The 55,668-nt window shown below is 60.3% G+C and carries 57 protein-coding genes and 1 tRNA gene (2 of these 58 cut by a window edge); 30 read left to right on the forward strand and 28 right to left on the reverse strand.

The features are described 5' to 3' along the window. A protein-coding gene (locus tag SZ63_RS11650) for an NAD(P)-dependent alcohol dehydrogenase (protein WP_048185578.1) crosses the window boundary here: on the reverse strand, positions 1-330 show its start. It extends 744 nt beyond the left edge of the window; only the first 330 of its 1,074 coding nucleotides appear in the window; it begins with the start codon at positions 328-330; its stop codon lies off the left edge, out of view. A gap of 400 nt (positions 331-730) precedes the next feature. On the opposite strand from SZ63_RS11650, the gene SZ63_RS12530 reads away from it, so the two are divergent. Beyond that, entirely contained in the window at positions 731-3,154 is a 2,424-nt protein-coding gene (locus tag SZ63_RS12530; RefSeq protein WP_052959148.1) for a PAS domain S-box protein, read from the forward strand. A gap of 93 nt (positions 3,155-3,247) precedes the next feature. On the opposite strand, the gene SZ63_RS11660 is transcribed toward SZ63_RS12530, so the two are convergent. Genes SZ63_RS11660 through SZ63_RS11670 form a run of 3 tightly spaced genes read right to left on the reverse strand, consistent with a single transcriptional unit; the run spans position 3,248 to position 5,344 of the window. Beyond that, positions 3,248-3,823 (reverse strand): class I SAM-dependent methyltransferase, encoded by a 576-nt coding sequence (locus tag SZ63_RS11660; RefSeq protein WP_048185579.1) that lies wholly within the window; start codon positions 3,821-3,823, stop codon positions 3,248-3,250. An 11-nt stretch (positions 3,824-3,834) separates the two neighbouring features. Continuing rightward, on the reverse strand, positions 3,835-4,155 hold the full coding sequence (locus SZ63_RS11665; protein WP_241481344.1) for a hypothetical protein: 321 nt from the start codon (positions 4,153-4,155) through the stop codon (positions 3,835-3,837). 22 nt (positions 4,156-4,177) lie between these two features. Next, on the reverse strand, positions 4,178-5,344 hold the full coding sequence (locus SZ63_RS11670; RefSeq protein ID WP_048185583.1) for an aminotransferase class V-fold PLP-dependent enzyme: 1,167 nt from the start codon (positions 5,342-5,344) through the stop codon (positions 4,178-4,180). A gap of 98 nt (positions 5,345-5,442) precedes the next feature. Between SZ63_RS11670 and SZ63_RS11675 the strand changes: the two genes are divergently transcribed. Then, positions 5,443-5,754, forward strand: coding sequence for a J domain-containing protein (locus SZ63_RS11675; protein ID WP_048185585.1), 312 nt, complete (start codon positions 5,443-5,445; stop codon positions 5,752-5,754). A gap of 8 nt (positions 5,755-5,762) precedes the next feature. Here the strand turns inward: SZ63_RS11675 and SZ63_RS11680 are convergent, their stop codons facing one another. Beyond that, a complete protein-coding gene (locus tag SZ63_RS11680) occupies positions 5,763-7,025 on the reverse strand; it encodes an APC family permease (protein WP_048185586.1) in 1,263 nt (420 codons plus the stop codon). Between the two features lie 278 nt (positions 7,026-7,303). On the opposite strand from SZ63_RS11680, the gene SZ63_RS11685 reads away from it, so the two are divergent. The 5 genes from SZ63_RS11685 to SZ63_RS11705 all read left to right on the forward strand — a co-directional run bounded on the left by SZ63_RS11685 (position 7,304) and on the right by SZ63_RS11705 (position 12,849). Beyond that, positions 7,304-8,359: a radical SAM/SPASM domain-containing protein gene (locus tag SZ63_RS11685; protein ID WP_048185588.1), complete on the forward strand. Its 1,056-nt coding sequence runs from the start codon at positions 7,304-7,306 to the stop codon at positions 8,357-8,359. Then, positions 8,360-8,851 carry a siroheme decarboxylase subunit alpha gene (gene ahbA, locus SZ63_RS11690; protein WP_048185590.1) on the forward strand — a complete coding sequence of 164 codons (492 nt, stop codon included), beginning with the start codon at positions 8,360-8,362 and terminating at the stop codon, positions 8,849-8,851. Continuing rightward, a complete protein-coding gene (ahbB, locus tag SZ63_RS11695; RefSeq protein ID WP_048185592.1) occupies positions 8,835-9,332 on the forward strand; it encodes a siroheme decarboxylase subunit beta in 498 nt (165 codons plus the stop codon). Before ahbA ends, ahbB begins: the two co-directional genes overlap by 17 nt. Beyond that, positions 9,329-10,525 carry a radical SAM/SPASM domain-containing protein gene (locus SZ63_RS11700; protein WP_048185599.1) on the forward strand — a complete coding sequence of 399 codons (1,197 nt, stop codon included), beginning with the start codon at positions 9,329-9,331 and terminating at the stop codon, positions 10,523-10,525. The genes ahbB and SZ63_RS11700 overlap by 4 nt, the downstream gene beginning before the upstream one ends. A 200-nt stretch (positions 10,526-10,725) precedes the next feature. Further along, positions 10,726-12,849 carry a catalase gene (locus SZ63_RS11705; RefSeq protein WP_048185605.1) on the forward strand — a complete coding sequence of 708 codons (2,124 nt, stop codon included), beginning with the start codon at positions 10,726-10,728 and terminating at the stop codon, positions 12,847-12,849. A gap of 65 nt (positions 12,850-12,914) precedes the next feature. On the opposite strand, the gene SZ63_RS11710 is transcribed toward SZ63_RS11705, so the two are convergent. From SZ63_RS11710 to SZ63_RS11730, 5 genes are all read right to left on the reverse strand, one after another. Further along, complete coding sequence (locus SZ63_RS11710; RefSeq protein ID WP_241481345.1) at positions 12,915-13,361, reverse strand: DUF3887 domain-containing protein; 447 nt, start codon at positions 13,359-13,361, stop codon at positions 12,915-12,917. Between the two features lie 99 nt (positions 13,362-13,460). Then, positions 13,461-14,933, reverse strand: a complete 1,473-nt coding sequence (locus SZ63_RS12535) for an ATP-binding response regulator (RefSeq protein WP_162199205.1) — start codon at positions 14,931-14,933, stop codon at positions 13,461-13,463. A 183-nt stretch (positions 14,934-15,116) separates the two neighbouring features. Beyond that, entirely contained in the window at positions 15,117-15,584 is a 468-nt protein-coding gene (locus SZ63_RS11720; RefSeq protein ID WP_241481346.1) for a RidA family protein, read from the reverse strand. A gap of 144 nt (positions 15,585-15,728) precedes the next feature. Beyond that, positions 15,729-16,766 (reverse strand): PDDEXK family nuclease, encoded by a 1,038-nt coding sequence (locus SZ63_RS11725; protein ID WP_048185607.1) that lies wholly within the window; start codon positions 16,764-16,766, stop codon positions 15,729-15,731. Positions 16,767-16,946: 180 nt separating this feature from the next. Continuing rightward, the gene (locus SZ63_RS11730; protein WP_048185867.1) at positions 16,947-18,110 is read right to left on the reverse strand and encodes a hypothetical protein; all 1,164 of its coding nucleotides are present in this window, start codon (positions 18,108-18,110) and stop codon (positions 16,947-16,949) included. A gap of 338 nt (positions 18,111-18,448) precedes the next feature. Here SZ63_RS11730 and SZ63_RS11735 point away from each other — a divergent pair, with 338 nt between their 5' ends. Next, positions 18,449-19,837 carry an RNA-binding domain-containing protein gene (locus SZ63_RS11735; protein ID WP_048185609.1) on the forward strand — a complete coding sequence of 463 codons (1,389 nt, stop codon included), beginning with the start codon at positions 18,449-18,451 and terminating at the stop codon, positions 19,835-19,837. A 267-nt stretch (positions 19,838-20,104) separates the two neighbouring features. On the opposite strand, the gene SZ63_RS11740 is transcribed toward SZ63_RS11735, so the two are convergent. Beyond that, positions 20,105-20,488 carry a PKD domain-containing protein gene (locus tag SZ63_RS11740; protein WP_048185610.1) on the reverse strand — a complete coding sequence of 128 codons (384 nt, stop codon included), beginning with the start codon at positions 20,486-20,488 and terminating at the stop codon, positions 20,105-20,107. 167 nt (positions 20,489-20,655) lie between these two features. Here SZ63_RS11740 and SZ63_RS13210 point away from each other — a divergent pair, with 167 nt between their 5' ends. Together SZ63_RS13210 and SZ63_RS13280 are read left to right on the forward strand one after the other, a co-directional pair. Then, entirely contained in the window at positions 20,656-21,015 is a 360-nt protein-coding gene (locus SZ63_RS13210) for an IS5/IS1182 family transposase (protein ID WP_048185612.1), read from the forward strand. Positions 21,016-21,026: 11 nt separating this feature from the next. Further along, positions 21,027-21,449, forward strand: a complete 423-nt coding sequence (locus SZ63_RS13280) for an IS5 family transposase (RefSeq protein ID WP_394298776.1) — start codon at positions 21,027-21,029, stop codon at positions 21,447-21,449. A gap of 38 nt (positions 21,450-21,487) precedes the next feature. On the opposite strand, the gene SZ63_RS12805 is transcribed toward SZ63_RS13280, so the two are convergent. From SZ63_RS12805 to SZ63_RS11760, 4 genes are all read right to left on the reverse strand, one after another. Beyond that, positions 21,488-21,892, reverse strand: a complete 405-nt coding sequence (locus tag SZ63_RS12805; protein WP_082122779.1) for a TIR domain-containing protein — start codon at positions 21,890-21,892, stop codon at positions 21,488-21,490. A gap of 669 nt (positions 21,893-22,561) precedes the next feature. Further along, the gene (locus SZ63_RS11750) at positions 22,562-25,210 is read right to left on the reverse strand and encodes a DNA polymerase (protein WP_048185614.1); all 2,649 of its coding nucleotides are present in this window, start codon (positions 25,208-25,210) and stop codon (positions 22,562-22,564) included. Then, positions 25,210-25,518, reverse strand: a complete 309-nt coding sequence (locus SZ63_RS11755) for a hypothetical protein (RefSeq protein ID WP_048185616.1) — start codon at positions 25,516-25,518, stop codon at positions 25,210-25,212. The genes SZ63_RS11750 and SZ63_RS11755 overlap by 1 nt, the downstream gene beginning before the upstream one ends. A gap of 6 nt (positions 25,519-25,524) precedes the next feature. After that, a complete protein-coding gene (locus tag SZ63_RS11760; RefSeq protein ID WP_156168495.1) occupies positions 25,525-26,178 on the reverse strand; it encodes a hypothetical protein in 654 nt (217 codons plus the stop codon). A gap of 302 nt (positions 26,179-26,480) precedes the next feature. Between SZ63_RS11760 and SZ63_RS11765 the strand changes: the two genes are divergently transcribed. The 3 genes from SZ63_RS11765 to SZ63_RS11775 all read left to right on the forward strand — a co-directional run bounded on the left by SZ63_RS11765 (position 26,481) and on the right by SZ63_RS11775 (position 29,924). Beyond that, entirely contained in the window at positions 26,481-27,398 is a 918-nt protein-coding gene (locus SZ63_RS11765) for a hypothetical protein (RefSeq protein ID WP_048185619.1), read from the forward strand. Then, positions 27,395-28,627 (forward strand): CRISPR-associated endonuclease Cas1, encoded by a 1,233-nt coding sequence (cas1, locus tag SZ63_RS11770; RefSeq protein WP_048185621.1) that lies wholly within the window; start codon positions 27,395-27,397, stop codon positions 28,625-28,627. The genes SZ63_RS11765 and cas1 overlap by 4 nt, the downstream gene beginning before the upstream one ends. 322 nt (positions 28,628-28,949) lie before the next feature. Then, on the forward strand, positions 28,950-29,924 hold the full coding sequence (locus SZ63_RS11775) for a NotI family restriction endonuclease (RefSeq protein ID WP_048185623.1): 975 nt from the start codon (positions 28,950-28,952) through the stop codon (positions 29,922-29,924). Positions 29,925-29,928: 4 nt separating this feature from the next. On the opposite strand, the gene SZ63_RS12810 is transcribed toward SZ63_RS11775, so the two are convergent. The 3 genes from SZ63_RS12810 to SZ63_RS11785 form a co-directional block, all read right to left on the reverse strand. Beyond that, the gene (locus SZ63_RS12810) at positions 29,929-30,825 is read right to left on the reverse strand and encodes a DNA cytosine methyltransferase (RefSeq protein ID WP_082122780.1); all 897 of its coding nucleotides are present in this window, start codon (positions 30,823-30,825) and stop codon (positions 29,929-29,931) included. Further along, entirely contained in the window at positions 30,822-31,274 is a 453-nt protein-coding gene (locus tag SZ63_RS12815) for a very short patch repair endonuclease (RefSeq protein ID WP_082122781.1), read from the reverse strand. Before SZ63_RS12815 ends, SZ63_RS12810 begins: the two co-directional genes overlap by 4 nt. A 416-nt stretch (positions 31,275-31,690) precedes the next feature. Next, positions 31,691-31,775 (reverse strand) — tRNA-Leu (locus SZ63_RS11785). Positions 31,776-31,923: 148 nt separating this feature from the next. Between SZ63_RS11785 and SZ63_RS11790 the strand changes: the two genes are divergently transcribed. Both SZ63_RS11790 and SZ63_RS11795 read left to right on the forward strand, forming a co-directional pair. Then, positions 31,924-32,385, forward strand: a complete 462-nt coding sequence (locus SZ63_RS11790) for a cupin domain-containing protein (protein ID WP_048185626.1) — start codon at positions 31,924-31,926, stop codon at positions 32,383-32,385. A 329-nt stretch (positions 32,386-32,714) separates the two neighbouring features. Then, complete coding sequence (locus SZ63_RS11795) at positions 32,715-33,344, forward strand: hypothetical protein (RefSeq protein WP_052959153.1); 630 nt, start codon at positions 32,715-32,717, stop codon at positions 33,342-33,344. A gap of 6 nt (positions 33,345-33,350) precedes the next feature. On the opposite strand, the gene SZ63_RS11800 is transcribed toward SZ63_RS11795, so the two are convergent. From SZ63_RS11800 to argH, 10 genes are all read right to left on the reverse strand, one after another. Next, positions 33,351-34,526: an aminotransferase-like domain-containing protein gene (locus SZ63_RS11800; RefSeq protein WP_048185631.1), complete on the reverse strand. Its 1,176-nt coding sequence runs from the start codon at positions 34,524-34,526 to the stop codon at positions 33,351-33,353. A gap of 42 nt (positions 34,527-34,568) precedes the next feature. After that, the gene (locus SZ63_RS11805) at positions 34,569-36,308 is read right to left on the reverse strand and encodes a DUF2070 family protein (protein ID WP_048185633.1); all 1,740 of its coding nucleotides are present in this window, start codon (positions 36,306-36,308) and stop codon (positions 34,569-34,571) included. A gap of 80 nt (positions 36,309-36,388) precedes the next feature. Then, complete coding sequence (locus SZ63_RS11810; protein WP_048185636.1) at positions 36,389-37,279, reverse strand: carbohydrate kinase family protein; 891 nt, start codon at positions 37,277-37,279, stop codon at positions 36,389-36,391. After that, a complete protein-coding gene (locus SZ63_RS11815; RefSeq protein WP_048185638.1) occupies positions 37,276-37,614 on the reverse strand; it encodes a DUF555 domain-containing protein in 339 nt (112 codons plus the stop codon). Before SZ63_RS11815 ends, SZ63_RS11810 begins: the two co-directional genes overlap by 4 nt. Positions 37,615-37,636: 22 nt before the next feature. Then, positions 37,637-38,164, reverse strand: coding sequence for a nitroreductase family protein (locus tag SZ63_RS11820; protein WP_048185640.1), 528 nt, complete (start codon positions 38,162-38,164; stop codon positions 37,637-37,639). Beyond that, positions 38,151-38,507, reverse strand: a complete 357-nt coding sequence (locus SZ63_RS11825; protein WP_048185641.1) for a hypothetical protein — start codon at positions 38,505-38,507, stop codon at positions 38,151-38,153. The genes SZ63_RS11820 and SZ63_RS11825 overlap by 14 nt, the downstream gene beginning before the upstream one ends. A 56-nt stretch (positions 38,508-38,563) precedes the next feature. After that, positions 38,564-38,869: a DUF5350 domain-containing protein gene (locus SZ63_RS11830; protein WP_048185643.1), complete on the reverse strand. Its 306-nt coding sequence runs from the start codon at positions 38,867-38,869 to the stop codon at positions 38,564-38,566. A 74-nt stretch (positions 38,870-38,943) separates the two neighbouring features. Beyond that, positions 38,944-40,803, reverse strand: a complete 1,860-nt coding sequence (gene gatE, locus SZ63_RS11835; RefSeq protein ID WP_048185645.1) for a Glu-tRNA(Gln) amidotransferase subunit GatE — start codon at positions 40,801-40,803, stop codon at positions 38,944-38,946. Beyond that, complete coding sequence (gene gatD, locus SZ63_RS11840) at positions 40,800-42,032, reverse strand: Glu-tRNA(Gln) amidotransferase subunit GatD (protein WP_048185647.1); 1,233 nt, start codon at positions 42,030-42,032, stop codon at positions 40,800-40,802. Before gatD ends, gatE begins: the two co-directional genes overlap by 4 nt. Next, positions 42,032-43,510 carry an argininosuccinate lyase gene (gene argH, locus SZ63_RS11845; protein WP_048185649.1) on the reverse strand — a complete coding sequence of 493 codons (1,479 nt, stop codon included), beginning with the start codon at positions 43,508-43,510 and terminating at the stop codon, positions 42,032-42,034. The genes gatD and argH overlap by 1 nt, the downstream gene beginning before the upstream one ends. A 514-nt stretch (positions 43,511-44,024) precedes the next feature. Here argH and SZ63_RS11850 point away from each other — a divergent pair. The 15 genes from SZ63_RS11850 to hisG all read left to right on the forward strand — a co-directional run. Continuing rightward, positions 44,025-45,011 carry an ABC transporter substrate-binding protein gene (locus SZ63_RS11850; protein ID WP_048185650.1) on the forward strand — a complete coding sequence of 329 codons (987 nt, stop codon included), beginning with the start codon at positions 44,025-44,027 and terminating at the stop codon, positions 45,009-45,011. Between the two features lie 130 nt (positions 45,012-45,141). Next, positions 45,142-45,918 (forward strand): ABC transporter permease, encoded by a 777-nt coding sequence (locus tag SZ63_RS11855; RefSeq protein ID WP_048185653.1) that lies wholly within the window; start codon positions 45,142-45,144, stop codon positions 45,916-45,918. A gap of 1 nt (position 45,919) precedes the next feature. Next, complete coding sequence (locus tag SZ63_RS11860; RefSeq protein ID WP_048185656.1) at positions 45,920-46,681, forward strand: ABC transporter ATP-binding protein; 762 nt, start codon at positions 45,920-45,922, stop codon at positions 46,679-46,681. A 61-nt stretch (positions 46,682-46,742) separates the two neighbouring features. After that, a complete protein-coding gene (locus SZ63_RS11865; protein ID WP_048185659.1) occupies positions 46,743-47,255 on the forward strand; it encodes a 50S ribosomal protein L16 in 513 nt (170 codons plus the stop codon). A gap of 102 nt (positions 47,256-47,357) precedes the next feature. After that, on the forward strand, positions 47,358-48,197 hold the full coding sequence (locus tag SZ63_RS11870) for a fumarate hydratase (protein ID WP_048185661.1): 840 nt from the start codon (positions 47,358-47,360) through the stop codon (positions 48,195-48,197). Beyond that, positions 48,164-48,751, forward strand: a complete 588-nt coding sequence (locus tag SZ63_RS11875; protein ID WP_048185664.1) for a FumA C-terminus/TtdB family hydratase beta subunit — start codon at positions 48,164-48,166, stop codon at positions 48,749-48,751. Before SZ63_RS11870 ends, SZ63_RS11875 begins: the two co-directional genes overlap by 34 nt. Then, positions 48,748-49,020 carry a 4Fe-4S dicluster domain-containing protein gene (locus SZ63_RS11880; protein ID WP_048185666.1) on the forward strand — a complete coding sequence of 91 codons (273 nt, stop codon included), beginning with the start codon at positions 48,748-48,750 and terminating at the stop codon, positions 49,018-49,020. The genes SZ63_RS11875 and SZ63_RS11880 overlap by 4 nt, the downstream gene beginning before the upstream one ends. Beyond that, on the forward strand, positions 49,017-50,117 hold the full coding sequence (locus SZ63_RS11885; protein WP_048185668.1) for a 2-oxoacid:acceptor oxidoreductase subunit alpha: 1,101 nt from the start codon (positions 49,017-49,019) through the stop codon (positions 50,115-50,117). The genes SZ63_RS11880 and SZ63_RS11885 overlap by 4 nt, the downstream gene beginning before the upstream one ends. After that, entirely contained in the window at positions 50,114-50,902 is a 789-nt protein-coding gene (locus SZ63_RS11890; protein WP_048185670.1) for a thiamine pyrophosphate-dependent enzyme, read from the forward strand. Before SZ63_RS11885 ends, SZ63_RS11890 begins: the two co-directional genes overlap by 4 nt. Further along, positions 50,899-51,429: a 2-oxoacid:ferredoxin oxidoreductase subunit gamma gene (locus SZ63_RS11895; protein WP_048185672.1), complete on the forward strand. Its 531-nt coding sequence runs from the start codon at positions 50,899-50,901 to the stop codon at positions 51,427-51,429. The genes SZ63_RS11890 and SZ63_RS11895 overlap by 4 nt, the downstream gene beginning before the upstream one ends. Before the next feature lie 4 nt (positions 51,430-51,433). Next, positions 51,434-52,519 carry a succinate--CoA ligase subunit beta gene (locus SZ63_RS11900; protein WP_048185674.1) on the forward strand — a complete coding sequence of 362 codons (1,086 nt, stop codon included), beginning with the start codon at positions 51,434-51,436 and terminating at the stop codon, positions 52,517-52,519. Next, the gene (gene sucD / locus SZ63_RS11905; protein ID WP_048185676.1) at positions 52,516-53,382 is read left to right on the forward strand and encodes a succinate--CoA ligase subunit alpha; all 867 of its coding nucleotides are present in this window, start codon (positions 52,516-52,518) and stop codon (positions 53,380-53,382) included. The genes SZ63_RS11900 and sucD overlap by 4 nt, the downstream gene beginning before the upstream one ends. Continuing rightward, positions 53,379-54,191 carry a DNA integrity scanning protein DisA nucleotide-binding domain protein gene (locus tag SZ63_RS11910; protein ID WP_048185678.1) on the forward strand — a complete coding sequence of 271 codons (813 nt, stop codon included), beginning with the start codon at positions 53,379-53,381 and terminating at the stop codon, positions 54,189-54,191. Before sucD ends, SZ63_RS11910 begins: the two co-directional genes overlap by 4 nt. A gap of 60 nt (positions 54,192-54,251) precedes the next feature. Then, a complete protein-coding gene (locus SZ63_RS11915) occupies positions 54,252-55,454 on the forward strand; it encodes a methionine adenosyltransferase (protein ID WP_048185680.1) in 1,203 nt (400 codons plus the stop codon). Between the two features lie 33 nt (positions 55,455-55,487). Further along, on the forward strand, positions 55,488-55,668 hold the 5' portion of the coding sequence (hisG, locus tag SZ63_RS11920; RefSeq protein WP_048185682.1) for an ATP phosphoribosyltransferase. 722 nt of this gene lie beyond the right edge of the window; 181 of the gene's 903 nt are visible here — the first part of the coding sequence; its start codon is at positions 55,488-55,490; its stop codon lies beyond the right edge, outside the window.

A 55,668-nucleotide genomic window follows, 5' to 3' on the forward strand; every position in this document is an offset into this window, starting at 1 on the left:
CCAGCCCCCGAGAGGTCCGCCGGTCTGCGAGGGATACCCGCGCTGTGCGGCTTCCGTCTCCCAGTCGGGGGTGATGGCCGGTACGATGACCCGATCGCCGGGCTTGAAGTCGCGGACTTCGCTGCCCACCTCGTCCACCACACCGAGGGCCTCGTGCCCAAGGATGAGGTCGTGCCTCTCGCCGATCGCTCCCTCCCAGACGGTGTGAACATCGGACGTGCACGGGGCGAGCGCCAGCGGTTTGACGATTGCATCCCTCGGACCATAGGTCGGCCTCTCCTTTTCTATCCATCCGATCTCTCCAATCTCAAGCATTGCCAGACCTTTCATGTTCTACCCCTCCTTCGGACCGGGGTGTGAGGGGTAGATCTCTATAAAAGTACCGGGGGTCGTCCCCGACACACTGACGATCGCGCGGGACCGGGAAGGGACGGGAGCACCGGGGGACGGCTACGCCGGTGACGGTACGGGCTGTTCGGGGGAGAGAGGGTGAGGACCTTTTCCGGCAGTGGGCAGGCAGCTGTCACGACTGGAAGCGAGAGAACGCCGGCCGTTCACCGGGCCGCTCCGTCATCCCGCATGGGATTTACAGGGTTAAAGGGATCTCGCAACCTCCGTACCCCTGTTAACAGATACTCCAGGAAAACCTGCGTAGCCCGGTAGCGCTATCGTTAATACAGCTCATGTGAAACTCATCATATCTGCTTTTTAATAGGAGTCCCCACATCTGATGCCAGCGCCCCCTGAAACTCCACGGAGGAAGTCTGATCCCGCCGGACGGGACGAGGTTTCACAGGAGATCCCTGCAAAGACCGAACGGCTCGTCGATGAGCAGATCCGGGAACTCCAGGCAGAGATTGATGCCCTCCGCCGGGAGAATGCAGATCTCAGGCTGGCCGATGCCGAACGCAGGAGAGACGAGGAGGCGCTGCGCAAAGAGAAGGATAGAGTAGGTGCCATCCTCTCCGCGCTCGACACGGGGCAGTCCCTTGTCGACCCGGATATGACGATCGTGTGGGTCAACCAGGAGGCCCGTGACATACTTCCCGAACAGGAACCCATCGGCCAGAAGTGTTACCGCTATTTCGAAAGCCTGAACGAACCGTGCGAAGTGTGTGCAGCACGGCGTGTCTTTGCAACGGGCGAGGTTACAAGAGTAGAGAAGTGCGTCTCGCGCCGTGGGCGCTGGATGAATATCGTTGCCCAGCCGGTGAAAGATGCATCCGGCCGGGTAACACATGTTCTCGAGAGTTTCACCGACATCACCGAGCAGAAGCAGGCGGAAGAAGCCCTGCGGGAGAGCGAGGCCAAGTACCGAACCCTGGTGGAGACCGCTCTCGACATAGTCCTCATTCACGACAGTGAGAAGATCCTCTACATCAATCCAACCGGGGTGAACCTTCTCGGCGCATCCAGTCCGGACGAGATCCTCGGCAGGAACTTCCTCGAGATCGTTCATCCCGACTTCCGCGACCGCATCCAGGAGAACGCTGCAATGGATCTTATGGGCGAACCTTCGCCAACCACCCAGCTCCAGCTCCTCCGGCTGGATGGAACCCCCTTCTGGGTGGAGGGGAAAGGAGTCATGACCTACATTGCCGGCACCCCCGTCGTCCAGGTGATCATGCGGGACATCACCGGGAGAAAGCAGATGGAGGATGCCCTGCGGGAGAGCGAGGAGCGGTACCGTTCCCTCGTCGAGCTCATGCCGGATGCCGTGGTCGTACACCGGGACGGCATCATCGTCTACGTGAATCCTGCCTGTGTCCGGATTGCGGGCGGGAGGAGTCCCGAAGACATCGTGGGCAAACCGCTGGATCTCTTCGTCTCCCCCGAATACCGCGAGCGTATCGCCGGGCATATCCGCCGGATGGAACAGGAAGGCACGTCTACCCCATTAGCCGAACTGGGACTCAGAACCCTCGACGGCCGGACGATTCAGGTCGACATCACGGCCACCCCCATACTCTATCGGGGCAGGCCTTCTATCATGGTTGTTTTCCGGGATATCGCCGAGCGCAAGCAGGCCGAGGCGAAACTTCGCGCCGTCATGGAAAGAGCGCATTTGAGAGCCACCGAACTGGATGCGACTCTTGCCTCGATCGCATCGGGCGTCATCATCTACGATACCACCGGGGCTATTGTTCGGGTGAACGAGGCGGTGCGTAAGATGATCGACAGAACGTCGATGTCCCTTGATCCGATTTGTTTCGAGGAGCGCCAGGCGATTTTCGGAGTCCTGCGGGAGGATGGGACGCCGCTCTCCCTCGAGGCGACCCCATACTACCGGGCGTTGCACGGAGAGACCGTGCAGGGAGAAGAGGTGATGGTTACCCGCCTGAACCGGGAACCGCTCTGGGTGGACACGTCGGCAGCCCCTATCCGCGATGCCGGCGGTACTATCGTCGGAGCCATTGCCATCCTCACGGATATCACCGGGCGCAAACGTGCGGAAGAAGCGCTCATACGCCATACTGAAGAACTCACCCGGCTTCATCGCGAACTGGAGGCCGCGAATCGGGAGGCGAACCTCTACCTGGACATCCTCACCCACGATATCGGCAACACCGAGAACGTCTCGAACCTCTACGCCGAACTGCTCATCGAGTCCCTGGAGGGAGAGGCAGCTGGATACGTTAAGAAACTGCAGAGCAGCGTCCAGAAGAGCATCGAGATTCTGGGCACCGTCTCAACCATCCGCCGGATTTATCAGGCTTCACCGGATCTCAAACAGACCGATCTCAACAGGGCAATCCAGGGAGCGATCGAGGGGTTCCCCACCAGCGCCATCTACCATAACGGGGCCTGCCATCTGGTCCTGGCAGACGACCTGCTTCCCGTGGTCTTCAACAACCTCATCGGCAATGCCGTCAAGCACGGCGGTCCTGACGTCGAAGTCGTGGTCCGGGTTGAAGAGCAGGGCGACGAAGTGCTGGTGACGGTCGAGGATACCGGTCGGGGCGTGCCGGATGAGGACAAGGAGGCAATCTTCCACCGCTACGAGCAGCGAAAGCGCGGCGTCGGCGAAGGTCTCGGTCTCTACCTGGTGCAGATCCTGGTGGAGCGCTACGGGGGGCGGGTCTGGGCCGAGGACCGGGTGCCGGGCCACCCCGAGGAAGGCGCAGCGTTCCGGTTCACCCTGAAGAAGGCATGAGAGCAGGATGAATTGGAGCCACTGCTCCTTCCCGGGGGCCCGGCACCATATCCAATCGAAGGCACCGGAACGAAGCGGGGGCCGGTGATTACTCTACCGATCTTTCCGTGCAGCGATGACGGAGAACCCGGCCCTCGAGTCGATCGCCATGACGGAAAACCCGGTGCGTCCGAGGAGTTCCCGGACTTCGCCCGATGAATAAAACCGGGCGCGGGAGAGGAACCGGTGCTTTCCCTTCTCGTGCAGATATTTTCGGGCGACCTCTCCTTCCCGTTCGATAAACCCGAGGACGAGCGTTCCCCCCGGGACGAGGATCCGGTGGATCTCCTCGAATGCCGGGACAGGATCGTCCAGGAAACAGATGACCGTCACCATCAGGACGGACGAGCATGACCCGTCCCTGATCGGGATCGATTCCGCTCGCCCGCGGATCACCTCGATTCCCCGGCGCCGCGCCATCCGGCCGAGGGCGCGCGAGGGCTCAAGCCCGAGCGGGACGCCGAGGGGAGCGGCAAACCGCCCGGACCCGACCCCTACTTCGAGGGCACGCGAGTCCGGGCGAGGGAAGAGACGCCGGATCCGGGCGAGTTCCGCGCGGTACTCGGCGCGGTGCTCCTCGAACCAGCAATCGTAATCCCCGGAAAACTGCTCGAATATGTCCTCGGACATTGTGTCTTCCGTCAACCGCGCCCATGCAGGTGTTCTTTCACCCGTCCCCCGACCCCCTGCTCCCTCTGTTTCAGCACCGTGAGATCTACCGGCCCTTTCCGGTAGGAGGAGAAGAGGAGATAGAGGAAATCCACCGTCAGGTGCATGACCTCCTTTTTGAACCTGACCTCAACGGTGGTATCCCCGGCAAGGCCTTTGATGGAGAACCAGTCGGGCTTCTCGAACTTGTAGAACCCCTCGCCGAGGTTGGGGAGCGCCTCAACCTCCCCGAAGTTCTCCAGATAGGCAAAGAACCCCGCCGGCACCGGTTCATTGAGGAGAAACTCCTTCATGAACGAGCCGTCTGCGCAGGATTTATGACGAACCGAACGAAGAATTCGCATTTCGTGCAATCTCCTTTACTGCTTTTGCGGCGGTCCGGCACTCTTCGTCCGTCGTGAACCAGGAGAGGCTGAGCCGCACGGAGCCTTTCCCCCCGTCGATCGCCCGGTGCACGAGGGGGGCACAGTGCAGCCCCGTGCGGGCGACGATCCCGTAGGCGCGGGCGAGGATGAACCCCACGTCGTCGTTCTCCATCTCATGGATGTTGAAGGAGACGATCGGAAGGGCGGGCGACTCGTTGTAGACCGTGATGTTGGGCTCTTTCTTCAATTCCCCGATAAGGAACGCCGTCTGGCGCTCCGCCTTCTCTGCGATGGCCTCTACCCCGATGGAGGCGATGTAGTTCACCCCGGCAGCGAGGGCCGCAAGGCCGGGATAGTTATGGGTTCCGGTTTCGAACCGCTCCGGCATCTCCCGGGGCTGGAAGAGCGAGAAGGAGTCCGTCCCGGTCCCCCCGTAACGGAGAGGAGCAATCGACTCCGGGTCCCGCAGGTAGAATCCGCCGGTGCCGGGAATGCCGAGGAGGCCCTTATGGCCGGTGAAGACGTAGGCGTCGACCGGGAGTTTTCTGAGATCGACGGGTATATGGCCGGCGGTCTGCGCTCCGTCGACGATGAAATAGACGCCGTGATCGTGCAGGAGTTCCCCGATCCGGGCGACGTCCTGCACCGACCCGAGCACGTTGCTCCCGTGGGCCGTGACCATGAGCCGGGTCCCGGGCGTGATGGCCGCGCGAACGGCACCGGGGCAGACAGCGCCGTTCTCGAAGGGGAGAACCGTCAGCCGGATACGGCCCTGCCGCTCGAGCTCGTGAAGCGGCCGCAGAACCGAGTTGTGGTCGAGCTCGGTCGTGATGACGTGGCATCCGGCCTCTCCGGCGAGAAATCCCTGGATGAGGATGTTCAAGGAATCGGTCGCGTTCTGGGTGAAAACAACGTGCTCCGGCGGATCTGCGGCGAGGAGGCCCGAGAGCGCCTCCCGGGCGAGCGAGATATAGTCCTCGCCCTGGCTCCCGGTGGTCCTCCCCGACCCGAAAACGGGGAGGGCAAGGGAGAGTCTCGCGGCCTCCAGCGCCTCCGGGGGTTTCGGCCAGGTCGTGGCGGCGTTATTCAGGTAGATGATCGGCGGGTTATCTGCCATAAGACTCGTTTTCAGTGAATCTATCGTCTGCGGCCAAAAAGAGATCGCTTTGGGCATTTCACAACGCTTATCCCGCAGGCACCGTACACGCATCTTTGATGGCCACAATAACCGCCGGACGCGTGAGGGAAGCGGCCGAGCTGCTCGGCATCCGGGACCATGCCAGCCAGAGTGAGATTCGCGTGCGCTACTCCGAGAAGATCAAGGAGTGGCATCCCGACGTGTCGCGAAAAGACCCGGCGGAGTCCCACGAGATGACGATACGCTTAAAAGAGGCCTACGACCTCCTGGTCGACTACTGCATGAACCGTTCCGTCTCGTTCAGGCTCGAGGATCTCGAAAAGGACCTGGAGCAGAACCCCGCCGATTACTGGATGGACCGGTTCGGCGACGACCCGATCTGGGGCTGACGGTCCTGTCACGAACTGCGCCGCCTCTGTACGAGGTATACCGGTATGCCCGCCAGCATGACCGCGCTCCCGATGCCGACGGCCATGGCCGGCAGCGTGAAAGCAAGCAGCAGACACCCTGAAAGACCCAGTATCGCGAGGTATCTCCCGTACAGCCTCTCCTGCTCCGTCAGGGTGTACGCGGAGAGGTTCGTGACCGCGTAGTACAGCAGCACGGTGAAGGAGCTGAACCCTATCGCCGCACGAAGGTCCGCGAGCAGCACCACCGCGACAAGGATTACGCCGACCGTCAGTTCGGCAAGGTGCGGAACCCTGTGCACCGGGTGAACCCGGGCGAGGTACGAAGGCATATTGCGGTCCGCCGCCATGGCAAAGAGCATCCGGCTGATACCCGTCATCAGGGAGAGCAGCACCCCGAGGGTCGCGAAGGTCGAACCGACCCTGATGATCCACTGCCACGATTGAAGACCCGCCCCTGCGAGCGCCGTCACCAGGGGTGCATCGGACCGGGCGAGCGCCGCGGGCCCGACAAGGAGCAGCGCCGAGACGACGACGGCGGCGTAGACGATGAGCGTGATGCAAAGACCGAGCACGATTGCCCGTGGGATGGACGTCTCCGGGTCTTCGACCTCTTCTGCCAGGGTCGCGATCCTCGAATATCCCGCAAACGCGAAGAACCAGATCCCCGCCGACTGCAGAACCCCGTACAGGCCGTTCGATCCGAGGATCGGGCTTAAGTTACCGACATCCGGCTCGCCGACGAAGACAAGGGCAACGATCGCAGAAAGAGAAAGCAGCACCACCACGACAATGATCTTCGTGGCGTTGGCGGTCTTTTCTATCCCGAAGAAGTTCAACGCCGTGAATGCGATCACCGCCCCCGCGGCAAGGAATCGTGCATATTCCGGAGCCAGGTAGTAGCCGAACGTGAGCGCGACCGCAGAGCAGCTGGCGAGTTTGCCGACCACGAACCCCCAGCCCGCAACCCAGGCCCAGAATCCGTTCAACCGTTCTCGTGCATATACGTAGGTGCCGCCCGATGCAGGGTAAAGGCGGGCGAGCTGTGCGGATGAGGAGGCGTTGCAGTACGCAACAGAGGCCGCAAGCGCGAGGCCGAAGAGCAGCCCTGCCCCGGCCGCGGCCGCCGCAGGTGCAAGAGCCGTGAAGATGCCGGCCCCGACCATGGAGCCGAGCCCGATAAAGACGGCATCCCCCGTATGCAGCCTTCGCGAGAGCCTGCTTGCCTCGATTCCGCGCGGGGTCTTTGCCATACGCCCTCCACGCCCACGACGGCCGGGGCCGGGGCGCACCTATACGACCGGCATGATAGTTAACCGTTCTGCCGACGCGAAAGAGGCGTTCCCCGGAGCCCCGGCAACATGAGCGAACGCAGGAGGTGAAAAATCCCTGATACTACAAAAGTGCCGCAAAAGGAGAGATAACCCAAAAATTCGTTCTTTTACCGGGATTTGCGATACATTGATATAGAGTCGTCCGGGTATACCACTCCTCCCTTCCGGGGGAGCGTATCGACACTGGTGATCGGTTGATGTTAGATAGTATGGAAGGCGACGGGAAGAGCGGATACAGACCCACCCTCATATCGTGGAACGTCACCAGCCGGTGCAACCTGCGATGCGCCCACTGTTACCTGGATGCTCATAACGGGGGAGGAGCGCGGGAACTCTCCACCGGTGAAGCGAAGATGCTCATCGACCAGGTTGCGCAGGTCGGCTCCCCGGTGATGATCCTCAGCGGCGGAGAACCCCTGTTGCGGGACGATATCTTCGAGATAGCCGGATACGGGACAGAGCAAGGGCTTCGAATGGCTATCGGATCGAACGGGACGCTGATCGGCGGCCGCACCGCGGCGCGGCTCGCCGGGGCGGGAATCCGGAAAGCGGCGATAAGTCTCGACTCTGCAGACCCGGGAGTTCATGACCGGTTCAGGGGTGTTCGGGGCGCGTGGGAGCGTGCCGTCGCGGGCATCGAGGCCTGCAGGGATGCCGGTATCGGCGTCCAGGTGCACACGACGGTGACCCTGCAGAACCACTGCGAGCTCGAGGCTATTGCGGATCTCGGGGAAAGCCTCGGGGTGCATGACTTCCAGTTCTTCTTCCTCGTCCCCACGGGGAGGGGAAAGGGGCTCGCCGACCTGTCTCCCGGGATGTACGAGACCATTATCCGCGAGATCCTCCGGCTGCGAGCGGAGAGGGGTTTAGCCATCCGCCCGACGTGCGCCCCGCAACACGTGCGGATTGCGTCCGAGATGGGATTACCTGTGGCAGAGGGGGAGCGGGGGTGCATCGCGGGCATCCGCTACTGCAGGATAGACCCGCTGGGAGAGGTCACCCCATGTCCCTACCTTCCGCTGGGTCTTGGGAACATCCGCGAAACCACGTTTGCGGAGATCTGGAACGGGTCGGAAGTCTTTGCGAATCTTCGTTCCGGCGAGGCCCTGACAGGCAAGTGCGGCGCGTGCGAGTACCGTTTCACCTGCGGGGGATGCCGTGCCCGGGCATACGGGCTCACGAAAGAGAACTTTTATGCCGGCGACTACCTGGCACAAGACCCCTGGTGCCTGTACGAGCCGGGGGTGAGATGAATGCACCTCGATCCGCGTGACCGGGCGCTCCTCCAGCAGGTGCAGGACGACTTCCCGCTCGACCCCAGGCCGTACCGGGTTCTCGGCGAAGTGCTCGGGATGCCGGAGCGGGAGGTGATGGAACGGCTGACCGATCTCTCCCGCCGCGGGGTGATCAGGCATATCGCGCCGATCCTCGAGCCCGGAAGTCTCGGCATCAGCGCTTCGACGCTCGTTGCGATGCGGGTGCCGAAAGAGCGGATGCACGAAGTTGCGGCGATCGTGAACGAGTACGACGGCGTATCCCACAACTACCGCCGCGATGGCGATTACAATCTCTGGTTCACCGTCGCTGCGGCAGGCGAGGGAGAACTGCTCGATACGCTCGACGAGATCATCCGGCGGTCGATGATCCCTTTCCGGGACGTCCTGAACCTCCCGATAGCGCGGAGGTTCAAACTCGATGTCCGGTTCCGGTTTCTCGCGGAGGAAGACGATGATGGACAGGATTGACAGGGAGCTACTCAGATTGACGCAGGACGGTATCGGGATCGAGGAGAGGCCGTTTCTTCATGCGGCAACGGCACTCGGGATCGGCGAGGAGGAGGTCGTCGCCAGGCTGCAGAGGCTCAGGCAGAACGGCGTCGTCCGCCGGTTCGGGACGAGGATCAACCCCCGGAAGGCCGACTTTCCGGCGAACGCCATGGTGGTCTGGAGCGTCCCCCGGGATCGTATCGCCGATATCGGAGCCGCCATGGCAGAGAGCCCCGACGTAACCCACTGCTACGAGCGCCGCACCATCCCCGGGCGCTGGGAGTACAACCTCTACACCGTGCTCCACTGCCGCGACCGTGAAGACGCTCTCCGCAGGGTCGCGGCACTCTCCCGGGCGACCGGTGCCGCCGAGTATCGGGTCCTCTTCAGCACCGAAGAGTTCAAGCAACGGCCGGGCGGCCGGATCGGCCCTGCGGCAGGGCCAGAGCGTGGACAATGAACCGGATCACCAGGTATATCCATGCAAAAGGCACGGTCAGCGAGGTGCTCCGGCACCGTGCCGGTGAGAGGACACCGAGCGGAATGCTTGCATTCTCCGACATTCGCCGGCCGGTCGTCTTCTGGAACGTCACGAACCGGTGCAACCTGCTCTGCTCCCACTGCTACATCCGTGCAGGGCCGGGGCGAGAGCGGGAGGACGAACTGACGACAGAGGAGGGACTTCGCCTGATCGACGACCTTGCAGAGATGCGGATCCCCCTCCTGCTCTTCTCCGGGGGCGAGCCGCTGATCCGGGGAGATTTCTGGGATCTCGCCGAACACGCGAAGGAGCACGGTCTTGCCACCGCCCTGAGCACCAACGGCACGCTGCTCACGCCCGCCGCTGCACGGCGGCTCCACGATGTCGGCGTGGAGTACGCGGGAATCTCGCTTGACGGGGCGACCGCACGGACGCATGACGGCATGCGAAACGTCCCGGGGAGCTTTGATAAGGCCGTTTCGGCGCTCGAAAACTGCAAGGCCGCCGGGCTGAAGTGCGGGGTCCGGGTGACCGCGACCAGGGAGAACCGCACCGAGATTCCCGCCCTCATCGACCTCTCCCTGGACGTCGGGGCGGAGCGGTTCTGCGTCTACTGGCTGGTCCCGAGCGGTCGGGGAGGCGAGGGGTACGGCAGCCTGCAGCTCCGATCCCGGGAGATTGCCGGTCTTCTCGACCTGCTCATCGAGAGGGCGCATGACGTGGACCCGGAAGTCATGGAGTTCCTCACGGTCGACGCGCCCCAGGACGCCGTATACCTGCTCAGGAGATTGCAGGAAGAGGATCCTCCTCGATACGAGAACATGTGCACGCTCCTCGCACGCTCCGGGGTCGGGTGCAGCGCGGGAGACCGGATCGCAAACATCGATCCCTCCGGTACCGTCTACCCCTGCCAGTTCGCCCAGATGGACGAACTCAAGCTGGGAAGCATCAGGGAGAAGCCCTTCAGCGCCATCTGGAACGACCCGGAGAACCGGATCCTCGCCGACTTCAGGAGGAAGAAGGACCTGATCGGGGGCTCCTGCGGAAGGTGCTCCTACCGCGACCGCTGCGGAGGAGGGTGCAGGATCCGGGCGTTTGCCGATACCGGCGATCTCTGGGCGGAAGACCCTCTCTGCCCCATCTTTCGCGAGGAAACCCGGGACCGGCCGTGACCGGAAACGTCTGACGGATGGAAGAACCTGGTTTCCTCCATCAACCGATTCTACAGACACTTCTGGCTGCAAAGGCCGTTCTGAACATCCGTTTCCAGCGTGCAGTTACTTTTAAGATGGCTGGCCGGGATGTGGGGGCACGCCCGCCGGGGGATCAGCGGTATGACCGGGCCGGGCGAGAGGGGTGCAGGTGAGAGAGTATGGATGAGAGGAGAAAGGTCGATGAGAAGAGCAAGCAGGAGCAGCTCGATGAATTCCGCCAGGACCCGGAACGCGAGTACCTGACGACGAACCAGGGGGTCCGGGTAAGCCATACCGACGACTCGTTAAAAGCGGGGGAGCGGGGGCCGACGCTTCTGGAGGACTTTCACTTCCGCGAGAAACTGACGCATTTCGACCACGAGCGGATCCCCGAGCGGGTCGTCCACGCCCGGGGTTCGGGCGCCCACGGCTACTTCCAGGTCTACGAGCCGATGACCGAGTATACGCGGGCGGCGTTCCTCCAGGATCCGGGGAAGAAGACGCCGGTCTTCGTCCGGTTCTCGACGGTCGTCGGATTCAGAGGGTCTGCCGATACGGTCCGGGACGTCCGGGGGTTCGCAACGAAGTTCTACACGGAGGAGGGGAACTACGACCTTGTCGGCAACAACATGCCGGTCTTCTTCATCGTGGACGCCATCAAGTTCCCCGACCTCGTTCACTCCATCAAGCCGGAGCAGCACCACCAGATGCCGCAGGCTTCCGCCGCCCACGACACCTTCTGGGACTTTGTCGGGAACCTGCCCGAGATCACGCACATGATCATGTGGGTCCTCTCGGACCGTGCGCTCCCGCGGAGTTACCGGATGATGGATGGGTTCGGGGTCAACACCTTCCGGTTCGTCAACGCCGAGGGGAAGGCGCGGTTCGTCAAGTTCCACTGGCGGCCGCTGCTCGGGGTTCACTCGCTCGTCTGGGACGAGACGCAGAAGATCGCCGGGAAGGACCCGGACTTCAACCGCCGCGACCTCTGGGAGGCGATAGAGATGGGGGACTACCCGGAGTTCGAGTTCGGGGTGCAGATGATCGAGGAGGCGGACGAGCACAACTTCGACTTCGACATCCTGGACGCGACGAAGATCTGGCCCGAGGAGGAGGTGCCGATCCGGTGGATCGGGAAGATGACCCTGAACAAGAACCCGGACAACTTCTTCGTCGAGACCGAGCAGGTCGCCTTCTGCCCGGCGAACGTCGTGCCGGGGATCGACCTCTCGAACGACCCGCTCCTCCAGGGCCGGCTCTTCTCGTACCTGGACACCCAGTTGATACGCCTCGGCGGCCCGAACTTCCAGGAGATCCCGATCAACCGGACGCTCGCGCCCGCCGCGAACAACCAGCGGGAGGGCTACAACCGGATGACGATCAACCGGGGCGAGAGCAGTTACTTCCCGAACGCGCTCGGCGAGAACAAACCCCGGCCGGCAACGGCGAAGGAAGGCGGGTTCGTCCACTACCAGGAGAAGATCGAGGGCAAGAAGATCCGTGCACGGAGCGAGAAGTTCAACGACCACTTCAGCCAGGCGAAGCTCTTCTGGAACAGCATGTCGGACGCGGAGAAGGAGCATATCGTCAAGGCCTTCCACTTCGAGCTCGGGAAGGTCTCGGACTCCGAGGTCCGGAAGAAAGTTGTGGACCTCATCAACAACGTCGACGGCGACCTCGCCATACGGATCGCGGAAGGGATCGGGGTGCCGCCCCCGGCGGAGAAGGGCGCGTCCTCCGGGACGAAGAAATCCCCGAACCTCAGCCAGGAGAGAACCGTCATGGACACCATCAAGAGCAGGAAGGTCGCGATCCTCGCGATGGAGGGCTACAACCACGACGAGGTGATGCAGGTGAAGCAGGCGCTCAAAGATGCCGGAGCCCATCCGCAGATCATCTCGCAGTTCCACGGCATGGTCAGATCCGCCGACGGCAAGGAGATAGAGGTGGACAAGAGTTACGTCACCACCACCTCCGTCGTGTACGACGCCGTGTATATCCCGGGCGGGATGCACGCGGAGACCCTGAAGAACCAGGGCTACGCGATCCACTTCGTCAACGAGGCCTTCAAGCACTGCAAGCCGATCGGGGCGATAGGAGAGGGGATCGAACTCTTAAAGGCCTCCGGCATCAAAGGCGTGGCCTTCGTCGACGCCGGCTCGGGGGGGGAGGCCGTCTCCGAGATGGGGGTCGTCACCTGCGGGAGCCAGGGAGACGTGAACTCGTTTGTCGAGCAGTTCAAGACGGCCATTGCCCGGCACCGCCACTGGGACCGGGAGAAGAAGGAGCAGGTGCCCGCCTGACGCGGATCGTTGAAAAGGAGAAGGGCCGGGGGGAACCCCGGAATCTCTTTTAGCCAAAACGTGCCTCAACCGCGCAGCTTCGGCGAGTTGAACCAGAGCCCGTGGAGCCGGTGCGACGGATCATCCTTCTGGAAGACGAACCGGAGAGCAACGCCGTCCTCCTGCTCGAACTCTGCCCGGTAGGTCACGGCGATATACTCTCCGGTCTCGGTGACGACGGGATCTCTTCTGGATTCATACAGCCCGATCCGGGACGTGACGTGTTCGCGGTTCTGCTCGAACGCGGCCTCGTCGAGAGCCTGCCTCATCTCCGGGCCGAAGTCGCGGGAGTAGATCGTGTAGTTGCCTTCGTTGAAGCCCTGCATGACGTTCCCGGCGATCGGGTCCGCGTATGCAAGCACCTCTGCCTTCACGCCGTCCGAGACCACGGTCTCCTGGGCCATGCACCCGCATGCAACGGCCGCGGCGAGGATGAGCAGGGCGGCGAGGAGTGGGATCCGGGGGATATTCATAGAGTAACGTTGGATTAAGGGGAGATTAAGGTAGGGGTCGGGTCGCGGGAGCCGGAGGGACGGCGATGCAGGAGGCCGGCTCACGGTCACAAAACTCCCTCATCCTTCGATCCGATACATCCCGCGGGGCACGAGCATCTCGAACCGTGCCCCCTTCCCGGGCTCGCCCGTCTCGGTGATGCCGATCCCGGTGATCCCGAGGATCTCCCGGATCAGGAAGAGCCCGAGCCCCGTGTTCTTCCCGACGCCCCGGTGAAAGATCCGCTCCTTCTCCCCGGCAGGAACACCGGCGCCGTCGTCCTCCCAGGCGAGGGTGAGATCCCCGTTCTCTTCCGGACGATACAGGACGCGGACCCGGGTCGCCGACTCTCCGTGCCGGATTGTGTTGTCCATCAGGTTGGAAAAGACCGTTGCAAGCATCGGATCCGCATAGATGGCAAGATCTCCGGCCTCGTTCTCGACCGGCAGGCCGTGAACCGCCTCGGTCCCGAGCGCATCGGAGATCCGCTGCCATTCCGGAGACCGGACACCGAGATCCGTGTAGTCACGGGTGAACTCGATCTGGCGGCGAATCCGGTCGGCTGCGCTCTGGACCCGGGCAAGGTATTCCAGGATGTCCTCGCCGGGCTCGGCCTCCTGGGCAAAATAGAGGTTGCCGAGAAGGATCGTCAGCTGGTTCAGGACGTCATGCCTGGTGATGCTGCTCATCAGGTTGAGTTTCCTGTTCGCAACGGCCAGGCTGTTCGTCTGACGGACAAGTTCCTCGGAGTGATACGCGATCTCCAGCTCCAGTGCCGTGTACTCGCTGATGTCCAGAACGGCAAACGTCATGCCCCGCGAGGAATCCGTCGGATCGAGAGGCGTGCTGGAGAACTGCACGTCGAGAGTCGTTCCGTCCCTGCGCATACAACGGGTTTCAAGCGCGCACGTTCCGGCCTTCCCGATCTGGACGTCCATCTGCCGCAGGGCGGAGTCATACTCCGCGTCGCCCGGAAAAAACAGCCGCATGCACTGACCGAGGAGTTCGTCGCGGGTGTAGCCGACAATCTCGCAAAGCCGCCCGTTGACCTCCGTGACGACCCCGTCCACAGCCATTCCGATACCGGCGGGGGCGGTGCGGAAGATGCTCTCCGCTCTCTGCAGCATCTCTTCACTCTTGCGCAACGCCGCTTCCGCCCGCCGCCTCCCGGCCAGCTGCCGGACCGCATTGGCAAGATCGGCAAACTGCGCCCTCGGGTCGCCGCCTTTCTGGAGGTAGAAGTCGGCACCGCAGTTCAGCGCCTCGATTGCCACCTCCTCGCGTCCTCTGCCGGTGAAGATGATGTAGGGCACCCGGGACCCCGCCTCCCTGACCTGCTTTAAGAGAGCAATCCCATCCATTCCCGGCATCATGTAGTCCGAGACGACCGCGTCGTACCGGCCGGTCATGATCGTCTCGCATGCCTCCAGCGGGTTCGAGGTCGTATCGACGATGATGCTGCCCGTTCGCTCGAGGAAAGCCCGACCGATCTCGAGCAGCGCCTCTTCGTCGTCCACATAGAGGATGTGATCCGGGTTCGCGAGGGGATGCACTATATCTAAATGAGAGAGAACGAGTATAAAAAACATTTCCAATTGTCAGGACATTATCATGACATTTTATCGCATTGTGCGAGATTGAAGAAAGATTTAGTTCGAAAGGCGGTCTGTACGCCCACAGAGGGGAGAATAAGATCTCTCCCGCGTGAGTACTGCGCCTGCTTCTGGTCGCCCGGGTCACCGCACGCTTGCGATCATCTCGATCTCGACCCTCGCCCCTTTCGGGAGGGCGGCGACCTGCACCGTCGCCCGTGCGGGATACGGCTCCTGTAAGTACCCGGCGTAGACGGCGTTGACCGCATTGAAGTCCGCGAGGTCCGTCAAGTAGATCCGGGTCTGGACGACGTCGGAGAAGTCGAGGCCGCCTTCGGCAAGCACGGCCCGCAGGTTCTCCATCGCCTGCCTCGCCTCGCCGGCGGCGGTGCCGGAGAGGTTGCCGGTGACCGGGTCGAGACCGATCTGCCCCGAGATGAAGAGGTAGTCCCCGGACTGCACGGCCTGGCTGTACGGCCCGATGGGCTCCGGCGCGTTCGCCGTGTAGAGAGCGGTCTCGCCCGGGGCGGAGGATAGAACCGCGTATACGCCGAATCCCGCAAGGAGGCCGCATGCAAAAACGAGAACCGGGATCATCGTGCTGCCGTTCATGATCTATCCCTGCCCGTCGAGGCCGGAGCATCCATACAGGGTGTTTGATGCACCGATACGTATACCTTTGGAGGAGGGCGGCGGTTCCGGTGTCAGGCGGGCACCTCCTTGGAGCCGGACGAATCGGCGGTTGGTGTTCGGCCTCTATCCGCTCCCTTCCTGCAGCAGGGTGGAGATGTCTTTCTCGGTCCTGCAGAGGCGCACCATCGATTGTGCGATCCGGTACGGGTCGATCTCTTCCCCGAAGAAGAACTGAAGCCTCGTCCACCCGGACGGGTCGGTAGCGAGCTCGACCCTCTGCGTGTCCGGGATGGCCGTGGCGAGGTGCTCGCGGAGTCTGGCGAGGAAGTCCGCGACCTTCGGGTACTCCTTATGTCTGACCTGTATCTCGATGCTGATGGAATCCCCCCGGTCGCCGAACTCGTAGCACACCGCTGCCGGCCACCCTTCGCGGTATACCCGGACGTTCTCCTTCCCTGTCGCGTGCGTCGAGAATATCGGCGGTTTCATCTTCGAGAACATCTCGACGATCAGGCGAAGCCGCAGCCTCTGTCGCTTTATCTCCGGATCCGTCTCTCCCGATACCAGGAACCGCGAATGGTAGAAGTACTCGTGCCTGCCGAGCCGGTAGCGCTCGACCACCAGCAGCCGGAGATCGAGATCGCTGTGTTCGTTGAGGTAACTGAACTCCCGGATAAGGTCGTCGGGGGCAGCGTCGAGGACGATGATGCCCCGAACCTGCCCGGCTCTCAGATACGAGGCAAAGGTACTCTTCACCAGGGCGAGCCGGGCCTCGGGATTCTCTTCCCCCTCGGCACCGGCCATGGATTGGAACGTTTCTTCGAGAAGGCCCGCGGATCGCTCGTTCACCGCATCGGGCGTAAGGTTACGCATTGCTGATAGAGAGTCGCATAACCGGCCGACGACCTCGCGCCGCGACTCCCCGTTGCGGGCCAGTTTCACCTCGACGATGACCGGCAGCCCGTTGCTGTCGACGAGAACGATATCGGCGAACCCGCCTTCAAGCGGAAACTCCCGGCAGATCGTGACGAGCGCGGAATCGCCCCGGTCGACGAGGAGCACCGGGTGCCCGGCGAGGATCTCCTGCAGTTCGTACTCGTTCCTGAAGGGTTCCGGCTGCTGGGCCAGCTCGCTTCCTTCGCTTATTCGTATCGCGGGCATCGAATCTCCATAGCGAATATGGAGGGAGAGGTTGATAGATGTTTATCAATGGGGGCGGGCAGGCATGGGGCTTGAGAGGTGACTCACAGTACAGAGCCAAAATAGGGAGATCTCAAGGTACGTCTCCAGACAACAGTTATACCCTCGAAAAAGGTATTGGATGCCCTTACGAAGAAGATTTTATCCCGATTGCGCTCCTGCAAGTCGGTGATGCTCTTCCAGCTTACCTCTCACCCACTCAAGGGTCTTGCAAAACGCATGGAAGTGGTTCTCATCTGCGAGCGGAGAGAGAGGTCGGTTTGACCAGGTATCGACTTTATTCGGATCAAACCGGATATTGCTTTCGCGGCCCAATTTATTAAGCATCTTTAGGCGCATCTCCCTCTGATCAAATGGAGGAAAACCCAATAGCATATCAAAGTTAGGAGCGATGTTGCCTCCTCCATTCACTGTGATAATCCTGCAGTAATTCCCGCCGGGCAGGTCGAGTCCAATCGTTGCTGACCCCTCGTGCGCACCCTTTCCGTATTTCAATGAGAAATTGTGCGTCTCCGCCCATTCAAGGACATGATCTACAATACGCACAGATTCATCTCCTGCCCTCTCCTGCACCTGCAGAAGTAACGACTCCCGATCCCATTGCCGTGGTTTTCCAGACCGAACCTTCTTGGTGTCGATCGCCCTCATCGTCTGGCCAACGACCCTGGAGACAAGGGTTTTTTCCTTTCGGCCGGTATACTGCTTAACCTCCACCCCGAGCACCTCCGCGGGATTCATCTGCTCATTCAGGAACTCGATAATCCTCTTCAATTCAGGGGGGATAATATCGGTGACAAAGAGGAGTCGGATCTTCCCCTGCCGAAGGTTCGCCAACGCTATATCCCAATATTCCTCGGGATCGGTAGAGCCAGATAAGAAGGCTGCAAGTTCCTCTTCAGGGTCAACTCCTTTCTCTCCACAAGTGTGAGTAAAGGATCTGATGATATCTCCGATATTCCAGTACTGCACTGAGTTCGCTGCATAGTCCAGCATCTGGGCAACCACCTCACGGCGAGTTCGAGTGTCGCAGCTCCGCTTCACCTCAACGAGGGTAGGGATTCCGTCCTGGTCAATGAACAAATGGTCGAGTGCCCACCTCCCTGTACTGTCATCGCTATCCGGGACACCCATTTCACGAGTGATCAACAGCCATCTCCTCGGTTCGGTCGGATCAATCTGGTCACCGGCAAGAAGCGCAGGATGGTTCTTGAGGAGCTGCTGAAGGAGGTCTTCAGAATCATATGGGGTTTCGACCATCTCCTGCAATTCGTCACCGTCTTTGAGGAGGAATATCTTGCCGCCCATATAGTAGATCTCAGCAGAACCGACATATAAAAAGAGACGACTGGAACATATCGATTGGCGAAACATTTCGCCGGGGATTGCCTCAAGTATGAAGGAGGAATAAACTCCGAACCGTAGTATTCCGGTTTATCACTGTAGATGGGGCAAAATAAAAGATGCCTCCTGCAGATTCGGGATTGAGCAAATCAAGAGTTCGCTGAATACAGAAAAATGGTAGGTTAATATAGCCCCGATCCAAAATGGGTACTTATCGTATCGCAACAACCAGAGAGGGAAGATGGGAACGGGATCTACAGAGACAGCCTACCTTCTGCCCCCTCCGCAACGAGGCTCCCCCCATGATCCCTGATATCCTCCGAGCCCAGATCGCCACCGGTGAAGACAGCCGATGCCAGTTCAAGCGCGACGTTACCAATGCCGATGCCCTTGCTGCTGAGATGGCGGCATTTGCCAACGCCGATGGAGGTACGCTCTTTCTCGGTGTGGCTGATGACGGTTCCGTACCCGGTCTGTCGCGCACGGATGTGAACCGGATCAATCAGATCATCAGCAACGCGGCCTCTCAGCACGTGAAGAGCCCATTGACGGTACAGACCAAAAATATCCCGGTAGATGGAGATCGCGTTGTTATCATACTCACCGTTCCGAAGGGGCAGGATAAGCCATACTTCGATAGGAACGGTGTGATCTGGTTCAAAAACGGGGCCGACAAACGGCGGGTGAACTCCAGGGAGGAGCTCCGCCGCCTCTTCCAGAGCGTCGATATCTTCCATGCCGACGAACTGCCGACCAGAGCAGGCGTCGACAAACTGGACAGACTGCGCTTCCGGGACTTTCTGCGGGACACCTACAATCAACCCTACCCGGATTCGCCTGAAGAACTGCTAACGCTCCTGCAGAACATGAACCTTGCCGCGGATAACGGGATGCTGAATCTGGCCGGGGTGCTCCTCTTTGCCGAGAGGCCGGAATGGATCAAACCGCAGTTTATCATCAAGGCCATCCGCTATCCGGGCAATGGCATCCACGTAAGCGAATATCTCGACACTGAGGATTTTACGGGGACGTTTCCTGATGTATTCGAGGGCGCTATGGCCTTTGTCATGCGCAACCTCCGAAAGATCCAGGCCGGCAAGGGAGTCAACGCCCCGGGTGTTCCGGAGATCCCGCCGGTGGTCTTTGAGGAACTCCTGGTCAATGCCCTGGTGCACCGGGATTATCTGATCAGCGCACCGATCCGGCTGTTCATATTCGATGACCGTATCGAGATCATCAGCCCCGGTCACCTCCCGAACAACCTGACGGTGGAAAAGATTCGGGCCGGCAACTCCAATATCAGAAACCCGATTCTTGCATCGTACGTCGCAAAGGGGCTGCTGCCATACCGCGGCCTCGGCTCCGGCATCAAACGGGCACTCGAAGACTGGCCTGAGATCGACTTTACCGACGATCAAGAGGGAGATCTTTTCACCGTCACGGTTCACCGAAAAGAGGAGAGAAGTTCGGAGAAAGGTTCCCAGAAAAGTTCCCCAAAAGGTTCCCAGAAAAGTTCCCAGAAGATCATTGAACTCATGCAACATGACCCAACCGTGACCATTGCTGAACTCGCCCGGAGCGTAGGTGTAACCGACCGAGCGATCAAGAAACAGATCGAAAAATTGAAACAGCAAGGCCGGCTCCGTCGCATCGGCCCTGCCCGGAGCGGTCACTGGGAGGTACTGGAATGACCTTCACTGAAGCATGCTCCATCCCCGGGACAGGTGAGCCGACGACATGAGCGAGGGGAAAGACCGGTTCCATGAGGAGATGTTTTCCGGGTTACCTGAACCAGCTCGTGATATTAGAGTGAACAAAAGAACAAACTACCGTCCCACAACGGAACGGTAGCGAGTATAATAGGTACACATGCTGTACAATCCCATAAGTGGTTTTTGGTGCCACCAATCCAGATTGCGCCGTTATGGGCAAGTGAAAAAAGTAGACACCCTCCCCCATCACTGCGCCGCCTTCTTCTCCTGCACCGGGGGGTTCTTGATCGTAACGTCGATCGACTTCGAGTTCTTCCCGCGAACCTCCACCTTGTAGGTGCCCGCTGCCGGGAACTTGTGCGCGAAGAACGCGTAGGTCTGCGGGCCACCGGCGGAGAGGTCCTGTTTCTTGCCGACCTGTTCGCCGTTGATCCACAACTGCGCCTTGAAGTGCGTATCCCAGTCCGAAGACGGAACTCCTTCGTTGTCGAACCAGTAGCCGATGCTCACCGAGACGTTCGGGAAGAAATACACGTTGCCCTTCTCGTCGCGGCCGCCGCCGGTGCTGCCGCTGACCGTGGCAGTCGCTTCGACGGAGTTGATGGTTGCATCACGGTATGTTGGAGCCATGGTGCCACATTAATAAAAGTAGTATAATAAATTACGTGTCCGGTGCGTTGGTGCGGTCAGGTTTGTCAATATAGCGTGCGGGACCGTTTCGAAATCTGCCTAAATATCTTGAACTATCAGAGAGGTGATCCTAAAATTATAAGACCTCCAAAATAAAACCGGGGATCATGGTATTCCGGGAAATTGATGACGATCTCTGGGAGATTGTTCAGAAATACCTCCCACCAACGAAGCCGCACATTGGCCGACCGCGGTGTGACCCCCGCGGGTTGATCAACGGCATCCTGTACGTTCTGACCACCGGATGCTCCTGGCTCGATGTGCCGGTAAAGTACGGTACCAAATCGACGGTTCACCGGTACCACCTCGAACTCTGCGAGAAAGGAGTGTACCAGGCGATCTTCCTCGACCTCCTCCGATCTGGCTACGAGATCAAAAAGATCGATCTCTCGCACTGTTCTACCGATACCAAGGATATCCAGGCGAAAAAAGGGGATCGACTGGCTATGATGGCTATAAAAAAGTAAACGGCAACAAGCTGAGCGCTCTGGTCGATCGGCATGGTCTCCCCCTTGCCTGCACGGTTGCACCCGCAAATGTCCATGATTCCCGGCTCTATGAGCCAACCCTCGAAGCATTTGAGATTCCCGAAGTGCAGGATCGTCCCGTGATCATCTCCGCAGATGCAGCCTATGATGCTCGGGAAATTCGTCAGTACAACCGGAAACGAGGAATTAAGAGCAATATTCCAGTCAACCGGAGATCCCGGAGATATCCGAAACGTGGGAGACCATTCTGGTTCGATCCGAAACTCTACAAGGAGCGCAATGCAGTAGAACGGTTCTTCAGTTGGATTGAGGCATTTAAGAAGATTGTCCCACGCTACGAGCGGTATGAACACTCATTCCTGGGATTGATTTACCTGGCATGTAGTGTCATGATCGGGAGAATATTGGGATGACCTCGTAGTCAATACCAACAACAAGGGCTTTCCGCATATCAATCTAATTCCCGTATTGCTGCCACAATTGATTCTGTGTTCCATTTTACAATTTTATTTGCTGCTTGCTTTACAACGCTGGATGTTTTTTCTGATCCCCAAGGTTCAATCGCTAAGATAGGTTTTCCATACTCTCGGGCAATTTCAATCTCTTTGTTAATCCACTTACTATATGTGGAGTAAACTCCTGCTAAGATGATAATTACGCCACAAGGTTTAATTTTACGCTCTATTGCCTCTCGGAGTTCTTTATCAGTCCCATTTGTGTGAATTGGATCATTTCTGGGAACTGAATAATCAGAGTAAGAAAAATAGGGCCTATTCTTAAGTAATTCTGTTAAATTATTGTATTGATTACCATATGTCCACGAATGACTGATAAACAAATGATGGTGCTTTGACATAATTAACTCCCTTAAATAGCGTTAATTAACTATTCTTACATAAATAATTTTCTAATTATGTAATCACCTCTTCGATGCCCTCACTGCATCATAAGACTAATAGCATGCAATAAAATCTAGTCAGGCATTGAAACCCCAGGAAAGGTGTGCTCGCCCACAAGTGGACAATAAAAATGATTCTTCAGAGTACTAGAAGATTCTGTCATCTACAAACAGTAAGATGATCACACAGGTTGGAAAACAAGACCCCAAATTTCCTCTGGAGATTCTGCAGCTGCGCTCCCCGATCACCGTCCACAGGTTGTGAAACAAGACCCCAGATTTCCTCTGGAGATTCTGTATCTACGCCTCCCGATCACTGTCCACAGGCTGAGAAGAGACCCCAAATTTCCTCTGGAGATCCCATACCTATCCTACTTCCCATCTGTGTTCCGGAATGCGGGGTTATAGCTATTCAAAAAAAATTTGACATCTGTCACCTGTGGCATGATCACGGTGGTGGATGAAGTGGCCCCCTGACAGGACGATGGTGGGGCATGCTCTTCTGAAGTGGTGAGATGAGGGGACCATGCGCGGCATGTGGGACATGCCGTACCGGATGCGGGGTTCCTGCTATAATGGGGTCGGTGGGAGGAACCACCTTATGATTCTCTATCCAACTTGACTCGATTAATCGATCAGCCGTTTAACAGCTGGGGTGTTCAAATTAATATCCCCTGATTCTGTAATACGCCTCTTTATCTGTCTGAACGCTTCCCGACCGACGCCACGCATCTCGGCTTCTGCAGTGGACATCGCTAAAATTTGCTGCATAGTCGCGTCTTTATCTCTAAATATTTGCGGTTCTAACACGCTCAGCGGTTGCTCATCAATTTTGTTCGCCTCTTTACCTATGTAGATCACTCCCTGGGCGTCGACGGGCCTCCGTGCAAGATAGCCGATGTCGCCTTTATATTTGTATTCGGGATGGCTAAAGTACTGAAGTATTGTTGTGCTGAGGGACTTGAAACAGTGCAGCCCGGACATCGTTTTCCCCGTGTTATAGTCGATAAATGGCTGATGCACTACGGTTTGCGGATAACCTGAGTACGCGGATAGAGGCTTGACTACCTTACCCTCGTTATTAATCGTCTGGAAACCCACGATAACGAAATTAAATGGCTTAATCGTTACATTCCAACGCTTGCGCTTATTCAGGTTAGAGAATCGGTTCCAAACCTGCGATGTGCTCACAGTCAGGCGGGAAAGCGCGTATAGATCCCTGTACTTCTCCATAATACTCCCCCTAGAGATCTTCCCGTAGTGTAGGCAGAGCAGATCACGCCAGATCTCTGCGTGCCAGTGTTCCGAACCCCTTGGATAGGGGTTAAGGAGATGACCGAGCCCGTGGAGCTTGTAGTCTATCAACTCAATTTCCCCGCCTTCATAGTAATAGAGAGCATAGCGTTTTGATGAAATCCCATAGAACCACACGTTAACCTTACCTGTTTCGATCTTCAAGATGGGGATATCAATACCATAGGGATTCAGCGGTTGGAAAAAGGCTGAAAGTTCGTTTGCATAATCCACGGGCGCAAAAACACTGTCTGTGTCCATGTATGCGTGAGGGACCTCCCTAGCCTGCAGCCATGCCTCTGCCATAGCGAGGAGCAAGCGGGAGGCGGACGTGATCATAACTGCAAGAAATGGATTGAAAAAAAGGCCCGGTCTTTCAAACAGGTTTGCTTCTGTCGAGAAGCGGCCCAGCCCATACACGTCTAATGCAGTTTTGCGGTCCTCCGGGTTCAACTCTATGAATATCCCATAACTCATTGCATTGACGAGAATTTTCATTGCCTGTGCTCGGCTCTCCAGCAGTCCATGTTCAGGGTCATTCCTATCCATTCCCTTCATGCGTTGCTTGATTTTCTGCCGTTCCTCTACCAGTAACTGGATAAGGTTGTCTTTGCGTGGATCTACTGGAATTCCGAGGATTTCGGATTTCGTCAAATTGGGTTGCACACCCTTGGGGGTAAACCTGATCGCTTCGATGACCTCAGGCGCTTTCTTCGTCAGGATACATGAGGCAATGACATCGGGCAAAGCATACCACATGGGGGTGTCGGAGCTAAGGGGATTGATGCCCACGTTGAAGGATTCGCCACTCCCGTTATAGTCCATCCGGACGGGAAGGATATCCCCAGCCGGTTTGATCTTCACCATGACAGTGAGCCCTCCCCAGTTACTTGGGTCCTGCAGGAACGCGAGATCGACATGTGCCAACAGATCGCGAACCTCTTCGGTCACGACCTTGGTATCTATCCACCTGGCAACAATGAACGGCCAGAGTTTGAGCAGCATGGTGACGGAGGGATACATGCTTGTAAAGTCAAGGACGGTGACCAGATGTGGTTTTTTGCGCACCCTGCATTCAGTTCGTCCACCGTAATAGGCTGTCATGATATGACCAACAGTGTTACTATCACCTGACAGGGGGGGCTGCCCAATGCCGAGCTGTTTAAGGGCGAATTTTGCAAGCGACGCAGAGCTATAGATCTTGGTAAGCGGAGCCTGGATCTGGTAAAGGTCTAATTCCGCACAGAGGCGCGTGTATACCTCAAACGTGGTTACAACATCGGTGATGAGATAATCGATATAATTCTCTGTAACCGTCCCATGTTCGTCAACGGTCATTTTCCGGGTTTTTGTGGCTAATTTTTCCGCTGCTTTCGCTAGTGGGATATGGCGGCTCTGTAAAAAAATTTCAGCGAGCCTCTGGACATCTAAAAAGTGTCCTGGGAAGTGAGGCGTATCACTCTTTTTCCTCAGGGATGAAAACTTAAAGGTGTAAGCCGTCCCCAACTGCTTCACGATTATACGGGGCTTGAACCTGTCGCTGGAAAGTATAAATGAAAATCCCCCCTTATTCCGCTTTCTCGACTTTGCTGCCTTCTTTGCGATCCGACTTACATCGAACGCGAGGTTGTATCCTATGCAGAGGGTGTGAAGTTCATATACCTCAGGATAGAACACATCGTCAATAAATTCGGGGAGCGAATACAACCCAATGTAGTTCTCCGTTGCATAGGACTTCAGCGTCGCCATCTCTTCCGTGGTGAGCAATGAAGGGTCGTGGAATAACCCTTCATGCTGTATGTATCCGTCGTGGTATACTCGAAAATACCCGATCTTGAGGTTCTGATAGGCATCTATGGTGGTTTCCGTATCGAAAACCAACACCCTGGAGTGCCGAAGTGGGGGATCCTTACGCTCTTTCGTGAAAAACGCTTTCGGGCACACTGTTTTTTGTGTGTACACCCGTAACGCCAGCTTATCCATCACGTGTCCACTCCCTTATGGGCCTGATCGATGCACTGTTGTCCCCACACTACGGCGAGCGCTCCTATGCTTACTCCGATAAACGGACACCCCTTTCTGTCCTTCGGTGGAAGTTTGTTTTGTTCGGCGGTGATTTTTGCGTGGCAATTCTTGCACAGCGGAACTTCCAGCCATGAAAGTTTCCTTCCAAATACGTGATGGAGCTCGATCACGCTGCGATCACTTTCCCCACAGGCTATACAACAAATCTTGGCATCGCCATCCCTGATCATTTTCAGGATTGCTTCCCGATATGTGTCTTTATGCATAGATCCTCACAGATCCTCCGTATGATAGATCTCAAAGAATTCCGGCTCTTCCTGCATTTCGTGGTACAGATAGAGTTTGTCCAGGTCGGTCTCGAAGTAGTGGGCAACACCGTGCGCATCGAGAACCCTCTTACCGACAAACTCTGCCAACGCGGATTGATTACGCGCCTCAAGCGCATCGCTCACCGCCGCCATGTATCTACCAATGAGCGACCGGTCCTGGCTTTTCGCGGTGACAACAGACCTAATCCCCATGTCCCGCACGAAAAAGCTCATTTCGACTTCGATCGTGTCAGATGGTGCACACCGTAGCGTCCGCTGTTTTTGGTCCCAGCAGAGGTAGTATGGTGCAAGATGGGCAAGCACCTCACTCTCTGTCAGCCCAACCGCGCTTATTGCGCTCTGGAACTCCGCCCCCGCCCGTAATTGACGCAGCGCATTTACGGCGAGTGAACGGATACATTTCTGCTGGGGGGTTAGGTCCTCCCACCGGGTTCGTGTGAGCGTGTGATCCGCGTACCGCACTTGTACCAGTTCTTTCCGGGTTTGGTCGGGACAGAGGTGATGTTTAAGGTGTATCCGTCGTGCATACCTGCTCTCTGCTCGCACAACCTTAGCCCAGTCATCGTAGGTTGGATACCCACGTGCAAATTGTCCCATAGTTACCAGTTGATTACGCCCCTCCTGTGGCCTACCGGCGTGTCCCAGCCAAGATGAGCCGCGGACCAATCCCCTGGCCCAATCATCAATTTACAGGGCCGGCGGTGCTCAAACGCGACCTTAATCGATCGTTCCATACACCAGATGGATTGTGTTTTGGATATATAATTGTATCTTTTGGTAACATCTTTGGTAGTAACTTTTGGGCTTAAAATTGGGCCGATAAAGATTGGCGGTACATAATCATTAAATATAAGTTAGCGATATAGATTACTTCGATAGCGAAAATACAGGGGTTAAGGATGAGGATTCGCGAGTTTGATGAAAAAATCCTGTCAGAACTTGAGCAGGCCGGGTATATCCGCAGGAAGGACCTCCTTGAGGTTCTGAAAGCGAAGTATGCAAAAGAGAAAGGGTTTAGCACCACTTCGCTCAATCGAAGGATTGGCGAGCTAATCAGCGCTGGCAAAATCGGGGTTATCGAACCAGCGGAGTTTGCAGAGTATGGCATCTCTGACGAGGATAAACGTGCGAAGTACCTCATATCAGGCCCTTATGCCGATAAGAAAAGAGTTGTCGACGGCCTAATAGCCAAGTCTTCAACAGGCGATCAATTCGAGAAGCGCCTCGCACTCAAGGAAATCAAGCGTAACTTGGCTGAGTACTCCTTAAACCCCGTCCAGTTATCCCGCCTGTCGACGTGTTTGGGTGCTGATGAGGATACAGATAAACTGGTTATTGAAATCCTGCACGAAGCCCTCCTTAAACAGAGATCATGCATTGGTGAGGAGGAACGGGCATCATTAATCGGAGACGTAAGCCAAGCACTTGGTGCATATACCCTCCCTCCGGTCAATACAAGTAAAAATCTCTTGTTGGAGATACTAGGGTTTTTTTCCGATGAGTTCATGGTAGAGATGCTGAAAGTGGATCTTGAAAGAGTTGAAGGCGAAAAGGAGTTGTTATCTAAAGAGGACGACGAAGTTCGGAAAAAGACGTGGATAAAGACCGTCTATCATTCAAAATACCTCATCCATGCGTTTGAAGAGAATATAGACAGCCTCCTCGAGCAGATGTGGAAATACAATGAGATGGGGAAAAAGGAAGGACACCAGGACGAGCGTAAAATTGCGTTAATCATTGATGACCTTCTCGATTACATAGCCGAAAACAGAGATAAGGCTGTCTACTATGAGAAGATGTGTGGAGCCCGGAAATGAAGTTCATGCTGCTCAACGGGCATGGGATCCGCATGAATATCGACGGTGCAAAGCTCCATGTCCGGGATGGGAAGTTCTCCACAAAAGAGGAGCCTGCATCCTATGTTTTCGCACCGAAGAAGATCGATGTTGACTCAATCGCCATCTATGGGCAGAGCGGGACCATCTCCATCCCTGCTATACGCTGGTTGGTCAAGCAGGGTGTGCAGGTGTCGGTGCTCAACTGGGACGGGAAGTTGCTCACCACGATGCTCCCGCCTGAGAGCGTCCAGGTGAAGACAAAGTTTGACCAGTACCGTGCCTACGAGAATATAGGGCTCAGGATACAGATTGCCCGGAAACTGATCGAAGCTAAGTTCGCGCGGACACGGCTTGTTCTCGACTACCTGGGACAGAGATACACGAACATTGGTACGGATATTGAACGGGATGCTTCCAAGCTCAGTGACACAAATACGATCCGGGAAGTAATGGGTGTTGAGGGGGCAGTTGCACAGTTATATTGGAGTGAATTTCAGAAGATTATCCCGGATAAGTATGAGTTTGACGGGCGGAACATCGGCAAGACGGGCCGCCCGATGGGAGCCGTAGACCACGTGAACTGCATGCTAAACTACGGATATTCATTGCTGGAAGCGGAGTGCCTGCGAGCCATCAACAGCACTGGCTTGGACGCACACGTTGGCTTCCTCCACGAGATGCAGGCCGGGAAATATAGCCTCGCCTATGACCTGCAGGAGCCGTTCCGGTTCTTGGTGGATCTCGCCGTGATCACCCTCATAGAAAGTGAGGCTATGGCGAAAGGCGACTTTGTCCGGACCGAGAACTATAACCTCCGTCTCCGACCTGCTGGCGCACGCAAAGTCACCGAAGAGGTCAACCGGTGGTTCAACAAGGTAGTGGAGTATCAGGGGAAGGAAACCGTGTGGAGTTATGTCATCTTCCTCAAGACCAGGGAACTTGCACATTATCTCACCGAGAAGAAGCGGAAACTTGACTTTGCATCACCCTCCTACGAGATCGACCGGCAGGACTCCGATGAGATGCGCCGGAAGATACTTGCGATCCCATACGCCGAGTGGAAGAAGATGGGGTTCTCCAAGGGGACGCTGTTTTACCTGAAGAAGAACGCGCGGGACGGGAAGCCGTTCACGATGAACAAGCATGTGCGGGAGCGGCTGGAGCAATGGGAATGTTATGAAGATTTACCACTTGGATCTCCCGTATAACTGTTATAGGTCTGACCCCCCTTTTTAAGTGATTGCTTAATGTATCCTACCTATCCCCTCCAGGCCACGTGGATGTAAGTTTTGGGTGCACTGGAAGGAACCTGACGTGCCAAAATATCAACCCCATCGAGATCAGTATGGAGGGTCGAGATTACTTCACGGAGGTAGGTTTGCACGGGACGGATACAACACCTCCCACAGATGCATTCCATTACTATAGGCCATCTCTCATAGAAGCCACAAAATAAAATAACCGCGTTTAATGAGGAAATAAAATCCATAAATATTAAATGTCTGTCAACCAATTTCGTATAAGTGCTCCATGTCTGTATCAGTTGCTGAGTACCTAGGTCAACGAACCGACGTCGAAACCCCGATTATTCAACCTGTAGAGCCAGGGTCTGAACCGCCATGTCCATTTATGGGGACATATTGTCCCAAAGTAAAAAAAAAGCAGGCACCAGTCTGTTCTGTCAGAAAATCCGATGGCACGTTGTGGATTGTCTGCCCCGATAGGCTCTGCTCTACTAAAAAGAATATCCCTAAGACACAGCAACCGCTCCCCCTTTCGAATTATCAAAAAGAAATTTTACACAGTGTTGCGAAAACGCTTTATGGAGACAGCGTCCCCCCTTCTGAAATATATTATAAGCGTGAAGAAAAGATTGAAGTGATCGACGGCACTGACTACCGGGCTGATTTTATTATGTTTAGAAAGCATGGAGTATGCTTTGATCCCCGTAGGGCAGTCGTAGAAATGCAAGGAGGCGGGGAAACCTCTCAGACTAAAAATCTAACCAATCATGTCAAGGCGTTTGAGCGAAATCCAGAACGTACAAACCAAATGTTGGCCCAAATTGTCGATGGTGTTGGAACAATTGAAACAAATGCATGGCGCCGACAGCAGGAGCAATTTATCGTCAAAGGGAACATTGCCCAGCAGACAGGTGGGCAGATGGTCTTCTGCATGGGGTCTCTTTTATACGACTATCTCTGGAAGCGAATCAGCGACGCAAAGTTAAACAACCTACGGGATTTTAACTGGACGCTAGCGCTCATTGCGTTTGTTGAAGATACATCACAAGAGCCACAACCAGGGCCTATACCCATAAAAATCGATGAGGACCGCTTGCTCTTTACAAATTACCATACATTCGTCCAAGCGCTCATCAATCAAGGTGGACCATCCGCTACTCTGTTTAGGGGTGAATTCTTTTGCTTAGATGGAGACAGAATTAACCTGAGCCAGCAAGCATTAGGCGAAAATAGATGCTGTTTGAATTTTAAGAGGTTTTAATCCCTTATTTTGGATAATAGTGACTATCTACATTTAAGATCCGTCGTCCGATCCACTCAATAACATGCACATTCACTGCATTACCTATTGCTCGGTGCCGGTTTCCGTCCATCCCCGGGGGAACCCCTGTAATTGCTCGCATTCCAAAGGGGTCAGCCGTCGAACAAACAGCATCTGCTCCCCCTCTTGAATCGAGTGTATATGTTTCCCCGTCATTTCTGTACCCTTTGGCTTGCGGTCCAGCTGTATGCTTTCTTCCAATTGCGGCATGCTGGATAGCATAGAGATCTGTTTCTCTATTGCGCTTTTGAGTTCCTCTGGCAAGGGCTTCCCACTTGCCAAGGCCCGCTCGAGGAGCGATTGTAGTTGCTCCCGGTTCAAAAAGTACCTCGGCGGACACGAGAGAGCCAAGACTTCCGACAACATAGACTCTTCGCCGTCTCTGTGGTGTTCCAAAGTATTTTGCATCCAGTACTCGCCACGATATGCCATACCCGAGTTCATCCAGCGCTTGGATGAGTGCTTGGAAATCCTTTCCACTGTTACTGTTAAGAATTCCGGGAACATTCTCAATAATAATCCAGCGAGGTCTTCTTGCTGATATGAGTTCTGCAAATTGGAAGAATAATCCACTTCGATCACCTTTAAGCCCTTTTCGCTTCCCCTGGTTAGCGAGAGAAAGATCTTGACATGGAAACCCTCCACACCAAAGATCCGCATCTGGTATTTCGCTGGCCTTTACATCTTTAATATCGCTTACAAGCGGCACATTAGGCCAATGCTTTTTCAGGACGCGCTGGCAAAATGGGTTTATTTCACATTGGAAGACTATCTTCATGCCAATATTCTCAAACCCGAGATCGAACCCACCAATACCGCTGAAAAACGACGCTACTTTCATTTTACCACTGGCTTTTGTGCATTCTCACTTTCTTTGAGATCTAACAAGGATTTCAATGCGCTGATTAATCTGTCTTCATGTTTTACGTCACACTCCCAAATAACAATTACTTTCCATCCGTCAGATTCTAGCATTCTCTGATTTTCTTTGTCACGGGCGATATTTTTCTCAATTTTTGGAATCCAATAATCTGTGTTTGATTTTGGTTTGCGAAGTCCGCTTCCGATTTTGCATGAATGCCCATGCCAAAAACAGCCATGTACAAAGATAACAGTCCGATATTTTGGTAAAACGATATCCGGCTTACCTGGGAGGTCTTTCTGATGTACCCTGTACCGAAAGCCATGAGAATACAGAAACCTTCGGACAACTAATTCAGGAGATGTATTTTTAGCCTTAATCTTACTCATTATTTGACTGCGTTTTTCCTTGGGGAAGATATCAGGCATTACTATATCCGTAGGCGTAGCACCTAATTAATTTAAGGAGGGGCGAATATTGGTGGGTACGCTCAACTGTATGCCCAGTTCCCATCACAGACCTTTTACTCGTGCAACTCACTGCCGCTCGCTTCCCGGAATCAAATAGATGGTACCCCTAACTACCTACGGATAGAATCCTCCACTAGATACCAATGCTCGTTCGTTCTGGTGGGTGCACGTCACTACTACACCATACGTGCCGATGAAAAGTCAGTAAACCACTTGACCCCACCTCCCGCGCGAGGTGGTCACTCCTCCCAAACCCTTCAGAAGAGCATGCCCCACCATCGTCCTGTCAGGGGGCCACTTCATCCACCACCGTGATCATGCCACAGGTGACAGATGTCAAATTTTTTTTGAATAGCTATAACCCTGTTCCGGAATGCGAGGGGTGGGATTCGAACCCACGGACCCCTTCGGGACCGGATCTTAAGTCCGGCGCCGTTGGCCGGGCTTGGCTACCCTCGCTCGAAAAGTGCCATTACCTATTCTCCACCGCATGTATTAAGTCCGACGCCCGCATGCCGCCGGCGAAAACCCGGATCCGGCAGCCGTTCTCCAGGGCGACTCCCGGGGCCAAAGGTATTTGAGGACGGGGCCGAAGATTGGAGGCTGCATGGAGAGAGACCGTAACCCGGACAGTCCCGAAGTGCCCTACTGGCACGTCCGGACCGACGAGAACGGCGTGAGCCGGCAGGACCGCTGCCGGATGAGCGACTTTCAGTTCGCAAGCGTATCGAGCGGTGCCGCACCGTCGTGGATCGGGAGGCCCGGCGACCCGGCTCGCCGCGTCGTCGTCCTCGTCCTCCCCGCGGGCTGGGTCGGCGAGTGGCATGAGAACCCGGAGCCGCAGTGGATCGTGCCCCTGTCGGGGCGCTGGTTCGTCGAGACCATGGACGGCACCCGCGTGGAGATGGGGCCGGGGGAACTCTCGTTCGGGAACGACCAGAACACCCGGCCTGACCATCGGGGGCGCAGGGGACACCGTTCCGGAACCGTAGGTGACCAGCCCGCGGTGCTGATGCTCGTCCAGGTGGAGCGCGGGCCCGACCCCGGCCGGCCGTGCCTGGAGGGATAGCAAGACCTGATCGTGGAGGCATAGACCCAACTCCTGAACTCCGCGGCTCGAAGCCTACGGCTTCTCAAACTCCTTCCCCAAAGGGAAGTCGTTCTTCGCGTAAGTTAGTAGGTGCAGATAGCAATATAATCTCACGCGAAGCCGCGAAGGACGCGAAGATCGGCTTATCCGAGAGGGGACCCCCCTTCGCGGCTTCGCGCTCTTCGCGTGAGATGACGATTTATGAGCGATGGTACGGCCTCATGCGAAGTGCGACGGACGGAACGTCCGGGGCATGAGCACCGTTAAGTACGAAGACACGAAGGGAATGCGAACCCGGGGAGAAACCGATGACTCGAACCAGGATCAATCTCGCGGCGCTCTCGCTCGCGGTTGCAGGCGCCTGCTTCTTCGCGTATCCCGCGATCCGGCCGTACACCGATGAAGCGTCCCTCGCCGGCGCCGGGGCGTTCGCCTCCCCCGCCTGGACCCTCTCGCACACGCTCGCCATGGTCGGGTTCATCCTGCTCGTGCTCGGGCTGCTCGGCCTCTACGGCCGCCTCCGGGAGACAGAGGCCGAACCCCGGGCCGTCGCGGCGCTCGTCCTGACCTGGGCCGGCGTCGGGCTGGTTCTCCCCTACTACGGGGCCGAGACGTTCGCGCTCGCCGCCGTGGGCCGGGAAGCACTCCAGCAGAACAGCGTCGACCTCCTCCTCGCGCTCACGGACGCGATCCGGTTCGGGGAAGGCGTCTGGCTCTTCGGTGCGGGCCTCCTCGCCCTTGCGGCAGGCAGCATCCTCTTTGCAGCCGCGATCCGGCGCTCGGGCATCCTCCCCCGGTGGAGCGGCATCCCGCTCGCGCTCGGCTTCGCGCTCTTCCTCCCGCAGTTCTTCACGCCGCCGGCGGTCCGGATCGCCCACGGGCTGCTCGTCATGATCGGGTGCTGGCTCGTGGCGTGGAGCATGACGAAACGCCGGTAGCCGGCTTCACGCCAGCCGTCGCACCACCCTCGCCAGCCGGTGCATCCCCTCGACGATCTCCTCCTCACCCGCCGCCGAGAAGTTCAGCCGGATCGTGTCCTCCCCGCCGCCGCCGACGTAGAACGGCACCCCGGGAAGGACCGCGACGCCTTCTCTGACACCCTCACGGAAGACCTCCATCGACGAGACGCCGTCCGGCAGGGCCGCCGTCATGAACATCCCGCCCTCGGGATTGGTGTGGGTCACCTGCGGCATCAGGTCGTCGAGGAGTTCGCACATCAGCCGGCAGTGCTCGCCGTAGACCGCAGAGACCCGGGCGACGTGGGCGTCGAGATCGTGGGTCGATAGATAGCGGTGCAGGATCACCTGGCAGAGGAAGTTCGAGTGGAGATCGGCCGCCTGCTTCGCGACGTTGAACTGCCGGAGAACCGGCGCCGGCGCGTATATCCAGCCGATCCGCATCCCGGGTGCGACGATCTTCGAAAACGACCCAGATATCACCGTCTGTTCAGGGAGGTGGCGCTTCACCGGCGGACGCGGCTTCCCGTCGAAGAATAACTCTCCAAAAGCGTCGTCCTCGTAGAATACCGTATCCGTCCCCTCGAGGATCTCCGCAACGGCACGCCGCTTCCCTTCCGAGTAGGTTCTCCCCGAAGGGTTCTGCGAGTTCGGGATGCCGTAGAAGAACTTCGGCGCGCGACCGCGGATGAGCGACTCGAACGCCGCGAGATCCGGCCCGTCCTCCTCCAGGGGAACCGAATAGAAGTCGGGCTCGTAGAGGGAGAAGGCCTCGATCGCCCCGAGGTAGCCCGGCCGCTCCATCCCGACGGCGTCGCCGGGGTCGAGGAAGATCTTCCCGACGAGGTCCAGGCACTGCTGGGAGCCGTTCACGATCTGGATCTCCTCGGGGGCCGCCGGGAGGCCGAGCCTTCTCCGGTAACGGTCGGCGATGAACTCCCGGAGCGGCAGGTAGCCGTCCGTCGTCGTGTACTGCAGCGCCGTCCGCCCCTCTTCGGCGAAGACCTCGCGGGCCGCCTCCCGGATTCCCTCGACGTCGATGTATGCCGAACCCGGCAGCCCTCCTGCAAACGATATCACCCCGGGAACGCCCGAGACCCGGAAGAGTTCTTCGAGGAACGACTCCGGGACCCGCCCCATCCGGGAAGAAAACCGGTATTCCATATAACCAGTATTGAGCGTCTCAAAAGAAAAATGCCGGGTATCTTACTGCAGCATGATGTAGGCAACGACCGAGAGCAGGAACGCGAGCACCAGGATCATGAAACTCAGCGGGGCGATGAACGCAAGCATCGCGTTCACGGTGCTCGCGAGCTGCGAGACCCGCTGCGACCCGAAGACCGTGATCCCCTCGCACGAGGCCGTCGCCGCCCCCACGCGGGCCCCCGAGAGGTCGGCGAGCGCTTCGCGGACCGCCTGCTCGATGTAGGGGACGATCTCCCCCGGCGGCACCGCGTAGCCGACCGGGTTCTTCCCGCTGATCGTGTTCACCGTGTGCGTGTCGGTCGTCATGATCTCCGCCTCGTCGACGTGGGCGAGAGCCACCGCCCGCAACTGCTCCCGGACGCCCCGGGCCACATTGTTCCCGTCGATCAGGACGTAGGCCGCCCGAACACCCTCGACCTCCGTCACCAGCGCCTGCACCCCGAGCGACCCGAACCCCTGCTCGCGGGTGAACGGGACCCGGACGTGGGAGACCCCGATCGCGAACGGCTCCGTCGGGAGGTCCCGTGCGACCCGGAATCCCTCGCGTGCGGCGGCGACATACTCCGTCGCGATCCGCGTCGCCGGGAGGACCGGGGAGCCCACGCTGGTCATGCAGTTGTGAGCGTCCACGAACGCGACCTCCGAGAAGGCGCACCTCCCCTCGGCCATGATAGCCATCCCGATCGAGTAGTCGAGATCCTCCGTCCGCTCCGGCGACCGGGTGCTCACCATCAGGAGGGCGTCCCCGAACCGCTGGCAGAGGATCGAGACCGAGCCCGATACGACCCTGACGGGCCGGCTCGCGGTGTCGGAGTAGGCAAGCCCCTCCCGGGACGCCTCCACGGCGCGGGCGATCTTTTCAATCTCGCTCTCCGAGACCAGGTTGAAGTCGTGGGTGGCGCAGCCGTGAGCGACCAGCGTCTCCTCGGGAAACGTATCGTGGAGTATCCGGGGGAGGTTGCCGCCGCCGACGTCGCCCATCGGGCCGGGGTGGACGTTCGGAACGGTGAAGAGGACGTCTTTTCCGGAGTTGCGGGAGAAGAAGAGCGAGATCTGGGGCACATAGACCTCCTCCCCGATCTCGCGGAAGAAGTCCTCCATGTTCTTCGAGCCGTCGGTCAGGTGGGCGATGAAGGTGTTGAGGAAGTTGAGCCCGCTGATCTGGAACGCCCGTTTCAGCGGCCGCTCGATCAGCCAGATCAGGAAGACGAAGACCATCCCGAAGACCGCCTGGAGGAGGAGGGCGTAGGGAACGAATCCGGGGGTGAAGAACCAGGCCCCGACCGCTATGGCGGCCGCGCTCTGGGTAAACGCGGGAAGAGCCATCCGGCTGACCCGGTAGTCGGCCACGGCCGCGAGGACCAGCAGCCGGAGGCCGAGGGCCAGGCCGAGCGCGATCGCATAGAGCGTGGGGAAGAGCGCACGGCCAAAGACGAGAGCCGGCGAAAGGCTCAGGATCACCGTAAGGACCGTGCAGGCCAGGGCTAGGAGAGCCGACCGGTTCCACGTGATATGCCGGCCGAAGATCCCCACGAGCGGCACCGTCAGCAGGAAGGCGAGCAGTGCCGGAACCGAAAACCCGAGGGTGCCGATCAGGAAGAACTCGGTTCCGGGCCGGTAGGTAGCTATGTCGATGATGAGCCCGAGCACCACGATGATCGCGAGCGACCGCGGCCAGGACGGGGCGGAGAAGATGTACCGGGTGAGCCGCTCGACACGGACGTCGGGGCCGGATTCCATCAGGCGCCTCCGGGTGCTCTCGGGCCGGACACGGCAGCCGGCATAACAATGCCGGCTATCAGCGCTGTATTCCCCATAATTCAGACAATAATTTCGCCGGGCTCGTCAAAGACCTTCCGGTACCGCCCAAGCATCCGCTCCCAGTCGGGGAGGTTCGTCTGGGTGCCCGGCCGCTCGACGACGAAGGACGAGACCACCGCACCGACGCGGCAGCAGTCGAGCGGGGCGTAGCCCTTCCGGAACGCCGTGAGGAACCCGGCACGGTAGCCGTCGCCGGCGCCGGTGGGGTCGACGGCCTCCACGCTGACGGCCGGGACGTGATACTCCTCGCCGTCCATGCAGAGGAGGCTTCCCTCCGCCCCCCGGGTCGTGACCGTCATCGGGATCGACGCGACGAGTGCGGAGCGCTCCAGCCCCAGCATATCGCACATCCGGTCCATCTCGTGATTGTTCGAGAAGAGAATATCGACGTTCGCGAGGATGATCTCAAGTTGATCCCGCGTGTAGCGGAGGAGATCCTGCCCCGGGTCGAAGGAGGCGAATTTGCTCTTCTCGGCCACCCGGACGTTGAAGTCGGGGTCGGCCGTCGCCATATGGACGAAGTCGAGAGCGGGAGCCTCCGCACGGGAGAACGCGGTCGACGCGCCCCACTCGAAGAAGGTCTCCTGGTCGCCGTCGTCGTCCGTGAAGACGTACGCGGTCGCGGTCCGGGCATCCTTCACCTGGGTGAAGTCCTGCACGATCTCAAGATCGTGCAGCCACCGATCGTAGTCGCTGCCCGGGAAGTCGCCCCCGACCGCGGAGACCAGCCGGCACCGCTCGCCGAGCACCGCAATCCCGGCCGCGATGTTCGCCGCCCCGCCGCCGAAGTAGACCTCGTGACCGGTGATGTAGGTCGAGTTGTGCCGTCCGGGGAGTTTCGGCACCCGGAAGAGATGGTCGATGGCGGTATGCCCGACGACGGAGATCATAACTCCTGCACTTCCTGGACCTTCAGCGGCACGTCGTGAAGTGCTTTCCCGACGACCGACTTCGCTATCCTGGCCGCGTGCTCTTCGGACTCCGCACGGAAGACCTTCATCTGCAGCACGAGCCCGACGAGGGCGGTGCCGGCGACCACGAGAGCGGTGTTCAACTCCCCTTCGCAGAAGGGGCAGGCGATCATCCCCGCCTCGATCTCCACGAACTTCGCCGAAGGGTTGAGCCGCTTTCCGGCCTCGCTGATCGCGATGCTCACGGCGTCGTCCATAGACTTGACGTCTTTAATTATCCACGCTGATTCAAGCGTAACCAAATAATCCGGCATATTCTCTCCGAAAATGTTAATCCTACCAGGTCTCGCGGTGCAGGTGCTCCTCGATGGGCATCCGCTCCATGGGCTCGAGCGGCGGCGTCCCCTTCCCGACCGCGAGAAGCGCGACGGGACGGAGGTGCTGCGGGAGGCCGAGAACCTCGCGAACCTCGTCTTCCTCGAACGCCCCCGTCCAGCACGAGTGGAGGCTGCGGGCGTGGGCGGCAAGCATCATGTAGGTGCAGGCGATCGTGGCGTCCTCGAGCGCGTAGAGGATCCCCCGCTCCCCGTAGTGCGACATCGACCGGACATAGTTCGCGCAGACCACGAAGACCGCCGGGGCCTCCCGGACGTGCACCTGCTCGAGGGCCGCCGACGCGAGTTCCAGCCTGACATCGTCGTCGGTGACGACGACGACGTCCCAGCCTTCGCGGTTGCCGGCGCTCGGCGCCGCACTCGCGCAGGCGAGGATGTAATCGATATCCTCTTCTTCGAGCGGCTCCCCGGAGTATTCCCGGACCGACGACCGTGCTCTCACGAAACGGAGGAAATCAGAGGAGTTCATGCTCTTTGAGCGTTTCCCATGCGGCCTGGGCTGCGGTCGTGGCGGCGCTGACGGCCCTGCTCATCCGCTCCGACGCGGCGCCCAGTTCCATGCTTTCTGTCAGGCTGATCGCCTCGTTGAGGTGATCGATCGCCTTCTTAAACTCGGAAAGTTCCGTATCGCCATACGCGAACTCGAGTTCCGAGCGGATCGATTCGAGCACCATCACAAGCATCCGTTTTCCGCCGGGCTTCTCCTGGAGCGGAAACTGGATCAGGGCTGTCGTCAGCTGCGACCCCACAATCAGCTCGGATTTCGCCCGTTCGGCAAACTGATAGGTCCTGATGGCGGTTTTGAGATCCATACCACATACTGGAACTCTCAAGTATAAAAAGTATTGAAGGAGAAGAGGGGGACGGTTTATCTCGATTTCTGCTTGGTCCCGAGAGCCGAAACCTTCGGGCGGCGTATGCCCCGGCGTACCCGCACGTCCACCGTCGGGCCGCTTGCTCCCCTGCCCCGGCCGCCGCGACCGCCGCGACCGCCGCGTCCGCCGCGGCGCTGGTCCTGCCCTTCCCTGCTCTCCCGCTTCTGGATAGCCGCCGCAGGCTTGAACCGCTGGTTCGGGCCGGGTTTCTTCACTTCGCCTTCACTTGCAGGGACGAGTCGAATCTGCCCCTTGACGCCCTTGACCTGGGCCCACTGAACACTGCCTGTCTTTCCCATGATAAAACTCCTTTATATTTATGCACTGATCCGGTGATAAAAGTAACCCGGCCGGGACGGGCCCGGGCCGGGGATCAGGAGAGTAACCGCTGAAGCTCGCGCCGGAGAGTCTCGCTGATGACCTTCCCGTCGACGCTCCCGCGGAGCTCCTGCATGACGACGCCCATCAGGGGGCCGAGCGCGCCCATACCCTTCTCCCGGGCGAACGCCTCGCGCTCGGCAACGATACGGCGCACGATCTCCTCCACGTCCGCCTGCGAGACGGCGGGCCCCATGGCCTCGATCGCCGCGTCCACCCGTTCTCCGGGTGCACCGGCGCTTCCGGCGGTCCGCGCGAGTTCGGTGAGAAGGTCGGGGATCGCCTCTTTTGCGGCACGCCCGGCCTCGACGGCCGAGAGGAGAGCTAGGATTTCCTCCTCGGTCACCCGGCCGACGCCGACGCCGCCGCGGGCAAGCTCCCGGCAGGTGCCGAGCAGCGTCCGCGCAGCAAGGGTGGGGCGGACGCCGGCGGCGACCGCCTTCTCGAAGAGCGCCAATCGCTCGGAGAACGCCACCTGCCGCGCCAGCCCTTCGTCGAGCCCGAACTCCCGGACGAACCGTTCGGCCCGGTCGGTGAGAAGTTCGGGGATCTTGATGCTCTCCCAGAGTTCCTCGCCGATCGCGACCTCGAAGACGTCGGTCTCGGGGTACATCCGGGCGGCTCCCGGGAGCGGGCGCATGTAGGCCGTGCTCCCTTCTTCGAGCATCTTCCGGGTCTCCTCGGGAACGCCCGAGAGGGCCATCTCCGCGCGGATCATCACCTGCTCGGCGGCACACCCGGCACGCTCTCTCCCGGCCGCGACGATGACGACGCAGTCCTCCTCCGCGGCGCCGACGAACTCGCGCAGGTGCGCCACCTCTTCTGCGGTGACGCCGTAGGCGGGGAGCTCGTCGGTATGGAAGATCCCGCCGACGCCGCACTTCTTCGCGTAGTCCGACATCTCGCTCCCGAGACGCCTGCCGGGCTGGATCTCTTTGCCGACGAGGCCCGCGAACCCGCAGAGCCGGACCGCGAGGACGGCTTTCGCCTTCTTCAGGATCGAGGATTTCGTCCCGGCAAAGAGGGCGGTGACGTCGACGACGGTATGGTCGACCCGGGCGTTCCGTGCCCGGAGTTCACCCCGGATGGCGAGGAGATTTGTCTGCCGCTCCACCTCGCGGCGCACCACCTCGGCGATCAGGTCGAGGTCCTGGACGCCCTTGATCTCCACCCGGGCACCGTCGGCGATGGAGACGTTGATGTCCTGCCGGATCGTCCCGAGCCCGCGCTTCACCCGGCCGGTCGAACGGAGCACCATCCCGATATGCGCCGCGACCTCCTGGACGGCCTCGGGGGTGTGCATGCAGGGGGCGGTGGTGATCTCGACGAGCGGGATCCCCAGGCGGTCGAGGGAGAAGGTCTCGTCCTCCACCCGCTGCGCCGCCTCCTCCTCCAGGCAGATCGTCTCGACCCGGCAGCCGCCGGGAAGGGCGCCGGAGAGCGCGACGAGCGCCGTCCGCTGGAACCCGCTGGTGTTCGAACCGTCGATGACGAGTTTCCGCATCGTGTGCACCTGCTCGACCGGGGTCATCTCGAGCATCTTTGCTATCGTGAGACAGACCTCGAGCGCCTCGGGGTTCATCGGGGCCGGGGGCTCCTCGTCGTGTTCCACCAGGCAAACCGTGTCGTAGGTGTAGTAGCAGAACTTCCGGACAAGTTTCATCTCCTCACGCGCCGCCCGGTCGATCTCCCCGAGCTCGCTCTCCGTCGCCCGGAGGTAACGGTGAAACTCCCCGGTCCGCTCCGCGGTCTCCCGGAGGCAGGTCGGGCACCGGCAGAAGAGCTTCTCGGTGGTGTCGAGCTGCTGGTGGATCTCGATACCGGCCTTGAGACCGAGTTTCTTGTAATCCGTCATAGGATCGACCTCCGCCGGATCTCACCGGCAAGATCGGTCTGCATCAGTGTCCTCGCCCGTTCGGGGTCGGGTTCGTTCCCGAGCACCCACATCTGTTTGACGAGCGCCGCTTCGGGGAGCATATCCTCGCCCTCGACGACGCCGGCGGAGAGAAGGTCTCTACCCGTGTTGTAGACCCGGTCGCAGACCCGGCCGTGCAGGCACTGCGACGTCATGACGACCATCGTCCCGTCCTCGATCATCTCCTGGAGTTTCGGGATCCACGCAGTCGCCACGTGCCCGAGCCCCGTCCCCGATATGACCAGGCCGGCGTAGCCCTCGAAAGCGTCGAGGACGCTAGAAGGCATCCCCGGGTAGAAGTGGAGGAGGGCGCAGCGCTCCTCGAGGTTGTCGTGGAGTTCCGGCTCTTCGGTCCCCCGCCGGACCGCCTCGTCCGAGAGGGTGACGGAGAGCGAGGGGTAGTCGACGTAGCCGAGCGGTTCCATCCCCATGCTCTGGAAGGCGTCGCGCCGGGAGGTGTGCATCTTTCTGACTCTCGTCGCCCTGTGGACGGCGCACCGGTCGTCGTTCGTCGTCGCGTGCATCACCACCGTCACCTCGCCGAGATCGCCGGTGGCGACGGCGGCGCTGCAGAGAGCGTTCATGGCGTTGTCGGAACTCGGGCGGTCGGCGGACCGCTGCGACCCGACGAAGACGACCGGCACCGGCGTCTTGAGCATGAACCGGATCGCCGCGGCCGAGTAGGCCATCGTATCGGTGCCGTGGGTGACAATCACCCCGGAAACACCGGCCCGGATCTCGTCGTAGATCGCCCGGGCAAGTTCCCGCCAGAGCGCCGGCTGCATGTTCTCGGAGAGAATGCTTGCAATCTGCCGGTCGCGGTAGCGGGCGATGTCCCCGAGTTCCGGGATCGCCCGCAGGATATCGCTCGCCGAGAACTGGCTCATCACCGCGCCGGTCCGGTAGTCCACCCTGCTCGCGATCGTCCCGCCGGTGGAGATGATGGCAAGATCGGGGAGGTCGGAGTTCTGGACGACGACTCCCGCGCATGCCGGCGGCTGCCGGGCCGGGCGCTCGACGAACTCGATCTTCTCAAGCGACGTTCCGATGTTGTAGCCGCTCTCCAGTTTGACGACGGCCATACCGTCCCGTTCGGCGATGTAGGTGCCGGTGAGCGCGGTTCCGCCGTTTGCGTACCGCACCAGATCACCGGTCTCGAGTCTCTCCATTATGCTGCAAACCTCCGTGCTTCAAGGATAAGGTCTTCGAATGCGCTCGATAGTGCTGAATCCGTCTCCTCCGCCCACGCCGCGTCGCGGGCGAGGAGTTCTCTCTGCTCCGAGATCTGCGCCGCGACCGCCGCGGGCGCCGGACCGCCGACGATCTTCCTGACCGCGACGGCATGGCGGGGGTCGAGGACGGCGTCGATCTTCTCCTGGGTCAGCCCCAGATCCACGACCGAGAGATCGGCCGCTTCACGGGCGGCGGCCTCGAGTATCGCGAGGTCGAGCGACCCGTGCCTGACCGCCCGCCCGACGATCCGGTGGGCGGTGCGGAAGGCAAGTCCGTACTCCCGGACGAGGACGTCGGCGAGCTCCGTCGCGGTGGAGAACCCTTTCCCCGCCTCGGCGGCCATCCGCTCCGTTTCGAAGGCCGCAGACCCGAGCATCCCGGACAAGAGGGGGATGCTCTGCCTCGCGGCCTCCACGCCCCGCCAGAGGTGCGGGGTCAGTTCCTGGAGGTCACGGTTGTAACTCATGGGAAGGCCCTTCACGATCGTGATCGCCGCTGTAAGCGAGCCTGCGGCCGACCCCGCCTTCGCCCGCATGATCTCCGCGACGTCCGGGTTCTTCTTCTGGGGCATGATCGAGGAGGAGGAGCAGTAGGCGTCGTCGAGCCGGACGAACCCGACGAACGAGGTGCTCCAGAGGACGAGCTCCTCGCAGAGCCGGCTCGCCGTCGCCATGCAGATGGAGGCATCGGCAAGCACCTCGATCGCGAAGTCCCGTGCTGCGACCGCGTCCATGCTATTTCCCGCCGGCCGGGCGAACCCGAGGAGCCGGGCGGTGTAGGCGCGGTCGAGGGGGAAGCCGGTCGAGGCGAACGCCGCCGAACCGAGCGGGGATACATCCACCCGGGCATACGCCTCCCGCAGCCGGGCCGTATCGCGGGAGAAGGCCTGCTCGTAGGCGAGGAGATAGTGGGCCAGCGTCGTGGGCTGGGCGTGCTGGAGATGGGTGAAGCCCGGCATCACCGTCCCCGTATGGCCGGCGGCGACGTCGAGCAGGGTCGCCCTGAGATCGGCGAGCGACCGCACGAGTGCGAGGATCTCCTCTTTTAACCGAATCCTGATGCAGGTCGCGACCTCGTCGTTCCGCGACCGGCCCATGTGGAGGCGGCCGCCGAAGTCCTCGCCCACCCGGTCGATGAGGTAGGCCTCCTTGCCCGCGTGGACGTCCTCGAACCGCTCGTCGAACGCCTCCTCCGGGAGGCCGTTGTCGTAGAGATCGAGGAGCGCCGCCATCAGCGCACGTGCCGGGGCCTCGTCGATGATCTCCTGCCGCGAGAGGCCGAGGAGGTGCGCCATATCCACGAGAAGGTCCGCCCTTGCAATCCAGCGGTCGGCGTCCATCGATGCAAGAAAGTGCTCGAGATCGCCCGACCGCTCGCCGGCAAGACGGCCCTGCCGAATCTGATCCGAACGCATTATATCAACAGTCCTGTCTGTACCGTTTGACCGGGGGAGAGATTAAAACAACGCCCGGGAGATGGGGGGGTCAGCGATCGGTGGCGCCGCAGTCTTGTGCAAAGCAGTGGTGCATTGCTGACGGCATAGTCTCACGCGAAGAACGCGAAGCCGCGAAGGACAATTTTGGCCCGGAGCGTGAGAAAGCGCTTCACGTTTTCAAACTGCGGCTTCATCGCAGGATGCGGCACTCTGTAGGAGCGGAGCTTGAGCACCAATAGTGCAGAAGGCTTTGTTCTAGCCACCTACCGAATTTCGCGTTCTTCGCGGCTTCGCGTGAGGTAACGATGCTGGACAGCCGTATCTCCCAAAGATGCATGTACCCCCAACCGTCTCCACTCCGCACCCGATCACCCTCATAAGAACAAAATCGAAGCGAAAATATCTACTAAAGTATAACAATCCCTCCTATTTTCGACAATACTATATACTGATACCATGAAGACTACACATCCACATACGGATGGAGAGACCTATGAAATCACTGACCGCAATTCTTCTGGCCGTGGCCCTCGTCGCGGCGTTCACGTTCGTAAGCGGGTGCACCGGCACCGGGACCGGCGATGTAACGCAGCTCCGGATCGGCTACCAGCCGAGCACCCACCAGGTTTCCCACACCACCGCGATGGAGAAAGGGTGGTGGCAGGAAGACCTCGAACCGCTCGGCATCACGCAGGTGACCGACTACGAGTTCGGCACCGGCGCTCCCGAGATGCAGGCGATGCTTGCCGGCGACCTGGATATCGCCTTCGTCGGCGCCGCCCCGTTCGTCGCGGCCGTGAGCAGCGGGCTTGACGCCAAGATCGTTGCCGCGGTGCAGACTCAAGGATCCGACCTGGTGCTCAGAACCGAGGTTCCGTACTCGACCCCCGCCGACCTCGTCGGCAAGAAGATCGCCACCTTCCCGCCGGGAACAATCCAGGACACCATCCTCAGAACCTGGCTGCAGGAGAACGGCGTCGACCCCGCAAGCGTCGAGATCATCGCCATGGATCCCGGCGCCGCCACCACCGCCATCTCGGCGGGCCAGGTCGACGGCGTCTTCCTGCCCCACCCGTCCCCGGCCATCATCGCGGCGGAGGGCACGGGAAGAACCGTGGTTAAATCGGGCGAGATGATGAAAGATCACGCGTGCTGCGTCATGGTTGCAAGCGGCTCCCTGATCCGCGACCACCCCGAGATCGTCGAACAGGTCGTGAAGACGCACGTCAGGGCGACGGAGTACAACCTCGAACACCCAGACGAGGCCGCATCCATCTATGCCGGGAAGACCGGACAGAACGTCGAGACCGTGAAGGCATCCTTCAGGGACTGGGACGGCACCTGGACCGCCGACCCGCACGTCATCACGACGTCGGTCGTCGAGTACACCGAGCTCCAGTACGAACTCGGCTACATCAGCAACCCCCTCACGGAAGACGATCTCTTCGACTTCTCGTTCTACGATAAGGCCCGGGCATAACCCGGGAACCTTACCCGTTTCCCTCCCCAAAAGTATCTTTTATGGGCGTGCCGATGAAATACTGGAGAATCGCCCGGGGTGAACCGGGCCTCATCCTGCTTCGGCAACAACCAGGCAACGGAATGAAGACATGAACAGACAGACACAGAAACGACTCCTCGGCATCGCAGCACTCGTCGTCGCTGCTGCGCTCTGGCAGATCGTCGCCGAATACGTGGTGGGACGATCCTTCATCCTCCCGAGCGTCACCGACGTCGCCGGCGCATTCGTAAACCTCCTCGAGTCCGGCACCCTCGTTGCCGACATCGTAGTAAGTTTGGAGCATTTCGGAATAGGACTCCTCGCAGCGCTCCTTCTCGGCGTCCCCATAGGGATCCTCATGGGATGGTTCCGGGTCGCGGACTTCCTGCTCGACCCGATCATCGAGATCCTCCGCCCCATACCGCCGCTCGCCTGGATCCCGTTCGCCATCATCTGGTTCGGGCTCACCACCCAGGCGGCCGGCTTCGTCATCTTCGTAGGGGCGTTCTTCCCGATCCTGACCGCGACCTACGCCGCGTTCCGGTCCGTCCCGAAGGTCTTCGTCGAGGCGGGCAAGGTGCTCGGGTGCGACACGTCGCTCGAGTTGATCCGCCACGTCGCCCTTCCCGCCGCCGTCCCGGCGATAGCATCCGGCATCAGGATCGCCATGGGCGTCGGGTGGATGTGTCTCGTGGCCGCCGAGATGTTCGGCGTCTCCCGGTCGGGGCTCGGCTACCAGCTCTGGCATAACTACTACCTCCACCAGATGCCCAACGTCGTTGTCTACATGCTGATCCTCGGGTTTGCAGGTCTCATCATCGACCGCATCTTCCGGAACTACGTCGACCAGAGGCTCCTGCGGTGGCATGCAGGGGAGGTGGCCTAGAATGAGCGGGGTTACGATACGCGATCTCGGCAAGGCCTTCCCGAAAGAGGACGGCACCGCGACACAGGCGCTCGAGGGCGTCGACCTGGAGATCGGCGATACGGAGTTCATCTGCCTGGTCGGGCCGTCGGGATGCGGGAAGACGACGCTTCTCCGGATCATCGCCGGGCTCGAGACCGCGACCACCGGGGCCGTGACCGTCGACGGCCGCGCGGTCACCGGCCCGGACCCGAAGCGGGGGATGGTATTCCAGGAGTACTCCCTCTTCCCCTGGCGGCGGGTGATCGACAACGTCGCCTTCGGCCTCGAGATGAAAGGCGTCGGCAAGGAGGAGCGCCGGCGGACGGCGGACCGCTACATCGAGATGGTCGGCCTCTCCCAGTTCCGGGACGCCTACCCCTACGAACTCTCCGGCGGGATGCGACAGCGCGTGGCGATCGCGAGAGCGCTCGCAAACGACCCCGACGTCCTCCTCATGGACGAACCGTTCGGGGCGCTGGACGCCCAGACCCGGAACAGGATGCAGAAAGAACTCCTCTCCCTCTGGGACCAGACGAAGAAGACGATCGTCTTCGTCACCCACAGCGTCGACGAAGCGGTCTACCTCGCCAGCAGGATCGTCGTCCTCTCGCCGCGGCCGGGATCCATCCGGGAGATCATCGAGATCCCCTGGCCGCACCCGCGGGACCGCACCAGTGCAGAGTTCGCAGAAGTCCGGCGACGGGTGCTCCGGATGATCGACGAGACCGAAAACGCCCAGTAAGGTTTATTAGAGGACATCTCCATTTTATAAAGCACTCAAAGATCGGCAGGAGTTTTTAACGATGGTACGAAAACCAGCGAAGATGTACAGGAATCTCGCAAAGAAAGCATATACACGCAGGGAATACATGGGCGGCGTGCCGGGCAGCAAGATCGTGCAGTTCGATATGGGCAACCTCACCGAGGAGTACCCGGTCGAACTCTCCATCGTCGTCGACGAGGCCTGCCAGATACGCCACACGGCTCTCGAGGCCGCCCGTATCGGTATCAACCGGCAGCTCCAGAAGGAGGTCGGGAGGGCAAACTTCCACTTAAAGATCCGGACCTTCCCGCACCACGTTCTCCGTGAGAACAAGCAGGCAACCGGCGCAGGTGCGGACCGTGTCTCGGAAGGCATGCGCCTCGCCTTCGGGAAGGCCGTCGGCACCGCGGCGCGGGTTGAGAGAGGCCAGAAGGTCTTCTCCGTCTGGACGAGCCCGCAGTACGTCGAGAAGGCCAAGGCCTCGCTCAAGCGCGGCACATACAAACTTCCGTCTCCCGCAAGAATCGTCGAAGAGCGGGCGCCGGCAGCATAAACCCGCATCACTTCCCATCTTTTTTCCGGGGAACTCCCCGCAGGCGGCGTATCCGCTACCGGGGGAAATATAGGTATTTATAGTCTCTTCCCACCAGTATACATGATGGTTAATCCGGCAGATCCGACGCTTTCGGACGCACTTGCAGACGCCACAGAGAGAGCACTCCTGGAGGCCGAGATCCGGCTGCCCCCCGATGTGCTCGCGGCGCTCCGGGGGGCGGCGGCGGCCGAGAGGGACGAGATCGCACGCCGGGAACTCGGCAATATCCTGGAGAACATCGCGCTCGCAGAAGAACGGCGGGTGCCGATCTGCCAGGATACCGGCGTGCCGGCGGTCTACCTCACCCTCCCGCCCGACGTCCCGTTCACCCCTGCCCTCTTTGAAGGAGTGCGGGAAGGGGTGCAGAGGGCGACGGCCGCGATCCCCCTCCGCCCGAACGTCGTCGACCCCCTTACCCGGGAGAACTCCGGCGACAACACCGGTGTGGGGATGCCTGCAGTCCACGTGACGCCCGGGGAGAGGCTCACGGTGACGGTTCTCCCGAAAGGCGCGGGTTCGGAGAACGTCTCGAGGATCGGGATGCTCCTCCCCTCGCAGGCAGGGGAGATCCCCCGCTTCGTCGCCGAGACGATGCTCCTTGCGGGAGGGAAGCCCTGCCCGCCCGTGATCCTCGGCGTCGGGATCGGCGGGACGTTCGATATGGCGGCCGCGCTTGCAAAGGAAGCGCTCCTCCTCCCGGTGGATACCATGGACGACTACGAACAGGAACTCTGCGACGCGGTCAACGCCCTCGGGATCGGGCCGATGGGACTTGGGGGCGACACGACGGCGCTCGCAGTGAAGGTGAAACGCGCCGGCTGCCACACCGCGTCCCTCCCGGTGGCGGTGAACGTGCAGTGCTGGGCATGCCGGCGGGCGACCGTGGAGGTGAAGCGGTGAACCTCACGACACCGCTCGGCGACGAGGTGCTCGACCTCCGGGCGGGCGATACGGTCACGCTCTCGGGGACGATCTACACCGCACGGGACGAAGCCCACCTGCGGATGATGGAAGAAGGCATCCCCTTCGATCCGGAGGGCGCCGCGGTCTACCACTGCGGCCCGGTGGTGCAGGACGGCCGGCTCGTCGTCGCCGGCCCCACGACGTCCGCCAGGATGAACAGGCTCTCGGGATTCCTCATCGACGCGGGCGTCCGCGCCCTCGTCGGCAAAGGCGGCATGGGGCCGGAGGTGGTCGAACAACTCCGGGGGCGCGGAGTCTACCTCGCGCTCACGGGCGGGTGCGCCGCGCTCGCCGCAGCCCGAATGACCCTTAAAGGGGTCTATTTCGAAGACCTCGGCATGGCCGAGGCGGTATGGGTCATCGAAGCCGATCACCTGCCCCTCACGGTCGGGATCGACGCCCACGGCGGCGATCTCTTCCGCGCCGTACGCGAGAAAGCGAAAACACAATTTCACCAGCGATTCAATACTAAGCAGGATACCGTCTCATGAAACTCGTCATCGATGAAAGCCGCTGCAAAGGATGCAACCTCTGCGTGCTGGTCTGCCCCTACGGTATATTTCGGGAGGGAACGGAGCTCAACAGCCGGGGAATCGTCGCCCCGGTCCTCGACCGCCCCGAACGGTGCACGAACTGCAGGCTGCAGGCCCTCTACGGCAGGATGCTCTGCGGGGTCTGCCACATGATCTGCCCCGACCAGGCCATCTCCTGGGTCGAGGAGAAGCCGTTCGAACCGCACAAAGTGGAGGTGGAGTTTTGAGCAGGACCGAGTTCATGCAGGGGAACGCCGCCTGCGCTGAAGGCGCGCTCGCCGCAGGGTGCAGGTTCTTCGGCGGCTACCCGATCACGCCGTCGACCGAGATAGCCGAGGCCATGGCCCGGAAACTCCCGAAGGCCGGCGGAGTCTTCATCTCCATGGAGGACGAACTCGCGAGCATCGCCGCGGTCATCGGCGCCGCCTGGACGGGGGCGAGAGCCATGACCGCGACGAGCGGGCCCGGGTTCTCGCTGATGATGGAGAACATCGGTTACGCGGCCATGACCGAGACGCCGTGCGTCGTCGTCAACATCCAGCGCGGCGGCCCGAGCACCGGGCAGCCGACGCGGGCGGCGCAGGGCGACATGCTCCAGTGCCGGTTCGGGTCGCACGGCGACTACAGCACCATCGCGCTCACCCCGAACTCCGTCCAGGAGATGTTCGACCTGACCGCAAAAGCGTTCGATCTCGCCGACCGCTACCGGGTTCCCACCTTCCTGATGTCCGACGAGATCGTCGGCCATATGCGCGAGCGGGTGACCATACCCGGCGCGGTCGAGGTCGAACGCCCCCGCCCGCTCGCGGAGGGCGCTCTCCCGTTCGAGGCAGGGGACGACGGGACTCCCGGGTTCGCACCCTTCGGCTCGGGGCGGGCCGTCCACGTGACCGGCCTCACCCACGACGAGCGGGGCTACCCGGACACGACCGATCCCGAGGCGCACGATAAACTCGTGCGCCGTCTGGTCGCAAAGGTCGAGTCGGCACGCCGCGATATCGCCGACTACGAAGTCGTCAACCCCGACGCCGAGACGGTCTTCGTCACCTACGGCCCGCCGTCGCGGACGGTGGAGCAGGTGATGCGCGACCGTCCCGACGACTCGATCGGTCATCTGCGTCTCCGGGTCGTCTGGCCGTTCCCGGAGTTCGCCCTCAAGGTCTTCCCGAACGCCAGGACCTTCCTGATGCCGGAACTGAACATGGGCCAGATGGTGCGGGAGGTCCAGCGTCACGTCGACCAGCCGGTCATCTCCATCCCGAAGATCGGCGGCGAACTGCATACCCCCGCCGAACTCGTCCGGGTGCTGGAGGCGTACCGATGATCGCGCCCGACTGGTTCCGGGACGACCGCCTGCCGCACATCTACTGCACCGGCTGCGGGAACGGGACGATCATCAACTGCACCCTCGCAGGCGTGGAGGAGATGGGCTGGAAACGCAACGAGACGGTCTTCGTCTCCGGAATCGGGTGTTCCTCCCGGGCTCCCGGCTACATCCTCACCGACTCGCTCCACACCACCCACGGGCGGGCGCTTGCGTTCGCCACCGGCGTGAAGATGGCGCGGCCGGACCTGCACGTCGTCGTCTTCACGGGAGACGGCGACCTCGCCGCCATCGGCGGGAACCACTTCATCCACGCCTGCCGCCGGAACGTGGACATGACCGTGGTCTGCATGAACAACCACATCTACGGCATGACCGGCGGGCAGGGGAGCCCGACGACCCCGCCGGGGGCGATCTCGACGACGACGCCCTACGGGATGAGCGAACCGGCCTTCGATCTCGCGGAACTCGCCGTCGCCGCCGGCGCGAACTACGTCGCCCGCTGGACGTCCTACCACGTCAAGGAACTCACGAAGGCCGTCGTGGCCGGGATGCAGACCCCGGGGCTCGCCTTCATCGAGGCGAGAACCCAGTGCCCGACCAACTACGGCCGCCACAACAAGCTCCGGAGCGTCCCGGCGATGATCGAGCACCTCCGGAGCCACGCGATGCTTGTTCAGAAGCGTGATCGGCTGGTCGCGGAAGGAAAGCCGATCCCCGAAGGGACGTTCACCGTCGGGGAACTCGTCCGAAGGAGCCGGCCGGCGATGGGGGTGCAGAGATGAGGCACGAGATCAGGTTCTCGGGATACGGCGGGCAGGGGATCATCCTCTCCGCGGTCATCCTCGGACGGGCGGCGGCGCTCTACGACGACAAATACGCCGTCCAGACGCAGGTCTACGGCCCGGAGGCGCGGGGCGGCGCCTCGATGGGGCAGGTGGTGATCGACGATGAGCCGATCCTCTACCCCGAGGTGACCGAGCCGGATATTTACGTCATCATGTCCCAGCAGGGGTTCGAGAAGTACGGGATTCGTGCCGGGATGGATGCGGTCATGCTCCTCGATGCCGACCTCGTCCGGTCGCGGCCGGACTGCCGCCACTACGAGATCCCGGCGACCGCCGAGGCAAAAGGCGCGCTCGGCCGGGAGATCGTCGCGAACATCGTGATGATCGGCGCTCTCGTGACCGCAACCGGGGTCGTGAGCAGGGAGGCGATCGAGCGTGCGGTGCTCGACAGCGTCCCGAAAGGCACCGAAGAACTGAATCAGAAGGCGTTAAAGAGGGGATTCGAACTCGGAGAACGAGCGTGAACCTATGAAACTACTGGAATACGAGGCAAAACGGGTCTTTGCAGAGTACGGGATACCGGTCCCGAAAGGGGTCGTCATACGGGCGCCGGAGGAGGTCGCGGCGCACCTGCCGGACCTCGGCGACGGCGTGGTGCTGAAGGCGCAGGTGGACGTCGGCGGGCGCGGCAAGGCCGGCGGCGTCCTTTTTGCTGACGCAAAGACGGCGGTAGAGACCGCCCGGGAACTCTTCTCCCGGGAGATCAAGGGCGTCCCGGTCGGGGAGATCCTCGTCGAGGAGCGTCTCCCCATCGAGCACGAGTATTACGTCAGCATCGCCGTCGACCGGTCGAGCAGGCAGCCGGTGGTGCTCTTCGCCGACGCCGGCGGGGTGGAGATCGAGAAGATGGCAGAAGAGGACGAGTCCGCCGTACGGAGAGTCATCGTATCCCCTCTCCTCTCGGACATCCCGCCGTTTCTGATGCGGGAACTCCTCGGCGGCGCGCCGAAGGAACTCGCGCCGGTCATCAACAGCCTCTACCACGTATTCCAGGGGAAGGATGCCATGCTCGCGGAGATCAATCCCCTGGTGACGACGGCGCGGGGGGTCTACGCGGCGGACGCGAAACTGATCGTCGACGACAACGCCCTCGCCCGCCAGGGGATAACCGTCAACCGCGACCTCTCGGAACGCGAGCGCGAGGCCGAGAAGCATGGGTTCTCCTACGTGGAGCTGGACGGGAGCATCGGGGTCATCGGCAACGGCGCCGGGCTCACGATGTCGACGCTCGATCTCATCGAGTTCTACAACGGGCGGGCGGCGAACTTCCTCGACGTCGGGGGCGGCGCCGACCAGGAGCGCGTGATGCACGCCGTCAAACTCGTCGCGAGCATGCCCGGGGTGAACGTGATCGTCGTCAACCTCCTCGGCGGCATCACCCGGTGCGACGAGGTGGCGAAGGGGATCATCGCCGCCGGCGTCGCGCCGACGGTCATCGTCCGGATGGCCGGGACGAACGAGGAGGAAGGCCGGCGTCTGCTCGCCGAATGCGGCTACCGGATGCTCGATAGCATGGACACGGCCGTGAAGGCGGCGATGGAGGTCTCACCATGATCTACGGAGATAAAAATCTCGGCGTGATCGTCCAGAACATCACCGGCAGGCAGGGCACGTTCCACACGGAACTGATGAACGCCTACGCCCGCGAGGTCGGGGGACGGGGCGTCGTCGCCGGGGTCGCGCCAGGGAAGGCCGGCCGGGAGGTTCACGGTGTACCCGTCTACAACACCGTCAGGGAAGCGCTCGCCGAGCACGAAGCGACCGCAAGCGTCGTCTTCGTCCCGGCAGGCGCCGCCGGCGACGCGGTCATGGAAGCGGCGCACGCGGGGATCGAGCTTGCGGTCGTCATCACCGAGCACATCCCGGTTCACGACGCTATGTCGGCCATCGCCTACGCGAAACTCCACGACTGCACGGTCATCGGCCCGAACTGCCCGGGGCTCCTCTCGCCCGGCGAGTGCAAACTCGGGATCATGCCGGCCCATCTCGCCCGCCGCGGCAACGTCGGCGTCGTCTCCCGGAGCGGCACCCTCACCTACGAGGTGGTCGACGAGCTCACCCGCGCCGGCATCGGCCAGAGCACGGTCGTCGGGATCGGCGGTGACCCGGTGATCGGCCAGACGTTCGTCGACGTCCTCGCCCGGTTCGAGGAGGATCCCCACACGAAGGCGGTCGTCGTCATCGGCGAGGTGGGCGGCAACCTGGAGGAGGAGGGCGTCCGGTCGACCGATCTTCCGGTCGTCACCTACATCGCCGGCGTGAGCGCCCCGCCCGAGAAGAGGATGGGCCACGCGGGCGCGATCATCGAGGGCGGCGAGGGCGACGCCCGGTCCAAGGTCAGTCGGCTCCGCGCCCTCGAGATCCCCGTCGCGTCCCGTCCTTCGGAGATACCGAAACTGATCCGCGAGGTGTTATGAACGGCGACCTGATGCTTGCAACCGCCTGCGAAGTGGCGGAGAAGATCGGGGCGCGGGCGGTCGTCTCGTTCGTCGAACCGGCCCCGGTTCTCGCGAAGGTGCCTGATATCCCGATCATCCGGGTGCAGGAACTCCAGCTCGACGTCTTGAAAGACCTCACCATGCACGACATCCTGGAGGTGAGCGAGCGGCACATGCTCGACGCCGCCGTCCACCTCTACCTCCGGCGCAACCTTGAGACCGGCCTCGTCGTCGGCGTCTTCCCCTACGCCGTCATCCTCTACGACATCGAGGAGGGGAAGAACTTCATCAACTTAAAGGACTTCTCCGACATCGTCCCCCGCGAGGTGCTCCATTCGGCCCTCACGCTCGCCCTCGAGATCGCGGTCGAGGGGAGGGAGGGGAGAGCCATCGGCACCGCGTTCATCATCGGCGACCCGGAGGAGATCTTCCGGCACTCCCACCAGGCGATCCTCAACCCCTACCAGGGGCAGCCCGGAACACTCCGGGACATCAAGAACCGGGACAACTGGGAGAGCGTCAAAGAGTTCGCCCAGCTCGACGGCGTCTTCGTCATCGATAAGACCGGCGAGGTGCGGGCGGCGGGCCGCTACCTGGACGTCACGGGGCGGGGGATCTCCCTTCCCGGCGGCCTTGGGGGGAGGCACCGCGCGACCGCGTCCATCACCCACGAGATCCCGGTCATTGGCATCACGGTCTCCGAGAGCGGGGGGATGGTGCGCATCTTCAGGGATGGAAACTGCAAGATCAGCATCCGTTCCGACATCCGCCTCCGTAGTGACGGTTAGAAATGGTTATATGAATTGCAATCATTTCTCTTATCATACTTTAGAACTACGGTGGATTTGATGACCAGGAACATCAGCGTAGAAGGGCTTGACCAGATCCCGATCGAGAAGCAGCGGATAGAACTGGTGGAGCGCAAGTGCCTCGGGCACCCGGACAGTCTCGCGGACGGCATCGCGGAGTCGATCAGCCGGGCGCTCAGCAGGTCGTATCTGGAAGAGTGCGGCAGCGTCCTGCACCACAACACCGACCAGGGCGAGGTCGTTGCGGGCGAATCGCTTCCGAAGTTCGGCGGCGGCACGATCACAAAGCCGATCTACTTCCTCATATCGGGACGGGCCACGAAGACCTTCAACGGCATAAACATCCCTGCGGACGCAATCGCCGTCGAGGCCGCACGGGACTACATCAAGAGTATCCTCCCCACCATCAACATGGACCGCGACGTCATCGTCGACTGCCGGATGGGCAAGGGGTCGACCGACCTGCAGGACGTCTTCCGCTCCTGCGAGGGGAAGGTCCCGCGGGCGAACGATACTTCGTTCGGTGTCGGGCACGCGCCGTTCAGCGAGGCGGAGAGTATCGTCAGGGGCGTCGCCGCGTTCATCGACGATACGCTCCGCCCGAAGTATCCCGTCATCGGCCAGGACTGCAAGATCATGTGCCTGCGTGACGGCGACGCCATCACCCTCACGATCGCGATGGCGTTCGTGGACCGCTACTGCTCGGGCATCGCCGAGTACATCGAGCAGAAGAACTTCCTGACGGAGCAGATCGCGGCGGTCGCAAAACAGTTCACCAGGAGATCGGTCAACGTCGCCATCAACACCGCCGACGACCTCGAGGTCGCCAGCGTCTTCCTGACGGTCTCGGGCACCTCCGCCGAGATGGGCGACGACGGCTCGGTCGGCCGCGGCAACCGCGCCAACGGGCTGATCACCCCGAACCGCCCGATGAGCATGGAAGCGACGAGCGGCAAGAACCCGATCAACCACATCGGCAAGATCTACAACCTCCTCGCGACCCAGATCGCGCAGGACTGCGTCGCGAAGGTCGACGGGATCGAGGAGATGTACGTCCGTATGCTCTCCCAGATCGGCTACCCGATCGACCAGCCGCACGTGGCGAGCGCCCAGATCCTCACGAAACCGGGCGTCAACATCAACTCCGTCAAGCCCGATATCGAGGCGATCATCGACGAATGGCTGGAGAAGACCCCCACCATCACCGAGAAGGTTATCAGGGGAGAACTCTCTACCTTCTAACCCTCTCTCAATATTCTGGAGTTGTTGCAACCCATGAGTAAACCGTCACCCCGGCACCCCGTGCCCGGACCCGGGCTCGTTCGTCTCGCCATCCCGAACAAAGGGAGGATCTCCGGGCCCATCAACGAGTTGATCGAGAAGAGCGGCCTCCACCTGGCCGAAGGCGGCAGCGAGCGAAGGCTCATCACCCGGACCCGCGATCCGAACGTGGAGA

Source organism: Methanoculleus sediminis (assembly GCF_001017125.1).
In the GTDB taxonomy this organism is placed as follows: Archaea; Halobacteriota; Methanomicrobia; order Methanomicrobiales; family Methanoculleaceae; genus Methanoculleus; species Methanoculleus sediminis.

What these genes read in the sequence shown, in the direction of transcription:
- SZ63_RS12530 (WP_052959148.1), top strand. Translation starts at nt 731, where the DNA reads ATGCCAGCGCCCCCTGAAACTCCACGGAGGAAGTCTGATCCCGCCGGA.
- SZ63_RS11660 (WP_048185579.1), bottom strand. Translation starts at nt 3,823, where the DNA reads ATGTCCGAGGACATATTCGAGCAGTTTTCCGGGGATTACGATTGCTGG.
- SZ63_RS11665 (WP_241481344.1), bottom strand. Translation starts at nt 4,155, where the DNA reads ATGAAGGAGTTTCTCCTCAATGAACCGGTGCCGGCGGGGTTCTTTGCC.
- SZ63_RS11670 (WP_048185583.1), bottom strand. Translation starts at nt 5,344, where the DNA reads ATGGCAGATAACCCGCCGATCATCTACCTGAATAACGCCGCCACGACC.
- SZ63_RS11675 (WP_048185585.1), top strand. Translation starts at nt 5,443, where the DNA reads ATGGCCACAATAACCGCCGGACGCGTGAGGGAAGCGGCCGAGCTGCTC.
- SZ63_RS11680 (WP_048185586.1), bottom strand. Translation starts at nt 7,025, where the DNA reads ATGGCAAAGACCCCGCGCGGAATCGAGGCAAGCAGGCTCTCGCGAAGG.
- SZ63_RS11685 (WP_048185588.1), top strand. Translation starts at nt 7,304, where the DNA reads ATGTTAGATAGTATGGAAGGCGACGGGAAGAGCGGATACAGACCCACC.
- ahbA (WP_048185590.1), top strand. Translation starts at nt 8,360, where the DNA reads ATGCACCTCGATCCGCGTGACCGGGCGCTCCTCCAGCAGGTGCAGGAC.
- ahbB (WP_048185592.1), top strand. Translation starts at nt 8,835, where the DNA reads ATGATGGACAGGATTGACAGGGAGCTACTCAGATTGACGCAGGACGGT.
- SZ63_RS11700 (WP_048185599.1), top strand. Translation starts at nt 9,329, where the DNA reads ATGAACCGGATCACCAGGTATATCCATGCAAAAGGCACGGTCAGCGAG.
- SZ63_RS11705 (WP_048185605.1), top strand. Translation starts at nt 10,726, where the DNA reads ATGGATGAGAGGAGAAAGGTCGATGAGAAGAGCAAGCAGGAGCAGCTC.
- SZ63_RS11710 (WP_241481345.1), bottom strand. Translation starts at nt 13,361, where the DNA reads ATGAATATCCCCCGGATCCCACTCCTCGCCGCCCTGCTCATCCTCGCC.
- SZ63_RS11720 (WP_241481346.1), bottom strand. Translation starts at nt 15,584, where the DNA reads ATGAACGGCAGCACGATGATCCCGGTTCTCGTTTTTGCATGCGGCCTC.
- SZ63_RS11725 (WP_048185607.1), bottom strand. Translation starts at nt 16,766, where the DNA reads ATGCCCGCGATACGAATAAGCGAAGGAAGCGAGCTGGCCCAGCAGCCG.
- SZ63_RS11730 (WP_048185867.1), bottom strand. Translation starts at nt 18,110, where the DNA reads ATGGGCGGCAAGATATTCCTCCTCAAAGACGGTGACGAATTGCAGGAG.
- SZ63_RS11735 (WP_048185609.1), top strand. Translation starts at nt 18,449, where the DNA reads ATGATCCCTGATATCCTCCGAGCCCAGATCGCCACCGGTGAAGACAGC.
- SZ63_RS11740 (WP_048185610.1), bottom strand. Translation starts at nt 20,488, where the DNA reads ATGGCTCCAACATACCGTGATGCAACCATCAACTCCGTCGAAGCGACT.
- SZ63_RS13210 (WP_048185612.1), top strand. Translation starts at nt 20,656, where the DNA reads ATGGTATTCCGGGAAATTGATGACGATCTCTGGGAGATTGTTCAGAAA.
- SZ63_RS12805 (WP_082122779.1), bottom strand. Translation starts at nt 21,892, where the DNA reads ATGTCAAAGCACCATCATTTGTTTATCAGTCATTCGTGGACATATGGT.
- SZ63_RS11750 (WP_048185614.1), bottom strand. Translation starts at nt 25,210, where the DNA reads ATGGATAAGCTGGCGTTACGGGTGTACACACAAAAAACAGTGTGCCCG.
- SZ63_RS11755 (WP_048185616.1), bottom strand. Translation starts at nt 25,518, where the DNA reads ATGCATAAAGACACATATCGGGAAGCAATCCTGAAAATGATCAGGGAT.
- SZ63_RS11760 (WP_156168495.1), bottom strand. Translation starts at nt 26,178, where the DNA reads ATGGGACAATTTGCACGTGGGTATCCAACCTACGATGACTGGGCTAAG.
- SZ63_RS11765 (WP_048185619.1), top strand. Translation starts at nt 26,481, where the DNA reads ATGAGGATTCGCGAGTTTGATGAAAAAATCCTGTCAGAACTTGAGCAG.
- cas1 (WP_048185621.1), top strand. Translation starts at nt 27,395, where the DNA reads ATGAAGTTCATGCTGCTCAACGGGCATGGGATCCGCATGAATATCGAC.
- SZ63_RS11775 (WP_048185623.1), top strand. Translation starts at nt 28,950, where the DNA reads ATGTCTGTATCAGTTGCTGAGTACCTAGGTCAACGAACCGACGTCGAA.
- SZ63_RS12810 (WP_082122780.1), bottom strand. Translation starts at nt 30,825, where the DNA reads ATGAAAGTAGCGTCGTTTTTCAGCGGTATTGGTGGGTTCGATCTCGGG.
- SZ63_RS12815 (WP_082122781.1), bottom strand. Translation starts at nt 31,274, where the DNA reads ATGCCTGATATCTTCCCCAAGGAAAAACGCAGTCAAATAATGAGTAAG.
- SZ63_RS11790 (WP_048185626.1), top strand. Translation starts at nt 31,924, where the DNA reads ATGGAGAGAGACCGTAACCCGGACAGTCCCGAAGTGCCCTACTGGCAC.
- SZ63_RS11795 (WP_052959153.1), top strand. Translation starts at nt 32,715, where the DNA reads ATGACTCGAACCAGGATCAATCTCGCGGCGCTCTCGCTCGCGGTTGCA.
- SZ63_RS11800 (WP_048185631.1), bottom strand. Translation starts at nt 34,526, where the DNA reads ATGGAATACCGGTTTTCTTCCCGGATGGGGCGGGTCCCGGAGTCGTTC.
- SZ63_RS11805 (WP_048185633.1), bottom strand. Translation starts at nt 36,308, where the DNA reads ATGGAATCCGGCCCCGACGTCCGTGTCGAGCGGCTCACCCGGTACATC.
- SZ63_RS11810 (WP_048185636.1), bottom strand. Translation starts at nt 37,279, where the DNA reads ATGATCTCCGTCGTCGGGCATACCGCCATCGACCATCTCTTCCGGGTG.
- SZ63_RS11815 (WP_048185638.1), bottom strand. Translation starts at nt 37,614, where the DNA reads ATGCCGGATTATTTGGTTACGCTTGAATCAGCGTGGATAATTAAAGAC.
- SZ63_RS11820 (WP_048185640.1), bottom strand. Translation starts at nt 38,164, where the DNA reads ATGAACTCCTCTGATTTCCTCCGTTTCGTGAGAGCACGGTCGTCGGTC.
- SZ63_RS11825 (WP_048185641.1), bottom strand. Translation starts at nt 38,507, where the DNA reads ATGGATCTCAAAACCGCCATCAGGACCTATCAGTTTGCCGAACGGGCG.
- SZ63_RS11830 (WP_048185643.1), bottom strand. Translation starts at nt 38,869, where the DNA reads ATGGGAAAGACAGGCAGTGTTCAGTGGGCCCAGGTCAAGGGCGTCAAG.
- gatE (WP_048185645.1), bottom strand. Translation starts at nt 40,803, where the DNA reads ATGACGGATTACAAGAAACTCGGTCTCAAGGCCGGTATCGAGATCCAC.
- gatD (WP_048185647.1), bottom strand. Translation starts at nt 42,032, where the DNA reads ATGGAGAGACTCGAGACCGGTGATCTGGTGCGGTACGCAAACGGCGGA.
- argH (WP_048185649.1), bottom strand. Translation starts at nt 43,510, where the DNA reads ATGCGTTCGGATCAGATTCGGCAGGGCCGTCTTGCCGGCGAGCGGTCG.
- SZ63_RS11850 (WP_048185650.1), top strand. Translation starts at nt 44,025, where the DNA reads ATGAAATCACTGACCGCAATTCTTCTGGCCGTGGCCCTCGTCGCGGCG.
- SZ63_RS11855 (WP_048185653.1), top strand. Translation starts at nt 45,142, where the DNA reads ATGAACAGACAGACACAGAAACGACTCCTCGGCATCGCAGCACTCGTC.
- SZ63_RS11860 (WP_048185656.1), top strand. Translation starts at nt 45,920, where the DNA reads ATGAGCGGGGTTACGATACGCGATCTCGGCAAGGCCTTCCCGAAAGAG.
- SZ63_RS11865 (WP_048185659.1), top strand. Translation starts at nt 46,743, where the DNA reads ATGGTACGAAAACCAGCGAAGATGTACAGGAATCTCGCAAAGAAAGCA.
- SZ63_RS11870 (WP_048185661.1), top strand. Translation starts at nt 47,358, where the DNA reads ATGATGGTTAATCCGGCAGATCCGACGCTTTCGGACGCACTTGCAGAC.
- SZ63_RS11875 (WP_048185664.1), top strand. Translation starts at nt 48,164, where the DNA reads ATGCCGGCGGGCGACCGTGGAGGTGAAGCGGTGAACCTCACGACACCG.
- SZ63_RS11880 (WP_048185666.1), top strand. Translation starts at nt 48,748, where the DNA reads ATGAAACTCGTCATCGATGAAAGCCGCTGCAAAGGATGCAACCTCTGC.
- SZ63_RS11890 (WP_048185670.1), top strand. Translation starts at nt 50,114, where the DNA reads ATGATCGCGCCCGACTGGTTCCGGGACGACCGCCTGCCGCACATCTAC.
- SZ63_RS11895 (WP_048185672.1), top strand. Translation starts at nt 50,899, where the DNA reads ATGAGGCACGAGATCAGGTTCTCGGGATACGGCGGGCAGGGGATCATC.
- SZ63_RS11900 (WP_048185674.1), top strand. Translation starts at nt 51,434, where the DNA reads ATGAAACTACTGGAATACGAGGCAAAACGGGTCTTTGCAGAGTACGGG.
- sucD (WP_048185676.1), top strand. Translation starts at nt 52,516, where the DNA reads ATGATCTACGGAGATAAAAATCTCGGCGTGATCGTCCAGAACATCACC.
- SZ63_RS11910 (WP_048185678.1), top strand. Translation starts at nt 53,379, where the DNA reads ATGAACGGCGACCTGATGCTTGCAACCGCCTGCGAAGTGGCGGAGAAG.
- SZ63_RS11915 (WP_048185680.1), top strand. Translation starts at nt 54,252, where the DNA reads ATGACCAGGAACATCAGCGTAGAAGGGCTTGACCAGATCCCGATCGAG.